At 54.2% G+C, this 56,613-nt stretch carries 58 protein-coding genes (1 of these 58 cut by a window edge); 32 read left to right on the top strand and 26 right to left on the bottom strand.

The features are described from left to right. Positions 1–943 carry the 3' portion of a formimidoylglutamate deiminase gene (locus AC2FIP_RS18370; protein ID WP_496774853.1) on the top strand. The gene continues 422 nt to the left of window position 1, outside the view, so 943 of the gene's 1,365 nt are visible here — the last part of the coding sequence; its start codon lies off the left edge, out of view; it ends in the stop codon at positions 941–943. On the opposite strand, the gene AC2FIP_RS18365 is transcribed toward AC2FIP_RS18370, so the two are convergent. Continuing rightward, on the bottom strand, positions 940–1,494 hold the full coding sequence (locus AC2FIP_RS18365) for a HutD/Ves family protein (RefSeq protein WP_496774854.1): 555 nt from the start codon (positions 1,492–1,494) through the stop codon (positions 940–942). The two genes, AC2FIP_RS18370 and AC2FIP_RS18365, sit on opposite strands and share 4 nt — an antisense overlap. Positions 1,495–1,569: 75 nt before the next feature. On the opposite strand from AC2FIP_RS18365, the gene hutC reads away from it, so the two are divergent. Next, positions 1,570–2,268, top strand: coding sequence for a histidine utilization transcriptional repressor HutC (hutC, locus tag AC2FIP_RS18360; RefSeq protein WP_496774855.1), 699 nt, complete (start codon positions 1,570–1,572; stop codon positions 2,266–2,268). A 46-nt stretch (positions 2,269–2,314) separates the two neighbouring features. Here hutC and AC2FIP_RS18355 read toward each other — a convergent pair whose 3' ends face one another. Then, positions 2,315–3,067 (bottom strand): creatininase family protein, encoded by a 753-nt coding sequence (locus AC2FIP_RS18355; protein WP_496774856.1) that lies wholly within the window; start codon positions 3,065–3,067, stop codon positions 2,315–2,317. 170 nt (positions 3,068–3,237) lie between these two features. On the opposite strand from AC2FIP_RS18355, the gene AC2FIP_RS18350 reads away from it, so the two are divergent. Further along, positions 3,238–3,573 carry a carboxymuconolactone decarboxylase family protein gene (locus AC2FIP_RS18350; RefSeq protein ID WP_496774857.1) on the top strand — a complete coding sequence of 112 codons (336 nt, stop codon included), beginning with the start codon at positions 3,238–3,240 and terminating at the stop codon, positions 3,571–3,573. Positions 3,574–3,648: 75 nt separating this feature from the next. Here AC2FIP_RS18350 and AC2FIP_RS18345 read toward each other — a convergent pair whose 3' ends face one another. Both AC2FIP_RS18345 and AC2FIP_RS18340 read right to left on the bottom strand, forming a co-directional pair. Next, positions 3,649–4,419: an amino acid ABC transporter permease gene (locus AC2FIP_RS18345; protein ID WP_496774858.1), complete on the bottom strand. Its 771-nt coding sequence runs from the start codon at positions 4,417–4,419 to the stop codon at positions 3,649–3,651. A gap of 11 nt (positions 4,420–4,430) precedes the next feature. Further along, complete coding sequence (locus tag AC2FIP_RS18340; protein ID WP_496774859.1) at positions 4,431–5,180, bottom strand: amino acid ABC transporter ATP-binding protein; 750 nt, start codon at positions 5,178–5,180, stop codon at positions 4,431–4,433. 139 nt (positions 5,181–5,319) lie between these two features. Here AC2FIP_RS18340 and AC2FIP_RS18335 point away from each other — a divergent pair, with 139 nt between their 5' ends. After that, entirely contained in the window at positions 5,320–6,108 is a 789-nt protein-coding gene (locus AC2FIP_RS18335; protein ID WP_496774860.1) for a transporter substrate-binding domain-containing protein, read from the top strand. An 80-nt stretch (positions 6,109–6,188) separates the two neighbouring features. Here AC2FIP_RS18335 and AC2FIP_RS18330 read toward each other — a convergent pair whose 3' ends face one another. From AC2FIP_RS18330 to AC2FIP_RS18315, 4 genes are all read right to left on the bottom strand, one after another. Then, positions 6,189–6,410, bottom strand: coding sequence for a hypothetical protein (locus AC2FIP_RS18330; protein ID WP_496774861.1), 222 nt, complete (start codon positions 6,408–6,410; stop codon positions 6,189–6,191). A gap of 136 nt (positions 6,411–6,546) precedes the next feature. Then, positions 6,547–7,284: a hypothetical protein gene (locus AC2FIP_RS18325; RefSeq protein ID WP_496787626.1), complete on the bottom strand. Its 738-nt coding sequence runs from the start codon at positions 7,282–7,284 to the stop codon at positions 6,547–6,549. Positions 7,285–7,374: 90 nt separating this feature from the next. Beyond that, a protein-coding gene (locus AC2FIP_RS18320) for an IS3 family transposase (protein WP_496787625.1) occupies positions 7,375–8,717 on the bottom strand; the annotation gives its coding sequence in 2 pieces (ribosomal slippage) (positions 7,375–8,390 and positions 8,390–8,717; 1,344 coding nt in all). 312 nt (positions 8,718–9,029) lie between these two features. Next, positions 9,030–9,212: a hypothetical protein gene (locus tag AC2FIP_RS18315; RefSeq protein ID WP_496787623.1), complete on the bottom strand. Its 183-nt coding sequence runs from the start codon at positions 9,210–9,212 to the stop codon at positions 9,030–9,032. A gap of 209 nt (positions 9,213–9,421) precedes the next feature. Here AC2FIP_RS18315 and AC2FIP_RS18310 point away from each other — a divergent pair, with 209 nt between their 5' ends. Beyond that, positions 9,422–11,056, top strand: coding sequence for an RcgA family putative transporter (locus tag AC2FIP_RS18310; protein WP_496787622.1), 1,635 nt, complete (start codon positions 9,422–9,424; stop codon positions 11,054–11,056). A 58-nt stretch (positions 11,057–11,114) separates the two neighbouring features. Next, entirely contained in the window at positions 11,115–12,053 is a 939-nt protein-coding gene (locus AC2FIP_RS18305) for an alpha/beta hydrolase (RefSeq protein ID WP_496787620.1), read from the top strand. 76 nt (positions 12,054–12,129) lie between these two features. Here AC2FIP_RS18305 and AC2FIP_RS18300 read toward each other — a convergent pair whose 3' ends face one another. Continuing rightward, positions 12,130–12,609, bottom strand: coding sequence for a hypothetical protein (locus tag AC2FIP_RS18300; RefSeq protein ID WP_496787618.1), 480 nt, complete (start codon positions 12,607–12,609; stop codon positions 12,130–12,132). A 425-nt stretch (positions 12,610–13,034) separates the two neighbouring features. Here AC2FIP_RS18300 and AC2FIP_RS18295 point away from each other — a divergent pair, with 425 nt between their 5' ends. The 10 genes from AC2FIP_RS18295 to AC2FIP_RS18250 all read left to right on the top strand — a co-directional run bounded on the left by AC2FIP_RS18295 (position 13,035) and on the right by AC2FIP_RS18250 (position 20,468). After that, positions 13,035–13,415: a hypothetical protein gene (locus AC2FIP_RS18295; RefSeq protein ID WP_496699159.1), complete on the top strand. Its 381-nt coding sequence runs from the start codon at positions 13,035–13,037 to the stop codon at positions 13,413–13,415. Between the two features lie 192 nt (positions 13,416–13,607). Further along, positions 13,608–14,015, top strand: a complete 408-nt coding sequence (locus AC2FIP_RS18290; RefSeq protein WP_299668529.1) for a thermonuclease family protein — start codon at positions 13,608–13,610, stop codon at positions 14,013–14,015. A gap of 344 nt (positions 14,016–14,359) precedes the next feature. Then, complete coding sequence (locus AC2FIP_RS18285) at positions 14,360–14,779, top strand: TSCPD domain-containing protein (protein WP_496787615.1); 420 nt, start codon at positions 14,360–14,362, stop codon at positions 14,777–14,779. Continuing rightward, positions 14,776–16,212, top strand: a complete 1,437-nt coding sequence (locus AC2FIP_RS18280; RefSeq protein ID WP_496787614.1) for a DUF1173 family protein — start codon at positions 14,776–14,778, stop codon at positions 16,210–16,212. Before AC2FIP_RS18285 ends, AC2FIP_RS18280 begins: the two co-directional genes overlap by 4 nt. Beyond that, positions 16,209–16,856 carry a lytic transglycosylase domain-containing protein gene (locus AC2FIP_RS18275; RefSeq protein ID WP_496787612.1) on the top strand — a complete coding sequence of 216 codons (648 nt, stop codon included), beginning with the start codon at positions 16,209–16,211 and terminating at the stop codon, positions 16,854–16,856. The genes AC2FIP_RS18280 and AC2FIP_RS18275 overlap by 4 nt, the downstream gene beginning before the upstream one ends. A gap of 28 nt (positions 16,857–16,884) precedes the next feature. Next, positions 16,885–17,187 (top strand): TrbC/VirB2 family protein, encoded by a 303-nt coding sequence (locus tag AC2FIP_RS18270; RefSeq protein WP_496739793.1) that lies wholly within the window; start codon positions 16,885–16,887, stop codon positions 17,185–17,187. Continuing rightward, positions 17,187–17,477, top strand: coding sequence for a VirB3 family type IV secretion system protein (locus AC2FIP_RS18265; RefSeq protein ID WP_372579140.1), 291 nt, complete (start codon positions 17,187–17,189; stop codon positions 17,475–17,477). The genes AC2FIP_RS18270 and AC2FIP_RS18265 overlap by 1 nt, the downstream gene beginning before the upstream one ends. A 1-nt stretch (position 17,478) precedes the next feature. Beyond that, on the top strand, positions 17,479–19,920 hold the full coding sequence (locus AC2FIP_RS18260) for a VirB4 family type IV secretion/conjugal transfer ATPase (RefSeq protein ID WP_496787610.1): 2,442 nt from the start codon (positions 17,479–17,481) through the stop codon (positions 19,918–19,920). After that, a complete protein-coding gene (locus tag AC2FIP_RS18255; RefSeq protein WP_496787608.1) occupies positions 19,917–20,096 on the top strand; it encodes a hypothetical protein in 180 nt (59 codons plus the stop codon). The genes AC2FIP_RS18260 and AC2FIP_RS18255 overlap by 4 nt, the downstream gene beginning before the upstream one ends. Positions 20,097–20,120: 24 nt before the next feature. Further along, positions 20,121–20,468 (top strand): hypothetical protein, encoded by a 348-nt coding sequence (locus AC2FIP_RS18250; protein ID WP_496787606.1) that lies wholly within the window; start codon positions 20,121–20,123, stop codon positions 20,466–20,468. On the opposite strand, the gene AC2FIP_RS18245 is transcribed toward AC2FIP_RS18250, so the two are convergent. Further along, the gene (locus AC2FIP_RS18245) at positions 20,465–21,070 is read right to left on the bottom strand and encodes a recombinase family protein (RefSeq protein ID WP_496787603.1); all 606 of its coding nucleotides are present in this window, start codon (positions 21,068–21,070) and stop codon (positions 20,465–20,467) included. The genes AC2FIP_RS18250 and AC2FIP_RS18245 overlap by 4 nt on opposite strands. A 93-nt stretch (positions 21,071–21,163) precedes the next feature. On the opposite strand from AC2FIP_RS18245, the gene AC2FIP_RS18240 reads away from it, so the two are divergent. Further along, positions 21,164–24,052, top strand: coding sequence for a Tn3 family transposase (locus AC2FIP_RS18240; RefSeq protein WP_496787601.1), 2,889 nt, complete (start codon positions 21,164–21,166; stop codon positions 24,050–24,052). A gap of 168 nt (positions 24,053–24,220) precedes the next feature. On the opposite strand, the gene AC2FIP_RS18235 is transcribed toward AC2FIP_RS18240, so the two are convergent. Continuing rightward, positions 24,221–25,210 (bottom strand): aldo/keto reductase, encoded by a 990-nt coding sequence (locus AC2FIP_RS18235; RefSeq protein ID WP_496787598.1) that lies wholly within the window; start codon positions 25,208–25,210, stop codon positions 24,221–24,223. Positions 25,211–25,261: 51 nt separating this feature from the next. Here AC2FIP_RS18235 and AC2FIP_RS18230 point away from each other — a divergent pair, with 51 nt between their 5' ends. Beyond that, the gene (locus AC2FIP_RS18230; protein WP_496787596.1) at positions 25,262–26,116 is read left to right on the top strand and encodes a LysR family transcriptional regulator; all 855 of its coding nucleotides are present in this window, start codon (positions 25,262–25,264) and stop codon (positions 26,114–26,116) included. 202 nt (positions 26,117–26,318) lie between these two features. Here the strand turns inward: AC2FIP_RS18230 and AC2FIP_RS18225 are convergent, their stop codons facing one another. Continuing rightward, the gene (locus AC2FIP_RS18225; protein ID WP_496787594.1) at positions 26,319–27,206 is read right to left on the bottom strand and encodes an NAD(P)-dependent oxidoreductase; all 888 of its coding nucleotides are present in this window, start codon (positions 27,204–27,206) and stop codon (positions 26,319–26,321) included. 211 nt (positions 27,207–27,417) lie between these two features. On the opposite strand from AC2FIP_RS18225, the gene AC2FIP_RS18220 reads away from it, so the two are divergent. Further along, a complete protein-coding gene (locus AC2FIP_RS18220; RefSeq protein WP_496787593.1) occupies positions 27,418–28,191 on the top strand; it encodes a 2-keto-4-pentenoate hydratase in 774 nt (257 codons plus the stop codon). Between the two features lie 44 nt (positions 28,192–28,235). Here the strand turns inward: AC2FIP_RS18220 and AC2FIP_RS18215 are convergent, their stop codons facing one another. The 3 genes from AC2FIP_RS18215 to AC2FIP_RS18205 are packed head-to-tail and all read right to left on the bottom strand — an operon-like array spanning position 28,236 to position 30,466. Beyond that, on the bottom strand, positions 28,236–28,859 hold the full coding sequence (locus AC2FIP_RS18215; RefSeq protein ID WP_496787591.1) for an antibiotic biosynthesis monooxygenase family protein: 624 nt from the start codon (positions 28,857–28,859) through the stop codon (positions 28,236–28,238). A 30-nt stretch (positions 28,860–28,889) separates the two neighbouring features. Next, a complete protein-coding gene (locus tag AC2FIP_RS18210; RefSeq protein ID WP_496787589.1) occupies positions 28,890–29,723 on the bottom strand; it encodes a helix-turn-helix domain-containing protein in 834 nt (277 codons plus the stop codon). A gap of 17 nt (positions 29,724–29,740) precedes the next feature. Continuing rightward, positions 29,741–30,466, bottom strand: coding sequence for a sulfite exporter TauE/SafE family protein (locus AC2FIP_RS18205; RefSeq protein ID WP_496787637.1), 726 nt, complete (start codon positions 30,464–30,466; stop codon positions 29,741–29,743). Positions 30,467–30,573: 107 nt separating this feature from the next. Between AC2FIP_RS18205 and AC2FIP_RS18200 the strand changes: the two genes are divergently transcribed. After that, positions 30,574–31,275, top strand: a complete 702-nt coding sequence (locus AC2FIP_RS18200) for a FadR/GntR family transcriptional regulator (RefSeq protein WP_496787587.1) — start codon at positions 30,574–30,576, stop codon at positions 31,273–31,275. A gap of 87 nt (positions 31,276–31,362) precedes the next feature. Here the strand turns inward: AC2FIP_RS18200 and AC2FIP_RS18195 are convergent, their stop codons facing one another. Both AC2FIP_RS18195 and AC2FIP_RS18190 read right to left on the bottom strand, forming a co-directional pair. Then, positions 31,363–31,527: a hypothetical protein gene (locus tag AC2FIP_RS18195; RefSeq protein WP_496787584.1), complete on the bottom strand. Its 165-nt coding sequence runs from the start codon at positions 31,525–31,527 to the stop codon at positions 31,363–31,365. A 1-nt stretch (position 31,528) separates the two neighbouring features. Next, the gene (locus AC2FIP_RS18190) at positions 31,529–31,981 is read right to left on the bottom strand and encodes a MarR family transcriptional regulator (RefSeq protein WP_496787582.1); all 453 of its coding nucleotides are present in this window, start codon (positions 31,979–31,981) and stop codon (positions 31,529–31,531) included. An 81-nt stretch (positions 31,982–32,062) separates the two neighbouring features. Between AC2FIP_RS18190 and AC2FIP_RS18185 the strand changes: the two genes are divergently transcribed. The 5 genes from AC2FIP_RS18185 to mauJ all read left to right on the top strand — a co-directional run bounded on the left by AC2FIP_RS18185 (position 32,063) and on the right by mauJ (position 38,600). Then, entirely contained in the window at positions 32,063–32,719 is a 657-nt protein-coding gene (locus AC2FIP_RS18185) for a hypothetical protein (RefSeq protein ID WP_496787580.1), read from the top strand. A 726-nt stretch (positions 32,720–33,445) separates the two neighbouring features. After that, positions 33,446–34,327 carry a sterol desaturase family protein gene (locus AC2FIP_RS18180; RefSeq protein WP_496699074.1) on the top strand — a complete coding sequence of 294 codons (882 nt, stop codon included), beginning with the start codon at positions 33,446–33,448 and terminating at the stop codon, positions 34,325–34,327. 59 nt (positions 34,328–34,386) lie between these two features. Continuing rightward, positions 34,387–35,559 (top strand): flavin-containing monooxygenase, encoded by a 1,173-nt coding sequence (locus tag AC2FIP_RS18175; RefSeq protein ID WP_496699072.1) that lies wholly within the window; start codon positions 34,387–34,389, stop codon positions 35,557–35,559. A 170-nt stretch (positions 35,560–35,729) separates the two neighbouring features. Further along, the gene (locus AC2FIP_RS18170; RefSeq protein WP_496787577.1) at positions 35,730–36,749 is read left to right on the top strand and encodes an IS110 family RNA-guided transposase; all 1,020 of its coding nucleotides are present in this window, start codon (positions 35,730–35,732) and stop codon (positions 36,747–36,749) included. 657 nt (positions 36,750–37,406) lie between these two features. After that, complete coding sequence (gene mauJ, locus AC2FIP_RS18165) at positions 37,407–38,600, top strand: methylamine utilization protein MauJ (RefSeq protein WP_496787575.1); 1,194 nt, start codon at positions 37,407–37,409, stop codon at positions 38,598–38,600. A 282-nt stretch (positions 38,601–38,882) separates the two neighbouring features. Here the strand turns inward: mauJ and AC2FIP_RS18160 are convergent, their stop codons facing one another. The 4 genes from AC2FIP_RS18160 to AC2FIP_RS18145 form a co-directional block, all read right to left on the bottom strand. After that, on the bottom strand, positions 38,883–39,128 hold the full coding sequence (locus AC2FIP_RS18160) for a hypothetical protein (protein ID WP_496690100.1): 246 nt from the start codon (positions 39,126–39,128) through the stop codon (positions 38,883–38,885). 14 nt (positions 39,129–39,142) lie between these two features. Further along, on the bottom strand, positions 39,143–39,862 hold the full coding sequence (locus tag AC2FIP_RS18155; protein ID WP_496690099.1) for a hypothetical protein: 720 nt from the start codon (positions 39,860–39,862) through the stop codon (positions 39,143–39,145). 508 nt (positions 39,863–40,370) lie between these two features. Continuing rightward, positions 40,371–40,724, bottom strand: coding sequence for a hypothetical protein (locus AC2FIP_RS18150; protein WP_176865328.1), 354 nt, complete (start codon positions 40,722–40,724; stop codon positions 40,371–40,373). Positions 40,725–40,783: 59 nt separating this feature from the next. Further along, positions 40,784–41,035, bottom strand: coding sequence for a hypothetical protein (locus tag AC2FIP_RS18145; protein WP_496690098.1), 252 nt, complete (start codon positions 41,033–41,035; stop codon positions 40,784–40,786). 345 nt (positions 41,036–41,380) lie between these two features. On the opposite strand from AC2FIP_RS18145, the gene AC2FIP_RS18140 reads away from it, so the two are divergent. Both AC2FIP_RS18140 and AC2FIP_RS18135 read left to right on the top strand, forming a co-directional pair. After that, a complete protein-coding gene (locus tag AC2FIP_RS18140) occupies positions 41,381–41,797 on the top strand; it encodes a hypothetical protein (RefSeq protein WP_496690097.1) in 417 nt (138 codons plus the stop codon). Between the two features lie 172 nt (positions 41,798–41,969). After that, positions 41,970–42,170, top strand: coding sequence for a hypothetical protein (locus AC2FIP_RS18135; protein WP_496690096.1), 201 nt, complete (start codon positions 41,970–41,972; stop codon positions 42,168–42,170). Positions 42,171–42,225: 55 nt separating this feature from the next. Here the strand turns inward: AC2FIP_RS18135 and AC2FIP_RS18130 are convergent, their stop codons facing one another. Continuing rightward, on the bottom strand, positions 42,226–42,957 hold the full coding sequence (locus tag AC2FIP_RS18130; protein WP_496690095.1) for a Crp/Fnr family transcriptional regulator: 732 nt from the start codon (positions 42,955–42,957) through the stop codon (positions 42,226–42,228). Between the two features lie 155 nt (positions 42,958–43,112). Between AC2FIP_RS18130 and AC2FIP_RS18125 the strand changes: the two genes are divergently transcribed. Beyond that, a complete protein-coding gene (locus AC2FIP_RS18125) occupies positions 43,113–43,349 on the top strand; it encodes a hypothetical protein (RefSeq protein WP_496690094.1) in 237 nt (78 codons plus the stop codon). Between the two features lie 577 nt (positions 43,350–43,926). On the opposite strand, the gene AC2FIP_RS18120 is transcribed toward AC2FIP_RS18125, so the two are convergent. Continuing rightward, complete coding sequence (locus tag AC2FIP_RS18120; protein WP_268952749.1) at positions 43,927–44,058, bottom strand: hypothetical protein; 132 nt, start codon at positions 44,056–44,058, stop codon at positions 43,927–43,929. Between the two features lie 98 nt (positions 44,059–44,156). Next, positions 44,157–45,779 (bottom strand): chaperonin GroEL, encoded by a 1,623-nt coding sequence (gene groL, locus AC2FIP_RS18115; RefSeq protein ID WP_496787572.1) that lies wholly within the window; start codon positions 45,777–45,779, stop codon positions 44,157–44,159. Between the two features lie 1,148 nt (positions 45,780–46,927). Here groL and AC2FIP_RS18110 point away from each other — a divergent pair. Beyond that, positions 46,928–48,136: a class I SAM-dependent methyltransferase gene (locus AC2FIP_RS18110; RefSeq protein WP_496749355.1), complete on the top strand. Its 1,209-nt coding sequence runs from the start codon at positions 46,928–46,930 to the stop codon at positions 48,134–48,136. 360 nt (positions 48,137–48,496) lie between these two features. Here AC2FIP_RS18110 and AC2FIP_RS18105 read toward each other — a convergent pair whose 3' ends face one another. After that, entirely contained in the window at positions 48,497–50,209 is a 1,713-nt protein-coding gene (locus AC2FIP_RS18105) for a tetratricopeptide repeat protein (RefSeq protein ID WP_496787570.1), read from the bottom strand. 304 nt (positions 50,210–50,513) lie between these two features. On the opposite strand from AC2FIP_RS18105, the gene AC2FIP_RS18100 reads away from it, so the two are divergent. After that, entirely contained in the window at positions 50,514–52,568 is a 2,055-nt protein-coding gene (locus AC2FIP_RS18100) for an alkyl/aryl-sulfatase (RefSeq protein ID WP_496749357.1), read from the top strand. 334 nt (positions 52,569–52,902) lie between these two features. Here AC2FIP_RS18100 and AC2FIP_RS18095 read toward each other — a convergent pair whose 3' ends face one another. After that, complete coding sequence (locus AC2FIP_RS18095) at positions 52,903–53,748, bottom strand: LysR family transcriptional regulator (protein ID WP_496749358.1); 846 nt, start codon at positions 53,746–53,748, stop codon at positions 52,903–52,905. A gap of 99 nt (positions 53,749–53,847) precedes the next feature. Here AC2FIP_RS18095 and AC2FIP_RS18090 point away from each other — a divergent pair, with 99 nt between their 5' ends. After that, positions 53,848–54,777, top strand: coding sequence for an NAD(P)-dependent oxidoreductase (locus AC2FIP_RS18090; RefSeq protein WP_496787567.1), 930 nt, complete (start codon positions 53,848–53,850; stop codon positions 54,775–54,777). Between the two features lie 368 nt (positions 54,778–55,145). Beyond that, entirely contained in the window at positions 55,146–56,168 is a 1,023-nt protein-coding gene (locus AC2FIP_RS18085; protein WP_496787565.1) for a hypothetical protein, read from the top strand. Positions 56,169–56,613 lie beyond the last annotated feature (445 nt).

Here is a 56,613-nt window from a genome sequence, read left to right as displayed (position 1 = left end):
TGCCGCCGCAAATCATACGGGGATCGGTCTGACCCACCTTCCTGTGCTCTACACCTATGGCGGCACAGGGCAAAAGCCACTCGCCGGTGGCCAGTTACGTTTTGGCAATGACGTTGAAACCTTCAATAGATTGGTGGAATGCGCAAAGACTTCAGCACAGCAGATGGATACAGATACTCGTGTTGGCATCGCACCGCATTCATTGCGAGCGACAACACCCGATGATCTTCAGAGTGTTTTGAGCGCGCACCCTACCGGGCCTGTACACATACATATCGCTGAACAACTGCTGGAAGTTGAAGAGATTTCTGGATGGCTGGGTGCGCGACCTGTTGAGTGGCTTCTGAAAAATATGGATGTCACGGATCGCTGGTGCCTGATCCATGCGACCCATATGACCGAAGAAGAGACTGTCTCGATGGCAAATTCCGGGGCGGTTGCAGGCCTTTGCCCAATTACAGAAGCAAATCTTGGGGATGGGCCGTTCAATGGGCCAACCTACCTGAGTAAAGGCGGCGCATTCGGCCTTGGATCTGATTCCAATGTTCGCATCTCCCTCACTGAAGAGTTGCGACAGTTGGAATACTCCCAGCGCCTACGCGACATGGCACGCAATGTCCTTGTTGACGGAAAGGGGTCCACTGGCGAAACACTTTACCTCGGCGCTGCCGCGGGAGGCGCGCAATCACTGGGCCGTGAGAGCGGTGCAATCAGGGTGGGAGCTGTTGCTGATCTGCTTGCGATTGACCGCTCCAACGCGACTCTGTTCGCGCTACAAGACCATCAATTGTTAGATGGACTATGTTTCGCCGCGGGGGATCACGTGATCAAGGAAGTTTGGTCTGCAGGTCGTCACGTCGTTCGCGACGGTCGGCACATCAGAAGAGAGGAAATATTGCGACTCTATAAGGCGTCTATGGAAGAACTTACGGCAGCGCTTTAGGTAATGTAATCAAGAGTGACCAGAAGTAATTCTGTAGTTGAGTGTGTGCCAGCGATTGACACGTTCTGTTCAAACAAAGTGCAGGACCCATCGGGTAATAATTCACCATTCGCGGTTTCTGCTTCGCCACTTGCGCAGTAGAGGGCAAACTCTCGGTTCGTTGAGGGCACCAGAGATCCGACATCCGCCGCGTCAACTTTCTTGACCGTTGCGCTTACTTTGGTCGGGTCATAGATCAAGTTGAAATCCTGCACGACGCTCGAGACTAGAACAGATTCAATTGGCAGCTCACCAGAGAAACGAACCGGCTGGTAGGGACGCGCCAAAATTGTCCCTTCCTCGTGATGCAAATGAATGCCATCGCCGTGAATTACCGTCAGAATTCTCTCCATGGCTGGGAAGACCGAGAATGGACCATTTGATGAAACTTCTGCGACGCTTAGACGCCAGATAAAGTTGTTTGCGCATCTGCGCACGGCGATTTCGTGAGTTATTCCCCCACCGTTTTTCCATCTTGTAGTAGTGAACTTGGCTGACGGGATTACCTGCATGTACTTGAACCTTGATAATTTGGTTAACTGCGAGCATTATAACGATAAATTTATACATATGGAGGAGAAACCAACTTGAACTCGCGCAAAAAGAGCTATCGAGATATTAAGGCAGAAATACTTGCTCGGATTCGCGACAAATCTTGGAAACCAGGCGCCCTAGTTCCTGGAGAAACTGATCTCGCAGAGCAGTTTGGATGTGCCCGTGCAACGGTCAACAGAGCTATGAGGGAGCTGGCAGAGGAAGGGTATCTGGATCGCAAGCGAAAAGCAGGCACGCGCGTCAATCCAAACCCTGTCCGAAATGCGAAATTCGCCATACCGCTCATTCGGGCTGAAATCGAAGATACCGGTTCAGAATATCGCTACAGCCTTGTTACGCGCGAAATTTTACCCGCACCGGAATGGCAGCGGGCGCGGCTCGGCCTCAAAGAAAAGGATCGCGTTCTTCACTTGCGATGCATGCACTATGCTGGCGGCACGCCATTTCAGTTTGAGGATCGCTGGATCAGCATCAATGCAGTCCCAGAAGTCGAAAACGCCGATTTTCAAGATTCAGGACCTAACGAATGGTTAGTCAAAGAAGTTCCATATACGGATGTCGAAATCCGTTTTTTTGCCAGTTCCGCAGATCAATCTTTGTCAGAGTTTCTCATGGTTAGGGACGGTGAAGCCATATTCGTTGCTGAACGCACGACATGGCTCGATGGGGTTCCGGTGACTTTCGCGCGCATGAGCTTTGGTCGCGGATATTCCATGACGGCGCGCCTTTAGACGCTATTGTTGAGGGAACAAACTATTCCCCATCATAAGCTGCGTCTTATCCCGAACCTTTTGCCAGCAATTGTAAGCTGAATGCGTCAAAATCTTGGGACACTGCAGCGGCAGCCAAATCAAAAAGCCGCTGACCATCTTCCTTGTTTGCCAACGCCGAGTGGGATCCGACCCGACCATCTGGAAACATTTGCCGATGCTCGTCCGGCGGGCCATGTCGATCACCAGCATGGGTGCGGATGAATTCTTTGGATAGCTTTTGTGGTGCCTCTTCTGCACCACTGTGGACAATGCCAGTTCGTGCTTGGCTGACAGCGACTTCTGACGGTGTTGCGTGCATGCCTTCCCATTCACCATAAAGCGATGAGCGCAGTGCATTGACCTCGGGAAACTCCCACCAGCTGCGCAGTTGGAATGACACCTGGTCCAGCTTGGTGATGACGGTTCTAAGCGGCTCAAGGTTGGCTCCATGGCCATTCAGGATATAGATTTTTCGAAACCCGTGGTGTGCAAGGGCGGAAAAGACCTGTTCGCACAGCGCCTCAAAGACGGATCGGTCAACCGAAACCGTGCCGGGAAAACCCATATTGAAAGGGGCAGGGGTGTACGGAATTTCAGGCGCTACGATTGCGCCAGATTTGGTCGCCGCCTGCTGTGCAATTTCCCGGGCGCAAATTGTGTCTGTCCCAATAAGACCTATTGGCCCGTGCTGTTCGGTCGAGCCAACTGGGATCATGATTGAGTCTACATCTTCAAGATAGCGTTCTACTTCCTGCCAAGTCATTGCCTCTAGCTTCATTTCGTCATTCCTCTATTGAGCAGTGCGCGCGATCATTCGCTTTTATTGTCTTGCCAGAAACGGCTGTGCTAATTGCAGGGCCGTACTGAAACTATATGCTTGTGGATAAATATATCAAACATATATAATATAACTCTATACATAAACAACACTCTGCTATGGAGAACCTGATGAGCTGGAAAATCTTCCTGAATGACACGGTAAAACGCCTTGGCGAATTTCAGAAAAACGCACCCGAGACGTTTGCGGGGTTTGACAAGATGGGGTCCCCGGCAAAGAACGATGGGCCGCTGTCCGAAAAAGTCAAAGAGCTGATCGCCTTGGGCATCGCCATTTCAACGCGCTGCGAAAGCTGTATTGGATTTCATACAAGGTCCCTTGTGCGCATGGGCACCACACGTGAAGAGTTCATCGATGCGTTGACAATGATCAGCTATATGGGGGGCGGACCCTCGATTGCATTCAGCGCAAAGGCGCTAGAGGCTTTCGATGAATTCTCTGTTTGAGCTGTGTCACATTTGGCTTCTCGGCGTCCCCGGGGTGGCTCAGGAGTGCGCGACATACGCGCACTCTACTGTTTATTAGGCCGCTTCGTTTGATCCCATCTTACGCTCCAGCCAGCGCACGAAGGCGCTGATGATCAGGACAAGGATAAGATATTCCAGGATCAACAGAGAGTAGATTTCCAGCGGCCGATACTCCGACACCACCAGTTCATTTGCGCGCCGTGTCAGTTCTTGCATGCCAATCACAGAGGCAAAGGCGGACATTTTGACGATATAGATGAACTGGTTCGCAAGAGGTGGCAAAATGCGTCGAATTGCCTGAGGCAGAATAACATAGCGCATGGTCTGAAAGTAATTGAGTCCGACTGTTTGTGCTGCTTCGGATTGACCTTTTGGGATAGATTGGATGCCGGATCGATAGATCTCCGCAGTGAATGCACTATCTGAAATCACCAACGTAATGATCGCACCCCAAAATGGATCAATTGCAACGGTGAACCCTAGAATTGATCCCAGTACAACCGGTAGGCCGTAGAAAACCCAGAAAAGCAAAGGGAGCAAGGGGATCGCGCGGACAAATTCAATATATAGGCGCGAAGGTAAACGCAGGATGCGTTTGTTACTCATACCTGGTAGAGCCACAATCAGACCCAGGATCATCGACAAAACTGCCGCAATGATCGACATCTGAATTGTTGTGCCCATCCCGCTGAACAGGAATTTGACGTTAATCCAGCCAGCCTCGTTGGTTGGATCAATGACGTACCAGCCCCATGTGCCGGGTGCGGAATTGCATCCGGGCAGCACAAATAAGAGGCAGAAGAATGTGAGTAATTTGAGGTTCATGTCTTCGCTCCCTAGTGCTGCAAAATCTGATCCAGAAATTGTCGGCACCGTTCTGATTTTGGCGATGTAAAGAAATCTTGTGGCTTGCCTGTTTCAACAACTTGACCATGATCCATAAAGACCATCCGATCAGCCGCTTTGCGCGCGAACCCCATTTCATGCGTGACGCAGATCATTGTCATGCCATCTTCGGCGAGGCCAACCATAACGTCGAGAACTTCGTTGATCATTTCCGGGTCAAGCGCCGAAGTTGGTTCATCGAACAACATGATCTTTGGTTGCATGCAAAGGGATCTGGCGATCGCGACCCTCTGCTGCTGACCTCCAGAAAGCTGTATCGGGCGTTTGTGAGCCTGCTCTGGAATGCGCACTCGTTCCAGATAGGACATAGCAATCTCTTCAGCTTCTTTTTTAGATTTCTTCAGTGCGATGGTTGGGCCAAGCATCAGATTCTGTAAAATGGTCAGGTGGGGGAAAAGATTGAATTGCTGGAACACCATGCCAATTTCGGAACGAATGCGCTCGATGGAACTCTTATCTTCTTCCAACTTAATTCCGTTCACTTTGATTGTGCCGGTCCCATGGGTCTCAAGGTGGTTTATGCATCGGATCAAAGTTGACTTGCCGGATCCGGACGGTCCGCAGACAACAATTTTCTCACCCTCAGAGACGTTCAATGAAACCTCTTTTAGGACATGGAAGTCGCCATACCACTTATTGAGGTCTTTGACTTCGATTGCATCGACATCACTACTTGCCATGTGCGCCTCCATTAAACTATCTCTATTCATATTTTGTATGCACATTATCTTTACAGGCGCAACATAAAAGGGCAAGGTATATGTTCCACATACATAATCAACGATCAAAAACACTAAGGTTGACAGCAAGGAGGACGACATGAGGAAACTCATTAAGACTGGACTAACCGCAGCACTGGTGGCATTTTTCGGGTCTCCGGTAGTAGCACAGGATTCGGGAAGATCAGCTCTGACCGACATTCTTGAATCGGGTACGCTCATGGTAGGCACGACGGGAGACTGGAACCCGATGTCCGTGAGAAACCCTGCCACCAATACATTTGAAGGCTATGATATCGACGTAATGAAGCAGCTCGCTGCCGATCTCGATGTAGAGCTCGAATTTGTGCCAACAGACTGGAAGACCCTTGTGAATGGAGCGGTGGCCGGCAACTATCATTTGACGGGTTCCGCATCTATTAGCCCCGCGCGCATGAAGGCTGCTGGGTTCTCTGAAAGTTACATCGATGTTGAAATTTTACCCTTCACAACCGCAGACAAGATTGACCGCTTTGACGGTTGGGATTCAATTGATCAACCGGACGTCAAAGTAGCGGCGACACTGGGCACTACGTTTGAACGGCAGGTCAAAGCATGGTTCCCGAATGCAGATATCAAAATCGTAGAAGCACCCGCATTGGGCCACCAAGAAGTGATTTCGGGACGTGCGGATGTTTTTGTAACGTCCAACATTGAAGGCTCAACGCTTGTGACTAAATTCCCGAACGTGCGTCAGATCCAAGTTGAGGAACCTCGCTCAAAAACACCAATTGCGATGATTCTACCGCAAGGAGATCAGGTGTGGATCAACTACGTCAACAACTGGATCAAGCTGAGAAAATCCCAGGGGTTTTTCGACGAAGTCGCTGCTCGGTGGGGTCTGAACTAAACAAATGGGTCAGGCACTTTATATGCCTGACCTCGCCAAATAATAACTAGCTTTGACGTTGTTGTGTCTGACGTCAGCGCTTAGAGGAACCAGCAGCCGCGTTCGCGCAGGGCGTGGGCAGGCTCTTTGTTTCGAAGCGTGGCGAGATTGTCGAGGATGACCACGGTGCCCGGCGCGATCTCAGGGATCAGCACTTGGCGGATGTAGGCGGCGAAGGCAGGACCGTCTATTGCGCCCTTGATGACCCACGGAGCCATCAGTGCATCTTGGGTCAGGCCCGCGATCAGGGTTTGTGTCCCCAAACATCCAAAAGGGGCGCCCCTCGTTCGGGTAACGATCTCTTTTGCGCTCCCACAGGACCGGAGATCCTTTGGCTTCTTTTTTTGGGTTAGGCGGGATTTGGGCAAGCCAAACGCCACCCGACGTCAGGGGGAATGCTCACTGCTCGGTAGTGATTGCTGACACATCCACCAGATACATCTGCCGTGCCCCTTCATGCACGGAGTCAATGCAGACCGTGTTGTTGCCATGGCTCCAGCGCGGGTGAAGGTCGCAGCGGTTGTGCTTACCCAGATCGGGCGGCGTGTAGAACGACCCAAGGTCATGCCGTGCTCCGGTCTTCGTATCGAACAAAAACAGGACGCGCTCGTTCGTGTCGGCATCGGGATAGGTGTCGGACAGGATCCAGCGCCCGCCACTGGAATAGGTCATGTGCCCGTTTTCAGTCAGGATGCCCGGCCCAATGACATCCACCTTGCCTGTCGTGTCATCGTATAGATGATAATGGATTGCCCCGTCATGTGGCCCCCATACGATCACCTCATTGTCCGATTTCCACATCGGGTGTGAGATTTGGTATTCCGACTTTTCATAATCGAACGTCCCTACCGTATTCGGGTCAAAACCGTCGGCGAGTTGCGGCAACGGGTGGTCCGAGCATTCAAGCATGTGCAAATCCGTCCCGTCGCCGTTCACGGTATAGAGGCGGTGCAGGAAGCATGTCTCGTCCTCGACCCGTTCAGTCCAGCGGTGGATAAATAGGAAGCGTGAACCGGATGGGTTGGCCTCAAGATGAGTGATCCAATGGATGGCCTTGTCCATCGACGGTGTCGGCTGATGGGTTTTGAGCTGCGCAAGGCTGAGGATCAGACGGTATTCACCAGACGCGACGTCCATTCGGTAGATGCCATCATGTCCGTCGTCAGGTTTTTTGGAACCACTGGCATCCTAAACTAAGAGAGGGTTTGTCTCATCTTGTTGGTTTGATTATGCGGCTTGCTGGCGGTGATGCAAGCGGCGTGCCTCGAGCGTCTTTCGTTTGATCCTTTCTCGTTGTTGCAGAATGGCTTTGTCGCGTCCGAAGTAGACGTCAGCAGGTGTGACGTTGTTGATGCTCTCGTGATACCGCTGATGGTTATAGTGGTCGACGAAGGCTTCGATCTGGGCTTCAAGATCACCGGGCAGGAAGTAGTTTTCCAACAGGATGCGGTTCTTGAGAGTTTGGTGCCATCGTTCGATCTTGCCTTGGGTTTGCGGATGATACGGCGCTCCCCGAGAGTGCTTCATGCCCTTGTCTTGCAGCCATTCAGCCAAGTCGCCGGAGACATAACTTGAGCCGTTGTCGCTGAGCAGTCTTGGCTTGTGAACGACGTGAACTTGGTCGCAGCCGGACGCCTGCAATGCGAGGTTCAGTGTGTCCGTCACATCTTCAGCCCTCATGTTGGTGCAGAGTTTCCAGGAGACGATGTAACGGCTGTAATCATCGAGGACCGTACTGAGATAGAACCAGCCCCAGCCCAATACCTTGATGTAGGTGAAGTCTGTTTGCCAAAGCTGGTTGATCCCAGTCGTCTTGTCCTTGAACTCATTGGCCGCCTTAATGACGATGAAGGCCGGGCTGGTGATCAAATCATGCGCCTTCAGCACGCGATACACTGTGGATTCCGACACAAAATAGCGTTCTTGGTCTGTAAACGTCACCGCCAGCTCGCGGGGTGACAGCTCCGTTTCCTTCAGCGCGAGATCGACAACCTTGCGCTTCACCTCGGTGGGGACCCGGTTCCAGACATGCTTCGGCCGAGGCGACTGATCCTGAAGACCAGCTTCGCCGCGCTGGAGATATCGGTGACACCAGCGGTAGAATGTGGTGCGGGGGATCCCCAGTTTGGCCAAAGTCCGACGCGCTGACAGATGGCTTTCTTCCACGAGCCGAATGATCTCCAGTTTTTCTGATGCAGCATACCTCATTCGTGGTCGTCCCCATCGCCTGTCATGCTTTTTTTGAGAAGGCGGAGTTCAAGCGTCTGCTCCGCAACCACCTCTTTGAGATCCTTTGCCTGGCGACGCAGTTCCTTGACTTCATCAGTGGTCGCAGCCCGCGCCGTGTCACCAGCAAGCCGCTTCTTCCCAGCGTCCATGAAATCCTTCGACCATTTGTAATAGATGCCCTGAGATATCCCTTCGCGACGGCACAGCTCAGCGATGCTGTCTTCGCCACGCAGCCCATCCAGCACGATCCTGATCTTCTCTTCGGCTGAATAATGCCTGCGCGTGGCGCGCTTGATGTCTTTGACGATCTTCTCGCCAGGGCTCTTCTTAGACTGTCTCATGTCCCACTCCTCAGTGGCTACGATGAGCAACAAACCCTCTCTTAGCAAATCACCCTATTTGGACCCATAGGCGCTGACGTCAGACATTGAAGTGTAGTATCATTCCAAATGGTTGCGGATTGGTTCAAAGGAAACGTTCGTGTAATCAACCATCCCATATCCGCTGACCATCAACGATTTTTGAATGTAGAGTGGCACGTCTGCTTTTGTGAGCGATTCCGGGGTGTAAGCTAAACTATGTTAAATCTCTTTGACCGGTCGCTGCGCACCTAGCGTCAAAATTGAACGCTGGTTAAGCTTCGGAAAGTCTTCTCAAAGGCGAAGACGAGCGGCAGGCGAAAGTTCCACAACTCTTAACCCGCTGTCTGACGCGACACTGACTTGTCCGTTGTTCCATGCATAAACGACCGCCATCGTTTTGCCCGTGTGGGCGTCCTGAACTTCAATGATCGGCTCGCCTTTTTTTGCTCGTTCGTTTTGTTGTTGTGTCGCCATCGTCAATCCTCGGTGTTCGTAGGCCCGATCCTTCAATCCCAGCACAACAAGATTGGTAGGGCTCTTTCTGTTGCATGGTTGTTGCCCTTCATCCCAATGCAAAGAGCGGATTCTGGCTCAACTTTGAGAAGAATATGGCGGCTCGTTGACAATCGCACGAACCGGAACGAAACAGGATGAAACGGAACGAACCATAAGCGTGTAATCAATTGATAAAGCACGGCAAATATTTTGTTCCTCCGCTGAAAGACGGCAGCGACTTCAAGGAACTGTTCAAGTATCTGGTTTCTGTGGGAGCTGGCTTACCCGCTGACCAGACGGGACTTCCTGTGAGCTCATGGACGCCAGAGTTACTTGCAAGCACCATCTCTCAGTTTGACTCCAATAAGTCGAGCATCGAGCTACGGACAGTTCAGCATTGGTTTCAGGATAACGACAGAGGGATTAGCACCGACAACATTCGCTGGCTGGCGCGCGTATTCGGCTGCGGCGATCCTGACGCTATCACCGCGTGGAGGGCGGAACTTAATGCCGCCAACAGGCGATTGGCAACAAAGCGACGAGAGAAGCGCAGCATTCAAACGCGCGATTTGCAGTTTTCTTCTGACACTGCCAAGGAAGGTCACCAAGACGCGATTGAAAACGCAGCGAAACGGGAAACACCGAGAGAGCCGACGAGTATCTCGGGACTAGCGGGACGAACAGAGGCGATGTTCAGCACCCATTCATCATTGGGCTTGCCGGCCGTGGTATTCGCCGCTGCTACAGCGCTGGGGCTTATGTCGTTTTCATTGAACATTCACAGCGTTGAGTTCACACCCCCAACAGGTCCGACAAAGCAAGTTGGTTTTTTGTGGGCCCCGAATTGGACAGTTGTTTTCCTTGTGCTTCTGCCAGCGTATTTCGCAGTTTTGATCAATCTGTTGAGGCTGTGGAAAGCAGAATGGCGAGCTGACTTGGTGACAAGGTTGAGTTCCACATCACTACGAACCAATTGGGCAAGCAGGGTCACAGCGATGTCCTATGTGTATTGGGCGGTGTTTGTTGTGACCATATTGATAGCCTCGGCTTTCAATTGGATGGAAACACACCTGATCCCCTTGCTGACAGGGAACACAGGAAGTTGGCCGGTGGAGTGGGGAAGAATAGCTATATTTCAACCTGATCTGGTTTCCGTACCGAACGCAATAGCGTTTTCCGGACTCGTCTTCTTGCTAAACGCCTTTGGGTCTTACTTGTTCTTCGCAGGCCTGATCATCCTCTATTCGCTCACGGATGATTTCGTCGATTTTGCTGCACACCTTGCCCACGACAAGAGCCAAGAACTCCATCAGAATCTTGCAGAGATTGGCAGCTCGCTAATGGTTGGGATTTTCAGATGTTGTTCATTGGGTCTGATGATCACCATTTTGATGAAGCTTCAGGCGAGCTTCCTGCTTTCGGACAGCAGAGACATCGTCAGTTGGCTAACATCGGACATCCTGGTTCCCTTTGGTAGACGCGATGCCCAATTGAACGGGTATGACCTCCATCAGAATGTACCCGGTTTTTACTATAGCTTTTTCTGTTTGCTCGTAATTTTCGCAGTATTTGTGATTTGCACAGCCAGAATTCGCGTTGCGGTTACCAAGCTCGGCCTGCCGAGCAGCAAGAGCGCGGACCGAGTACCCGTGGTAATGATGAACGGGATCCTGCTCCTATTGACGGCGGCCTATTTGCTCATTGGTGTTTTTCCCGGCTTCACGATCCTCCTAATTGCTGCCCTGACCTTGGCTGCATGTTTCCTTGCACGACCCACCCTGGGTCAGCTTAACGCAATAAAACCGAGAGAATTAGATGCTTAAGACGAATGCCCTGGACAAAGCCCCTATTCATCCAGATGTCGCGGAGGGCCCATCCGATGTGAAAGCCTATTGGACTCACACTGATGATAAGGTGCGACTTAGGGTGGCGCATTGGCCGACAACCAAGCCGTCAAAAGGCACGGTTTTTCTGTTCCAGGGGCGAACGGAAAACATCGAAAAATACGGGCGCACCGCCGAGTATCTGCATGACTTCGGCTATACTGCGTTCGCTGTTGACTGGCGTGGCCAGGGGCTCTCGGACCGGCTCACGGAAGACAGGTTGATGGGCCATGTTGTTCGTTTCTCTGACTACCAAAAAGACGTCTCAGCTACGCTTGAAGCAGCCAAGTCACTCAATCTTCCGCAGCCCTGGTATCTCATTGGGCACTCGCTAGGGGCATGCGTTGGTCTACGCGCCATTGCTGAAGGGTTTCCGGTATCTGCCTGCGCGTTCACCGCTCCCTTGTGGGACATAAATCTCCCACGGCTGCAGCGCCTCGGTGCTTGGCCTTTGTCATGGGCATTTCAAACACTTGGAAAAGGCGACACCTATGCCCCTGGGACGCGTGGAGAGAGTTATGTCCTGACGACTGATTTCAAGGACAACAGGCTGACACATGATCCAGATATGTACGAGTACTACGCGAACATTTCGGAATCTCTGCCTGAACAAGTAATTGGTGGACCGAGTATGGGATGGCTGTTTCAGGCACTCAAGGAAACCAGATCACTGTCAAAAAGGAAGTCCCCTGACACGCCGTGCATAACGTTCTGTGGTGCCGAAGATGAAATCGTTGCCATATCCGCCATACAAGATCGAATGGCGCGTTGGCCAGGCGGGAAACTGGAACTCATTCCTGGTGCCAGGCATGATGTTCTATACGAGACCCCGAAGGTTCGTGAGCACGTTTTGGCTCAGATTTGTGAACTTTTCTCCGCGTCGACAGAGGAAAAGCTGAAGGCGCCCAGCAAATCGATTGGGGATGCTCTGGTCTAGGACCAATCACCCATTCAGAAGTCAATTCTTCCTCGAGTGGAATTGATTGCTCAGCAGGCCCGCCCGAGTGCGCTTGTTAATATGGGACCAGCTCATAGTCATAACGCCCAAAAATGTCGGACCAGTCCACCCCAACGCCCCGAAAGTAGCTCGGGCAGTCTTTGCGGAGAGGTAGCCAATCTGGTCTTTGTCCCGGGGCACGATCCGACCAATAAAAATTGGCGCTTTCGTCATAGGTTCCGACAACCATATCCAGGCGAGTGGAACATGGGCCTTCACGCTCACGGACTTTGTAGCTGTAATGTCGAACATGCCAAACGCGGATGGATCTGATAACGTCAAAGTCCGCTGACGATAGATCAACGCTTGCACGTAAAGGTTCGGGCAGGGCAGGAGAACCAGCCACCAGTTTGGCCAATGGTGTTCCTGTCGTACCAAGTGTTGACCACGACTCTGGCGTGAACGAGGCCTCGACAACAATTGCACTTTCTTCTTCGCCGGGCAGCTCAGGAGTTGTCGTCGCACTGACAGCCTTGATTGCTTCCAGACGTTGCATCGGTGTGAGCTGCGATGAACCGGAGGCAACGCCCATCGGACAATGCCAGAGTTGCAGCGGCGGCTCTACCGGCATGGGTGTTATGCGCCGAATGAATTCCGCCCGTGCCGTATTGCAATCGGGATCACTCGGCCACCCGCCAGCGAGGCACAGAAAAATCGCGCAATCAATGGGGTAGGCGTGTGCTGGGGCGGAGAATCCGAGTGCCAGGGCAGATGTGCATCCAAGTAGCGTCATGCGAAACATTGTATGATCCTTTCAAGCAACAGAGACTGTGTGAATCGTGCAGGCTGATTTCTGCATAAATTGTAGAACACATTATTTTCTGTTTTGCAAATTTCAAATTTTACATTATTGAAAATACCAGATCTAAACTTTCGCAGGTTTCGAAAGGATGTAAGAAGTCGTCCCATAGGGGGACGACCATGCCGCACAGAAAGAACTTCCCATTGATCACACAAGGCGAAGCACGTGACCTTGTTGAATCGGGTAAGGACTATGAATTTCGGTATGACCTAGTCGAGCTGGGGCAAAATGGACGTCCGCAATACATTTGCATCTATCGCTACGATGGGAAGGATAACGTCCTCATCTCTGAGAGGGCGACTTCGCAAGGCGTTGTTCCCCGCAGACTGTCGCTATTTCCGGGTCTGTTCAATTTCCATACCCGTTTCAGACAAGGCACTGACATCACCCTGCACAAAGATCTTACGATCACCACAGATGGTGTACGTGGGCACATCAACCTGGATTTTGATAAAGACCCTGATCAGGACGATTCAGAAGACGACAGCGAAACTAAGTAGTTCGAAGGTAGACTTAGAACAGGCAATGGCTATTAGCCGTCTGCACCAAACCATTTCTCACACAAACTTCGAAAAAGTATCAAAAGCCACCGCTCAGCCGGCTTGGTATGGGGTAGGGCCTAAACCCAGTTATGTTTACTGCGCCGTCGCCCCAAGTCTTGGCTGTCTTCTGGAAGAGGGAGGGCACGGCGGATGAAAAAGCTCCTTCTTTCCTGCACGGTCTTGGCCGGGCTTCTGATCACAAACCATCACCTCGGCCAGACAACCAAGATCCTGAGCGCCTTCGAGGTTGCCACTGTTGATGGCGATACCATCGACCATGGCGACGATCGCTATCGCCTCGTCGGCTTCGACACGCCTGAAACCTACCGGCCGCAATGTGCTGCTGAAAAGGCTCTTGGATTGAAGGCGAAAGCCCGGCTGACAGAGCTCATCGAAACCTCCGGCCAAATCAAGCTGGTCATTGAATCGGATTTGGACGTGCATGATCGTTTTCTGGCGGTCGGACGTGTGGCTGGACAGAACGTCGGGACCATCCTGATTTCTGAAGGTCTTGCGCGACCCTATGACGGTGGCAAGCGCCAGTCCTGGTGCAGCTGATCGGAGACTAGAATGCAGCAAGAGGAAGGAAACTAATCGAGCAAAGAACGGTCCTGCCGGTTGTTGGCGCAATCGACAGGACCCGAAACGCCCCAAGCCCGGGGCATTCCTCAACATCAAGAGAGAACCGTAAGCGATGAAGAATACAGCAACCCTCGATGCTGCTCCTAAAAAGGACAGCAAACGCGCCGGAGTCAATGGTCCTGACTCCGGAACGCAACAGTGACTTCTGAACGGTCTTCAGGGGTCCGGTAGGTGCGCACTCTGCACGCCAGAGCCACGCCTCATAAGACTTATTATGTAAACTTTGCTGACCTATTAGTGAGAGACGGAAAGGTAATCAAATGGCCTTCCACAACACCAAGAACAAGACTGGCCGCAAAGCCCTTCCTCATCGTCGTCTGGCAGAGACACGCAGGGTCGAGACACCGCAAGGCCACACCGCCTTTGTGACAGTTGGCTATGACCCGGCAGAGCCGATCAAGCCCCGCGAAGTGTTCTATAGCGGTGGGTTCCGGTCTGGCAATGATCTCGAATATCACCTGCATGACCTCTGCATCCTGATTTCCCTGCTGCTGCAGCATGGCGTGGCGGTGTCTTACCTGTCGCGTTCCATCGCAACAAAGCAATCCGCTCTGGGTGATGAAGTATATGCCAGCCTCGCGGGCTGGCTGGTGGCGGCTGTCAGCATCCCTCCGGCTTGGGCCGATGAGTACCTGAACGCGACCGGCAACAATCCGAGTTCTCAGGAGGCATCGCAATGACCCTGTTCCTGAATGGCAAAGCACTGGTGGTCGATAGCGAAGCGGGACAACACGTCCTGACAGCCTCACACAAAGCCGGCACGCGTGTTAAGTGCGGGTGTCGGATGCCTGCCCCGGAAATGTACATCGCGGCAACGGCGGGGAAGTTCATCGTCAAGCGGATGCCCGGAACCGGCCCTGATCATGCTATCGGCTGTCCGTCCTTCCTGCCACCCGAAGAATTGTCAGGATTGGCGCAAGTCCGGGCGTCGGCCATTAACGAAGATCCCGCCGACGGCACAACCACGCTCAAACTGGGCTTCCCACTGCGAAAGAACAGCAGGTCCCGGAACGCACCGGAAGCAACCGGTCAGAAGCCAACCGAGGCGAAGGCCGCGCCGCGTAAGCTGACGATTACCAGCGTTCTGCACTTCCTCTGGCATGAGGCCGATCTGGGCAAGTGGTATCCTCGGATGAAAGGAAAACGATATTGGGGCGTGATCCACTCCGCCCTGCGCCGGGCCGCTGCGGGAAAGATCGCCAAAGGACAAGACCTGTCCCGCATTCTCTACATCCCGGAATACTTCAAAGTGGACGATAAGGCAGAGATAGCAGCCAGACGGAACCGGATCTTTGCCAATCTGCGGCCAGCCAAGCACGGTGCCACCCCATTCGGCCTGATCATCGCCGAGTACAAGGCCACGGAAGCCACGGCGCATGGTGCGCGGTTCATTTTCAAACATGCCCCCGATTGCGCGTTCTTTGCTGATGAGGATCTGGCGCAGAAATTCGAGAAAGTGTTTGGGGATCAGTTGCGCCTGATTGAAGCCATGGGATCTGGCCATGCCATTGTGATCGCCAGCTTCTCCATCGCAAAGGCGGGTTATCCGGTCCTCCATGAACTTGGCCTGATGCTGGTAACGGATAACTGGATACCGTTTGAGGGCCTGCGTGATCGGGAAGTACTGAAGGCGCTGACCGAACAGAGCCGCGCGTTTCAAAAGCAACTGCGGTTCAACTTGCCCCTGGACGCGCCGATCGCATCGGCTGTGCTGTTGGATACGACAGATCCGACTGCCGTCTTTGTTGCAGACAACCCCGACGATGCCGAGGCGCTGGCACTTCTCACCAAAGCCTCTGAAGAAGGCCGGTATGCGAGCTGGTGCTGGTTTGACGATGGGCCGATGCGCCCGTTCCCGCATCGTGGCGCATCCCCCTCCAGCCATCACTCACGACCACCGGAGGGGGGCGCGGGCGAAACTGTAGGCAGCGCAGACGGTCAAAACGTGGCCAAAAGAGATCCCGAGGGCGCCTATGGAGTCCCTCCCCGCCGACAGGACGATGTCGCGACGGAGAGGGAAGCTAATCAAACTACATTTGGGATGGGGTTCGACCAGCAAGCTCCCCCTACTTCAACCTCCGCAATGTCACAAAAGAACAGTCGGCCCACATGAAAAACGTGTTCAAACCGTTGCTGATTAGCCTCCCTTTAATCGCCGCACTCGCTTCATCTGCCCAGGCGCAGAATGACGAGGCCGCAATTTGTGCGGGCCGTGAAGGCCCGCTGTTGAGTGGAGGGCGCTTGCTGTGTGTGACCGCCCCCGCCCGCACCTGCCTGGAACCGGCATTCCGGGCAGGTGCAATGGTATGCCTCAGATATGAGGACGGAGGCAATCCGGAACAGGTTGTCTCGAAGAACGCAAGCCCGCGCAACAAGGGCGAATGGGCCGATGAAGCGGAGCGCGCCGCCAAACGCCACGGTGTTCCGGTGCCACTGTTTCTTGCGCTGGTCCATCAGGAAAGCCGCTGGAATGCGAACGCGGTCAGCCCCAAAGGCGCACTGGGATTGGCGCAGCTGATGCCACCCACCGCCGCGGCTCTTGGTGTCGATCCGCATGATCCGGTGCAAAACCTCGATGGCGGCGCTCGGTATCTCAAGGCGATGTTCCTGAAGTTCGGCACATGGCGACTGGCGCTGGCCGCATACAACGCCGGGCCCAAGGCCGTCGAACGCTATGACGGCGTCCCGCCCTACTCGGAAACAACCCACTACGTCGCAACCGTTCTCGAAGGGGCCGGGTTCCCGCCCGACGCCTGAACACCCCCGTCCAAGGAGACTATCTTACATGAAACGCAACCCTCAAAATGTCGCTCCGCTGACGCTGCTGGCCCTTGTGGCGTTCAGTAGCCCGGTCATGGCGCAATCGCTGTTTGATGCGCCGGTGTCCATCCTGACCCAGATCCGGACCTTTGTGACCGGTGCCAACGGTATTCTGCTCGGTGGTGCAGCTATTGCGCTCGCTGGTATCTCGGCGGCCAGCCCGCGCGTGCCGGTCACATGGGGCCATTTCTTTGTGATCCTCGTGGTGCTAGGCATCTTCTACGGTGCGTTTGGCATTGCCGAAGCCATTCAGGGTTTTGCGACCTGATGAGCGACGACAACCGGATATTCCAGGCGATCACCCGGCCCTCTGAACGGGCCGGGATGCCAATGACGTTTCACATCGTGGCGATCAGCATCCCTTTGATGACGTTCATCATGACCCAGGGCTTTTTGGGCTTCTGGGGGTTGCTCGCCATCGCCCCGTCTTATGCCGCCGCCCGCTGGATCGTGAGTGTCGATCCGTATCTGCCGGATCACGTCGCCACGATGGCGGACTGCAAACTCTTCACCAAAAACAAGCCCTTCTGGGGCGGCAATTCCTACGCCGGAGACTGACATGAACATGCACCCGGAGATTCAAAAGGCCATGCCGTCCGCGCGCCGCGCCGCGTGCGAGGTACCGGCCACCACGCATATCCCTTTCGTGCGCTTCCTGCAGGACGGGACGTTCACAACCCGCAACGGGGATCTGGTAGCGGTGTTGGAACTCAACGGGTTCATCCACGAAACCGCTGATCGGGTGGCGATCAGGGCCGCCAATGATACATTGGCCCGGCTGGCCTCCAGCTTTGAAGACAATCGCACGGCCTTCTACAGCCATATTATCCGCACTAAAATGAAGCTGTCCGACACGCTGCCCTCCGTAAACGGCCCCGGCTTTTCCGAAGACCTGGACCGCCACTATCGCGCTCAGCTGGACCACGACGAAACCTATCAGCTGCGCCACTTCCTGACGATCGTGCGCCGCCCTTACACCAGCGGCAAGCGGCTGCTGGATGCCGGGCTGCGGTCTCTACGATCAGCAACAACCGACCCGGCAACAAGTGCTGCCCGCGAAAAGAACCGCAAAGCGCTGCATGGTGCCGCAGAACAGGCGATGCGCGATCTGTCGGTGTTTGGCGCGCGTAGGCTCACCGGAACAGAGGCGGATCGCAGCCGCACACTGTCATTTCTCTCGATGCTGCAAAGCGGGATTTGGCAAAAGGCCCCGTCCGTCTGGACCCATCTGGCCGATGCCGTGCCCAACGGGCGTATCACCTTCCGTAAAAACCATGTCGAAAGCCTGTCGCCAGGCGGGGACAAGGATCGGTTCGCCGCTGTCTTTGCGGTCAATGCTTATCCCGAGCGGTCGAAATACTACATGTTCGATGAGCTTCTGGGGGAGCGCTGCGAGTTCATTGCGACCCAATGCTATGCGCCGATGGACCGCGTGTCAGGTGGTGGCAAGATCCGTGACGCCAAACGCGGCATGGAAGATGCAGGCGATGAGGCGGAGTCGCTGCAGAAGGATTTGGCCGAGGCCCGCGACGCGGTTGCCTCCCGTGCCATGTCTATTGGGCGGCATCACTTCACGGTTTCTGTTCTGGGTGACACACGCGAGGAGTTGGAAGACTCGGCCACCCGCATGAATTCCTGTCTGACTGGCGCGGATCTGCGGACCCGGCGCGAAGACATCGGGTTGGAGGCGGCCTGGTGGGCGCAGCTGCCCGGCAACTTCGCCTATCAGGCGCGAGCCAAAAAGCGCTTTGTGTCTGACAAGAACTTTGCCGATTTCGCCAACCTGCATTCCTGGCCGACGGGATCGCGGAAAAGACTGCGCTGGGGTGGGCCTGTGGCGGCGTTCCGGACGCTGGGCGGTACGCCCTATTGGTTCTCATTCCACCGCGAGGGGTCTGACAAATCTAAGGGACCAGGAACCACGGCCATCTTTGGAGCGACCGGGGAAGGCAAGACCCTGCTGGCCAATTTTCTGATGTCCAGCTGCTACCGCCTGCCCGAACACCCGCACCTTATTGCCTTTGACAAAGACCGGGGATCGGAAACCTTCATTAGAGCCATTGGCGGCACTTACCTTCAGCTGAAATCCGGCATGAACCTCGGCTTTAACCCCTTTGCGGTGGCCACCGATGAGGTCGGGATTGAATGGCTCGAGGGCTTAATTCAACGCCTGACGGGTGCGGACAAACTCACGCCGGAACAGGAACGTCGGATCGCAACAGGTCTGCGCCGCCTTGCATCTGGTGATCCGGCACTGCGCACATTCTCGGATTTTGCCGATACGCTGCGGTCTGTCGATGATGCGGACGCGCCGGTGCAGCTGCTCGATGCGCTGAGCAAATGGTATGGGACCGGCAGTCGCGCCTGGCTGTTTGATAATGCAGAGGACAGTTTCAGCCTCGATCAGGCCGTGACCGCCTTTGACATGACGGCGCTGCTCAAGGCTTCTGATACCCGCCTGCCCCTGCTGGATTACCTGTTTTACCGGATCGAGCGCAAACTGGCCGAAGGCAAGCCGCTGATCATCATGGTGGATGAAGCCTGGGCCTTGTTTGACGATCCGCGATTTGGGCCGCGCATTCAGGATTGGATCAAAACCATCCGAAAGCTGGATGGCATTCTGGTGTTTATGACGCAGGAAACATCGGATGCGGCCAAATCCTCAATCTCGGACACGCTGATCCAGTCGACAGAAAACCGCATCTTCTTTGCCAACCCCAAAGCGGATCGCGCAACCTATGTGGATGCGTTCCGGCTTACGGAGGCTGAGTTCAGCGCGATTTCATCCATGCCACCCAAATCCCGTCTGGTGCTGATAAATGACGGAGACGGGTCAGCCGTTGTTTCAACGCGGCTTGAGCTTCCCGAAAAGTTTTATCGGGTCTTGTCCGCCACAGGCGACAGCGTTGCCGAGATGGACCAGCTGCGCGCCGAGCATGGCGAGGATGGCTGGCTCGACACCTTTATGACCCCCAAAGCCCCACAGGAGACCCTTCAATGATCCGCACCATTGTTTTCCTTGCTCTTGGCCCGCCCCTGCTCGGGGCCTGCACCATCGCCGGTGATGTTGTCGATCCGCCTCGTGAGCTGAAGGCCAATTGCAACATCGCAGATGCAGAGCCCGTCCCGCAGACCGGCCTTGCCACCACTCTGCCGCTTAGCATCGGCAAATTCTGACCCCTCCCCTGAAAGGACAAGACAATGAAGACCGTTCTCAAAAGCACCGCCGCGGTTGTTGCACTTGCGCTGGCCGGATTTGTCGGGACGGCTGGCACAGTCAGCGCTCAAGGTGTCCCAACCTACAGTGTCACAGAACACGCGGAGCTGATCGCGCTGCTGAATTCCAGCGGCGAAATGGTCGGGTTGAACACGCAGATACTCGACAATGCCCTGCTGCAGCTGCAGGAGCTTCAGGAACAGTTGCGCCAGGCGCGAGCGACGCACAATGCCATCACGGGCGCCCGCGACACGATCGGCAACCTGTTCAATGGCGATATCACCCCGCGCAAGCTGGGGTCGTTTGCGGTACGGGGCGAAATGACACTCTAAGCGTTTTCGCGATTCCGTTTGACGATGCTGAGCACGGTATTCTTACTGATGCCGAGGTCGCGTGCGATCCAACGATAGCTGCGACCTTCCTCAACGGCAGCAAGAACGTCGGGTGCCAGTTTGTCTGATTTTGGACGCTGCCCTGGCTGACGCCCTAATTTCTTGCCACGCGCTCTGGCGGCAGCCAGGCCAGATTTCACACGTTCGCTGATAAGGTCTCGCTCAAACTGCGCGATCCCAGCCAGCATTGTTGCCATCATGCGCCCGTGTGGCGTGTCCAATTCAAAGGTCATGCCGGACATTGCGACGACCGAGACTTTCCAACCCGAAAGCCTATTGAGGGTATCGAGCAAATCTTGAGTGGAGCGCCCCCAACGGGAAAGCTCGGTGACCAACACCGCGTCGATTTTGCGGGCTTGGGCCAGTTCCAAGACTTTTGATCGCTCTGCGCGGTTCGACTTGGTGCCTGATGCAGTTTCCTTGAAAATGCTAATAACTTCATAACCGCCACGCTCCGCAAATTCAGCCAGCTCACGCAGCTGGCGTTCGCAGGACTGATCGGAAGTCGAAACCCGCGCATAGATCGCCGCTTTCTGTCCCATTTGAACCCCTTCAGATTTTCGCCTTGCAAGCCATTGATTTTGCTGGCGTGACTTTCGTCATAAACAGACACTTGTTCAATAGGTACATATTTCATGCCCCGTCGCAACATTCTGACTGAACGACAACGCGCTGCGTTATTTGATCTGCCTTTCGATGAACCCTCCCTTCTGCGGCATTACACTTTGTCCGACGAAGACTTGGAACACGTCAATCAGCGGCGGCGCCCGGAGAACAGACTGGGTTTTGCGCTTCAGCTTTGCGCGCTGAGATATCCAGGCCGAGCGCTGACACCGGGCGAATTGATCCCACATGATGTGCTTGCCTTCATAGGAGCTCAGTTGGGACTCACCGGCGAAGCGTTGCTTTCATATGCTGCACGGCGGCAAACCCGACAGGAACACATGGAGGCACTGCGCGGCTTGTATGGCTATCGAGCGTTTTCAGGTCGCGGCGCGCGTGATCTTAAGGCCTGGCTTGATAAGGAGGCAGAAGCTTCAATATCCAATGAGGACCTCGCACGCCGATTTGTCGAGGAATGCCGCAGGACACAAACGATCCTGCCAGCGATCACGACAGTCGAGCGGTTATGCGCAGATGCGTTGGTAGCTGCTGAACGGAGAATCGAGACCCGGATTGCCAATCGATTGTCGGAACAGTTGCGCGAACAACTTGATGTTCTCCTGTCTGAGCATATCGACGAGCGGCTCACGCGGTTTGTGTGGCTGCGCCAATTCGAAGTTGGTAACAATTCGGCAGGTGCAAATCGGCTGCTGGATCGGCTGGAATTTCTGAAGGGCATCAATCTACCGCCGAATTTGGTTGAAGGCGTGCCGGAACACCGTGTCATGAGACTCCGGCGGCAGGGCGAAAGATACTTCGCAGATGGCCTTCGGGACCTGCCTGATGATCGTCGTCTGGCCATCCTCGCTGTCTGTGCGCTAGAATGGCGAGCCGCAATTTCAGACGCGATAGTCGAGACCCATGATCGGGTCGTCGGGAAGACCTGGCGCGATGGGCAGCGGTTTTGCGCGGCGCGGATTGAGAATGCCAAATCGGCAGTTCAACAGACTGTTCGGTCCTTTCGGGATTTGGGTGCCGCTTTGCTTGAGGCCAGAGAGGATGGGGCCTCTTTGGAGAAAGCGGTCGAAAGCAGCCTAGGTTGGGATCGTCTGCCTGATTTGGTGGCTATCGCAGCACGATTGTCCGATACTTTGTCTTCGGACCCGATTGGGCATGTTGTTCAGGGTCACAATCGTTTCCGGCGCTACATCCCAAGAATGCTCCGTCTTTTGAAGGTGGAAGGAGCCAATGTCGCCTTACCTCTTATAGAGGCTACGGCTTTGATCGAGAGCGGTGCGAAGCATGATCAACCGAGGGATTTCCTACGCCGGACATCCAAGTGGCATCGCCATCTGGATTGTCAGGAACCAGGAGACAAGCGCCTTTGGGAAGTGGCCGCGTGTTTTCATCTGCGGGATGCTTTTCGATCAGGCGATGTTTGGCTGAGGCAATCTCGGCGCTATGGTGATCTGAAACAGGTGTTGGTCCCGGCAACGGTGGCAGCGGAAAACGCCCGTTTAGCGGTGCCGCTTGATCCCGAAACATGGCTGGCAGATAGGCATGCTCAAATGGAAATTGGGCTACAGCAGTTATCGAAGGTTGCAAAAAACGGCGCGATTCCAGGCGGTGCCATCAAAGATGGCGTTCTCAGCCTAAGCCGCTTACCGACGAAAGCACCTTCTGACGCAGCCGCTCTCTTGTTCGATCTTTACAAGCGTGTACCAGACACGCGGATCACCGACATCATGCTGGAAGTGGACGAAGCGACCGGATTCACCGATGCTTTCACCCATCTGCGGACTGGCGCACCGCCGAAAGATCGCATCGGCTTGATGAATGTCCTGCTGGCCGAAGGTTTGAATCTCGGCCTGAGCAAGATGGCAGAGGCCAGCAATTCCCACGGATTCTGGGAGCTGATGCGGATTTCCCGCTGGCACATTGAAAGCGAGGCATATGGCCGAGCGCTCGCCAGCGTTGTTGACGCCCAAGGCAATCTTCCGATGGCCCGTTTCTGGGGTATGGGTTTGACGGCATCGAGCGATGGGCAGTTTTTTCCAACCACCCGTCAGGGCGAAGCGATGAATTTGATCAATGCAAAATATGGAAACGAACCGGGCTTGAAAGCCTATACCCATGTTTCCGATCAGTTTGCGCCCTTTGCATCGCAAACCATTCCCGCCACCGTCAGCGAGGCACCTTACATATTGGATGGATTGCTGAACAGCGACGTGGGTAAGCGGATCAAGGAACAATATGCCGATACAGGCGGGTTCACCGATCACGTCTTTGCCGTTACCTCGATCCTCGGGCATCGGTTCATCCCGCGCATTCGGGATTTGCCGTCAAAACGGTTCTACGTCTTTGAACCCGGCGCAACGCCAGCAAATCTGAAGGAAATGGTTGGTGGGAGAATCCGAGAGGGGTTGATAGCGTCAAACTGGCCTGACATTTTGCGCATCGCCGCGACCATGACAGCGGGCACCATCGCGCCAAGTCAAATTCTCCGAAAGCTGGCCTCCTATCCACGTCAGAATGATCTGGCCGCCGCCTTGCGCGAGGTCGGCCGGGTCGAGCGCACCCTGTTCATGATGGACTGGGTGCTGAACACTGACATGCAGCGTCGGGTGCAAATCGGCCTCAACAAAGGCGAGGCCCATCACGCATTGAAAAACGCCTTACGGATCGGGCGACAGGGTGAAATCAGAGATCGAACCGCAGAAGGCCAACATTACCGCATGGCCGCGCTCAACCTACTGGCGGCAATTGTCATTTATTGGAACACCGCCCGCCTTGGAGAAGCGGTTGCTGAGCGGCAGGATGCTGGACTGCCTGTTCCGCCGGAACTTCTGGCACACACTTCTCCACTTGGCTGGGCGCACATCCTGCTCACAGGTGAATACAAGTGGCCGAAAAAGCGCTGACAGACCCTGAACTGCGGACATTGGCTGCGCCTTGTTCAAACTGGAAAGAAGCGGGACAAACCGCCAATTCGCTGCGACTGCGCCAAGGTCCGCTTGGCAAAAATGAGCGACGATTTTGTGAATCGCCCTCTTCGGAGCCTAATTTTTCAAGATAGTTGGTAAAAAATTCTAGCGGGCTCGGTCTATCGCATCCGCAGGGCTGCGTTCGATCACAGTTTCGATTTCGCTCATGACAGATACAGGCAGAGGCCCAAAGGACAACGCCTCGGCAATACCTTCGAGTTGTTCCACTGTTCGTATGCCAGGAATAGGTATATTCGACTGCCCCCTTGCCCAAAGCCAACCGATTGCGCCTTGAACCAGACTGCGTCCGCCTGTCTCCAGCAAGTCTCGTATGGCATCCAGCCTCTGCAGGTACTCGGGATTTGCGGAGGCATTTTTGAAATAGTCTGTTCGGGGATTTGACGTTGAACGTATGTCGGTGTCGGGCATAGTTGTTTCGGAATTATACCTTCCAGACAAAAGACCCATTGCAAGCGGCGACCTGATCAATGCGCTAAGATGATGTTCATCGACTACGCTTTGCATCTTTGGTGCATCGAGCAGAACATTCATGGCGTGTTCGACGGCTGCAAATCCTGATCGCGCCGCCACGCATGAGAGATTCGCGGAAAAATCAGTACTCCAACCGTAGGCACGCACCTTGCCCGCAACCCGCGCCCGCTCCACCTCGTCGAAAATCGCTTCTGCCTTTGCAACCGAAAGGCTGTTGAGGTGCAATAGAAGCAAATCAATCCGGTCTCTTCCGAGCCGTGAAAGCGACGCGTCAATCGCAGGACTCACCTTGCCTGGGTCTTCTTCGTTCTCCAATAGCTGTTTACTTTCCTCGTTAATGGCGACACCGATCTTGGTTGCAATCAGCGCATCCGAACGACCTTTGAGAGCGCGAGCTAGCAGCCGTTCCGCATGTCCTGCGCCATAGGCAGGAGCGGTATCGAATAGCGTGATACCAGATGCCAACGCCGCATGGATGGTCCGGACAGATTCCGCATCGTCAGAGTTTGCGTAGCCCACTGTCTCACCTCCTGCAAACATCGGACCACCGATTGGCCAGCACCCCATGCCGATGGGGCAAATGTCCTGGTTTAGAAAGCGCATCTCATACCTCCAGATATCGTTTGCTGCACCAGAACACGCCCGCGCCTTCACATGAATGGAACATTCTGTAAAAATCATTTCATGAATGAAACGATGTTAGATTGGGACGACCTACGGCTGTTTCTCGCCGTTGCCCGGCTTGGCGGTCTCTCTGCAGCGGCGACCGCAACGGGAAAAAGTGCGCCAACCCTCGGCAGGCGAATGTTGGCGTTGGAAAGGCGGCTGGGCCAAGAGTTGTTTGAACGAACTGCTCGTGGCTATGCGCTCACTCCCGACGGAGAGGAACTGCTGGCCAGCGTCGCCGGGTTGGAAAACCGTATCCTGCCCTTGGTGAACGACAAGAACGAAAGGGCGGGACCGTTGGTAAAGGTTTCTGCGGGGAGCTGGGTGACGCATGTGCTTTGCGAAAGGGTTTCCTACATAGCAGGCCGGGAGCCTGTGAGACTTCGGTTCATTGCGGACGATGCGACGTTGGAAATCGGACATCGTGAAGCAGTTATCGGAATTCGCAATCACCGCCCTGTCGACACGCGGCTTGCTGGTCGCAGCATCGGTGAGGTTCGTTTCGCAGTCTATGCTCTAAACAAAAGCGTCACAGGCTGGGCACGTGTTCGTGGAACCACCCCCTCGGCTCAATGGGTTCAAACCAAGCCGCGAACGAAAGAGGACGTTGAGATTACTCAGCCGCGCAACGCGCTTGACTTGGCCCTCGCCGGTTCATGCCGCGCTGTTCTCCCCACCTTCATCGGTGCAAAGTTTCCGCAGCTTGCGAGGATATCATCACCAATTACCGAATTAACGCACGATCAATGGCTCGTAACACATCACGAGGACAGATTTCTTCCTGAGGTGCGCAGCGTGATCAATAGGACGCTCAAAGTTTTGCAAGAAAACTGCAAAAACTAGAAAGGCCGCGACGCGATAGCGGCCGTTCGACCCATGTGCAGCATTTGGAATTTTGGGCTCTCAACTGCCGATCGCCGCGCGTTGCATGAACGGCTAGTCTGGAATGAGCCGACCTTCGCTGCGTCATTTTCGAGCTCACACGTCGCGGACAAACTTGCCGTTCGACCAATGGCCGCTATCGGGTAGTTCTCGGTGGCGAAACTCATGGTTTTCTGTTGGACACCGCTTCGAGTCTGGCAAGCAGGGCGCTAGTGTCCCATCGTCCCCCACCCAGATTTTGAATGTCAGCATAGAACTGATCGATCAGGGCAGTGATTGGCAAGCCCACACCAAGCCGTTTTCCCTCTGCGAGGCAGTTTGCGAGGTCTTTACGCATCCAGTCCACAGCAAAACCATGCTCGTATTCGGAACGCGCCATGGTTTCGTATCGGTTCTCCATCTGCCACGATCCAGCTGCGCCTTCGGAAATGAGGTTGATAGCTGCATCTATGTTGAGACCCGCCGCCTTTGCAAAGTGCATGGCTTCCGAAAGCGACTGGACGAGGCCGGCGATGCATATCTGGTTCATCAGCTTGGTCAGCTGTCCAGCACCAGCTTCGCCCATTAGACCGACTTTCTTCGCGAAGCAGTTGATGAGCGGTGCGGCTCTGTCGAAGTATTTCTGATCGCCGCCAACCATCACCGTCAACACCCCATTCTGCGCGCCTGCCTCTCCGCCAGAGACGGGTGCGTCAAGAAATCCAAATCCACGTTCGACTGCAATTCCGTTGAGTTCACGGGCGACATCAGCCGATGCCGACGTGTGATCGACAAAGACAGTGTCGCTTTCCATCGTTGAGAATGCACCCTCATCTCCAATCGTGATGGCACGCAGATGATCGTCATTGCCTACGCAGCAGAAAACGAACTCCGCGTTCTCTGCGGCTTCTGCAGGAGACCAGGCGACGGCACCTCCATACTCCCCGCACCACCGTTCGGCTGTGTCGGAAGTTCGATTGTAGACCGTCACCTCGTGCTGACGTTTGGTTTTCAGGAACCCGGCCATCGGATAGCCCATCACGCCCAGGCCCAGGAATGCTACTTTTGCCATGTTTTCTCATCCATAATTTGCTGTTGGGTCAGATGATGCCAGACCGTTTGCAGGCAGTATGGAATGAAAGTGATGGGACAACACGACCTCATGCGGGAGGTCACTTTCATTCCATACAAGAAACGGCAGATCACACAGTCTACGAGGCGACAGAGAAATTTAGATGTCCGCCTGTCGCTTTGCCGGGTGCGGAGAACCAAACGAGTAGTAGATGAAAAATATGGCCCATATTGCAGAGCGATTCCGGACGGCTGAGAACGAAATATCAGGGATCGTGCCAATCGCAGAAGAGATCAATCGGTCTCTGGAGACCGCCTACAGGGTTCAGGAGGTAAACGTCGCTTTCTGGCGCAAGGGCGGACGCGAACAGGTCGGTTGGAAGATCGGGCTGACCTCAGAAGCGGCCCGCAAACAGATGAAAGCTACAGAGCCGATGCTTGGCGCGCTATTTGCTGATATGCAGATCAAGGCTGGGTGCGCAATACACACCGACCAGCTCATTGCCCCGAAGATCGAGCCCGAAATTGCCGTGATCATGAGGCATGACGTTGCCATAGCTGATCCTTCCTGGCCTGTTCTCCTAAACGCGATCGACTTCGCAATCCCGGCCCTTGAGATTGTCGATTGCCGGTCGCGGGACTGGCAGATCACAGGAATCGACGCGATCGCTGACAATGCCCTTGCAGCCGGATTTGTGCTTGGCGAGAGACGATGGACGATAGATCACGATCATCTCGCGGAGATCGAGGTGGCGGTGTCAGTCAATGGAGCAAGTGCAGGTGCTGGGATAGGAACAAACTGTATGGGGCATCCAATTGCTGCGCTACAGTGGCTCGCGCGCGAGCTGCATGGCAGAGGACATCATCTTTCGAAAGGGGATCTGGTCCTCACGGGATCGCTCTGCCCGATGATCAAGATATCATCCGGTGATACTGTCTCAGCCAAGTTTGGCCAAAACGATGCGTTGACCGTTCAGGTTCGGTAAGTCTCACAACCAGCACCTACTTCTTCGGCAATCGTGAATACACGTCATGACGTTCGATCCGCTTTCGCATCGGGAAAGTACTGCGGCGCTTCGGCGCGTTCGAACATGCTATAGTCTCTGGAAACAAGAGCCAGCATCGCACTTGTTGCTTGGGGCTTCGTCATCGCTTCTGCAATGATTTCTTCGCCGTGATCGCGGGAAGCGGCATCCGTCACGCAGAGAAAGTTTCCATCGACACTCACGCTATGGAAGCTCTCTCCTCCAAGGTCCAAGGGATCGCCATTGGACGCGACGATCGTGAGAAAACGGACTGGAACAGCTTCAACGTCGGCATAGGCTCCGTCGGTGGTCCACGCCTCAGGCGCGGCATCATGATGCATCATTTTCAGTATGTGCGAGATGCGCAGACGGTAGTCTTTAAAATGCTTGTTGCGACCGGCGGCTTGCGAGCGGTGGTGGTCGGGGTCACTCCGCCATTTGGCGAGTGATGCTTCATCCCGCCAATGAGAATGTGAAAGGATCACTTTTGGACGCGAGATTGACTTGAAGCGTTCGATGAAAAGAAGTCCCGCATGTTGCGCGAGAAGAGGACGCAGGGTTTCAGCGTGCTTGAAGTAATGGTTTTCATGGCCCGACCGGGGCTCCATTTCGAACAATAATGCGTGCATCTTTCGACCTCGGTGTTGTGGACGTATCTTCTAAAAAGTATCGTGTTTCGAAGGCGTTATCTGGAACGAATGTGACGGTTCCGACCGCCACGCCTGACGAAATGCACCGGGGGTCGCTCCGTAGAGCTTCAGAAAGGTGCGTCCCATGTGGCTCTGATCGGCAAAGCCAGCATCGTAGGCCGCTTCGGCCGGTGGCATCCCCCGGCGCAAGGCATCTCGAGCACGGCAGGTTTTTGAAGCGATGCGGTAGGAGTGAGGCGTCATCCCGACATGCCTGTGGAACAAACGGATGAACCCTTCGCGACTCATCCTGGCCGCGGCCGCGACATCAGATACAGGTTGACCATCCTCTCGGACAGAGAGGATCAAATCGGACGCTACAGACTTTCCATGCGCGATCGGGATAAGTTCAATGCGTTGACGCTCAATGCGGTTGAAGACGACATCAACAGCGTTTTCAAGCCGCATCTCCGGTTGAATCGAGGCATCACCGACGATGATGTGACGGAGATCGACCGGCAAGTCGTCAAGGTGGTCAAAGAACACGTCGAAACTGCGCGTCGCGATCTCGGAATGCCCAATCGCCTGATGGGGAACCCCAGGCGGTATGATGACAAACTGACCTGCGCTGAGCCTCACTGTCTCTGACCCAACAGAAAGCCAGCGGAAGCCTTGTTGCACGATTGTCAGCTGGGCTTCTTGATGGAAATGCGTCGCCAAGGCTGGCCCGCCGGAACGACCACGCCAATCGCACACTTCCAGACCAGGCATGTCGCGCAGCGGACGGTATGTCAGCGCACTATCGCTCGCGACACCTTGCTGCAAGACGCCGTAGGCATGTTTGATTTGTGATCCTTTTTCCATTCGCGACTCCTGTCCGTTCAGGCCAAAAAGAAGACGGCGGTCGTTGCTAGGCCTATTGCAATGATCCCTGCCCGGAGCAGCTCTGTTCGTCTGGTTTGGCGCACAAGGCGAGCCGTGACATAAGCTCCACAGATGTTCGCGGCAGCCATTGGGATGGCCGCGTCCCAAGCGATAAGGTCAGCGCTCGTGAAGGTGATGGCCGACAGAACTCCCAGAACTGACGACAAGAGATTTTTCAGCCCGTTCATGCCGTGCAGGTTGCGGTAACCCTGGAGCGACAGCGTGGCTAAAACGATGATGCCTAAGCCGCCATTGAAGTAGCCGCCGTAGATCATAACCAGCAGCAAAATCGTCCCTGCAAGGACTGGTGAGCGCAGATCGAAGTGTTGCACCTCCGATAGCTTCAAAAGTCGTGGGGAGAAAGCAAACAACAATGTCGCCGTTAGTAGCAACCACGGCACAAGACCAAGAAAAGCGTCTGGCGAGGTGATGGTCAGCAGTAGGGCCCCCGCAACACCCCCGATTGCAGTCAGTGCGATGATCGCGCCGAGATGCAGGGTACCTTCCGTTCGAATGTCGCTGCGATAGGCCCAGACGCTTGCACAGTATCCAGGTACTGCCATCGTCGTCGCAGTCGCATTGGCGACAACGGGCGGCACGCCGAGCCAGATCAGCGTCGGAAGTGTCACAAAGGTTCCACCGCCTGCAATGGCGTTTAGAGACCCGCACAGGAATCCGGCGATAAGAATGATGGTTGTTTCGAACAGCTTTTTTTACTCCCACCAGTTTAGTTGGACCATGTGCGTGTGCTATATTGGTCTACAAATTGGTCTATTCTCAGGACAATGATATGAAAGTTGCAAACGCCCTCGCAGAACTTCGGAAGCTGCTGAACAGTGCCGATATCACGATCGGGACGAAGCTCCCACCCGAGCGAGACTTGGCACAACGCCTATCATGCAGTCGCGAAACCCTGCGGCAGGCACTCGCTATTCTGGAAGAGGAGAACGAAATTTGGCGCCATGTCGGCCAAGGGACGTTTCGAGGGTCAAGACCTGTAACCGCACCCCTCCGCGAGAACATGATCGTTCACGCAACGTCCGTGGAAGAATTTGTTACCGCGAGGTATTTGATCGAGCCCGTGGTCGCTGCGGAAGCCGCCCGACGCGCGTCGCCTTCAGATGTTAAGAGGCTAAATGTTTGCGTCGCGGCTGGCCGAGCGGGTCGAGATCGCTTCGAATGCCAGCAAACGGATGATGTTTTCCATCGCACCATTGCTGAGGTGGCAAAAAACCCGATACTCCTTTCTGTCCTGACGTTTTTGTCAGAGGCGAGACGACGCTCTGCTTGGCAGACCCGATGGGATCGAACCTATCGGCATCTTGGCATCGAAAAGTTTACCCGGCTGCACAGTGACCAACACCAAAGCATCGTAGATGCCATCGAAAGTCTTGACCCGCTCTCTGCCGAAATTGCCATGCGGGGGCATCTCGATACGATCATTCTAGCGTTACAGTCACCACCAGGCGCGTCGAGGTTTTCCGAGCGCTGACAGAGAAGCCGACATTCTCTGCGGTCTGACGAATGTGGTGGTTGGGCTCTTTCGTTGAATCCGCCGCACTATGCGCGAACGGCGGCTTTATCGAAAAACGCTTAGAGTGTCATTTCGCCCCGTCCCGCAATGGACCCCCAGAAGCTCCACCGCAAAGGTATTCCAGGACCACAGGGCGATGACACCCCAGACGAGTAGCGCGAAAAAGGCGATCCCGAAGGTCTTCCCGTGCCGTTTCGATTGCTGTGCCATGTCAGATTCCTTTCTCCATCATGGTTTCGATCGTTTCATTGAAGCGGGCCAACAGGTGAACAGAAGCAGTAACGTCATACGTGGCCAGGGCCTCAGCCAACTCAGCCATCGGTGCTTCTTCCCGGGTTTGAATCTTTGCAAAGAGCTTTTTGCCCCCGGGTGTGGGAAGGTAGAATCCCGACCGCTTGTGATCCGGATTACCTTGCGCTTGGATAAGACGCTTCGCCAGCAAGGCGTTCATGTTCTTTTGGACATGTTGACGCGAAACACCTTTAGCCTTGGCGATTTCAGGAACCGTTTGCGGTGCCTTGATAACCAGCGCCTGAAGGATCGCCCGCATCGACGGGTTGATTTCCAGATCACTGTGCAGGATTTCGGCGACTGATTTGAGCCGGTTGAACCCGGTCCGGATTTCACTGATCAGCGCGATAAGCTCTTCTTGTCTTTCCGTCATACAGGGCTCCGAGTCTCCAATTGACAACTTGGGTGTCATTATTAAATATGACAACCTGGATGTCAAATAGTGGAGGTGATAGTGTTCACCCAAACCCATCTTCTGGTCGCGGCTGCTGTCTTCGCCAGGCCAGGGAACCGTACAGTCGTGCTGGCAGGCCTGATTGGCGCGCTAGTGCCGGATACTGACGTGTGGGCGATGTTTGTCATCGAGCGGTTGCGGGGGGCCAGCGGATGCGAAGTGTTCCACTATCGTTACTGGGAACAGCCATGGACGACGCTTCAAATTCTGCTGAACTCGATCCCTGCATATCTCACTCTCATCACCCTGAGCGTCGTCGGTCTGCTCGTACCTGCTTTGTGGCCACGTAAAGTGGTTTTGATCGTAATGATATTCGCCAGCTCCGCGCTTTTGCATGTCGGGGCTGACTTCCTGCTGCACCATGAAGATGCGCGCGCGCAATGGATGCCGTTTACAAATTGGATCTTCCGCTCGCCGGTGTCCTATTGGGATCCACGCCACTACGGCCAGTATTTCCTGATCTTCGAGATCGGTTTGGGTCTAGCCCTCGCCATGCTGATCGGTCTGCGGTCCCGGTCGAAGCAGGTATGGGTGGCGGTTACAATTCTGTCGCTTGGATATCTGGGTTCGATTGCCGCTGTTTTGATGTCTGGTGCGGATCACCTTCGAGGCCCCGGGTCTTGCGAAGTTCTTGAGAGCGATGCCGTCGCAAAGTGAGCGATCTCAACAAGCAAGTCAAAGGTCGCTCCATGGAGGGATGACTATACCTGAAAACCAGTTCATGCGGGTGTTCGACGAAGCGTGGAGTTTATGGGGCGCTTTGGACCATCCTGATTAGAAGCGCGGGGCACACAACACGCCCCGCACCAGTCTCTAACGACTGCCCGCTTTTCCGGGCATGTTCATCCGTTTGGCCGCACGCGGTGGTGTCTTCACACGCAGATCGCGCTGCGGCTTGGCTTTGGCCTTCACTAACTTAGCGGATATCGGTGTGTCCTCCACAGCAGGAAGGGTCCGCCCGAAGGTGGATTTTGGTGGTTTGAAGGGCATGATGCACCTCATGACAAAAGGAAGCTGAAGTCGCGCAGATGCTCGACTGCGAACGCCCAAGATGGGCTAGCGCCGTATGTCCATTGTCAGAGTCCTCCGCAGGAGCGTTTCAATGCGCATTCTGCCAATCAAGGTCAGCGCGCGGCGGGATCAGAAAGTATGCTGGTCCATTGTTAGAATCTCCCTTGCGAATGTTGGGAGCGTCTCAGACCAGGGAGCATCTGTCAAACCTGCTCAATGAACTGCAGCAGTTGTTGGTAGGCAGTTGGGTGCTGGATAGAGCTGCCCTCAGATGATTTCACGTAAAAAACTGCTATTTTTTACAAAGGAACACTCGTCACTGAGAAATGATGGCAGACCCGCCGCGACCGACAACCCGGAAAGACACGCTCCATGTCCGACACCATCCTCGCAGCTGAGCCGACCATCCGCCTTGTTGCCTTTCTGGGCATTCTGGCGGTCATGGCGCTATGGGAAGTTGCAGCACCCCGGCGGCGACGGGAAATACCACGCGTTGTGCGATGGACAAATAACCTTGCGCTCGTCGTGCTCGACACCGCGATCCTGCGGCTGACTTTTCCGATCCTCGCAGTTAGTCTTGCGGTGATGGCCGAGGAGCGCGGATGGGGATTCTTCAACAACACAGATGTACCGGTTTGGGTTGCCATCGCGGTCTCAATGCTGCTTCTCGATCTTGCGATCTATCTTCAGCACGTGATGTTCCACGCAGTGCCGGGGCTTTGGCGGCTGCACCGGATGCATCACGCCGATCTTGATTTCGACGCGACCACAGGCTTGCGGTTCCACCCGGTAGAAATCCTCATCTCGATGGGGATCAAGCTCGCGGTCGTTGCAGCCTTGGGTCCCCCCGCTGTCGCCGTGCTCTTGTTCGAGGTCATCCTGAACGCGACCGCGCTTTTCAATCACGCCAACATTGATCTTCCGCGCCCGCTAGACCGTATCCTAAGATGGATCATCGTCACCCCGGACATGCACCGAGTGCACCATTCCATTGATCCACGCGAAACCAACTCGAACTTCGGCTTTAATCTACCCTGGTGGGATCGGCTCCTGGGGACATACGTCGCGCAGCCTGCGAAAGGACACAAGGGTATGGTGGTCGGCATTAAGCAGTTTCGCACGCGCCGCGACCTCTGGCTCGACCGGATGTTGGTCCAGCCTCTGCGCGGCCCGGCAAGTGGAGGTGCGCTCGACGCCCGCAGCCATCGGAAGCGATCTTCATCCATCTCATCCAAGCCGGGCGACGACAAATAGATCCAAAGCCGTGAACCAATGATCTTTTGCGGCCCTTAGGGTCTCATGCGGAGTTCAATTTGTTATGGCCACTCGAACCAAATAGTATTGACCCAGAAATCGAGAGGGAAGCGATGGCAAGCAAGGCAATTGTTGTCGGGTCAGGGCCCGCTGGGCTCGCATGCGCAGCTATGTTTCGAAAGCGATCCATCGATGCAACCATTTTGGAGCGCGAAACTCAGCTGGCGTCATCATGGCGGCATCACTACGATCGCCTCCATCTGCACACCGACAAGTCGCATTCCAATTTGCCCGGATACCACATGCCACGTGGATTTCCGAGATACCCGTCACGTGATCAAGTTGTTGAATATCTCGAAGCTTATGCGGAACATCACGGTCTGGATCCTGAATATGGTGCCGAGGTATCTGTTATCAGGCGTGCCGAGAAATGGGAGGTTCAATCTGATCGAGGCACATATTCAGCCGACATCGTCATCTTGGCGACCGGCATTGCATCATATCCCAACCGTCCCTCATGGCCAGGCCAAGAAAACTACATCGGAAAAATTCTGCACTCTTCCGAATACACAAACCCCAATCGCTTCGATGGATTGCGTGTGCTTGTCGTTGGATTGGGCAACTCAGGTGGGGAAATCGCTCTTGATCTAGCAGAGAAGAATATAAAGGTCGCGCTATCCGTTCGAAGCCCCGTCAACATCATTCCAAAAGAGGTCATGGGAATTCCAATTCTCACGCTTTCGATCTTGGAAACAAAACTGCCGATCTGGCTTGCCGATATGGTCAATCGCACTGTTCAACGGATTTTTTTTGGCAACTTGAACGCCCTTGGACTTAAAGCATCGTCAATCGGACTTCTCGAACAGATCAGAACCGATGGTAAGGTTCCTCTAATTGATATTGGCACGGTGGATATGATCAAAGCCGGGGTCATAGAGGTACGAGGTAACATTCAATCTTTCGAAGATCAGACAGTTGTATTCGAGGATGGTTCTCACGATAAATTTGATGCGGTGATACTCGCAACAGGATTTCGATCCGACCTTCGAAATCTTCTTCCGGATTGCAGCGATCTTCTTACGCAGGATGGTGCACCCAAGCTTAGTGGTGCCAATAGCGGGCGAGACGGGATATACTTTTGCAGTTATCGAGCATCACCGACCGGCCAACTCCGTGAAATTGGAATAGAGGCCAACGCGATAGCCGATAGTGCTCTCCGATTTGCACGATGAGGGCCACTCTGGGCTCTCTGCTGCCATCGGAGCAAGTGCAGCATCTGACAATAACCTCACGAACACAGGCGGGGACGGCCCTGAGCGGATGAGGTGGGTGGCTCCTGCTCCACCGGCATCGAATGTGCCAAAGTGCAGTTGTCATCGACTGCTAGGAAAGGAGCCACCCAATGACAGTAAAGACCGTCGGCCTGGATCTGGCCAAGGACGTTTTTCAAGTTCACGGCATTTCGGAGAACGGCCGAGTGATTTTCAACAAAGCCATCAAGCGCGCGAAGCTGCTGTTGTTCTTCGAGACGCTGCCACCTTGCACGGTCGGCATGGAAGCGTGCGGATCGTCGCATCATTGGGGCCGTCAGCTGCGCAAGCTCGGCCATGATGTGAAGCTCATGCCTGCCGGATATGTCAAACCCTATGTGAAGCGTGGAAAGAACGATGCTGTCGACGCAGAAGCGATCTGCGAGGCGGTCCGGCGCCCGACCATGCGCTTCGTAGACATCAAGACTGAAGAGCAGCAGGCCATTTTGTCCATTCACAGAACGCGTGACCTGGCCGTCCGGCAGCGCACGCAGATGGCCAACATGATCCGCAGCCTGTTGCGCGAGTTTGGGCACATCTTGCCCATCGGGATCGAAGCGGTGACGGCTTTTGCAAAGCGTCACCTTGATGGCGACCATCCAGAAATGCCGGAGATCGCCAACGGCATGCTCGGTATCCAGTGCTATCAGTTCCTCGGCCTGAACGAACGCATCGATGGCTATTCTAAGATGATCCAGCAACATGCCCTTCTGAATGCAGATGCGCGTAGATTGATGCGTATGCCTGGTATCGGCCCGATTACGGCCTCTGCGATTGTCGCAACGATTGGTGATGCAAAACAGTTCCGGACCGGACGCGATCTGGCGGCCTGGCTCGGACTGACACCGCTCAACAAATCCAGCGGCGGGAAAGAACGATTGGGCAAGATCACGAAACAGGGTGATCGTTACATTCGCAAACTTCTAGTGGTGGGCATGACATCGCGCGCGGTCATGGCGAAACGTTCGCCTGAAAAAGTGGATCTGTGGACGGCGAAGATCATTGCAAACAAGCCATTCCGACTGGCGACAACCGCTATGGCGAACAAGGCGGCTCGGGCCATCTGGGCGATGCTCACGAAGAAACAGGAGTACCGGCAGCCTGCGTTCTAGCCTCGCTGACTGCCTATAAGATGCAAGACGTTGAAGTGATGATGCGGAATTAAGTCAACCAAGAGCAAGGACACTCCGGGAACGGCAGCGGCCCTCCTCCGAGGCCGATAAGCCGATTGGAACCTCGCTCGCGGAATTCATCAAGGCCAGTGGAGGCAATGCCAAAACATAAACAGGCCGGACAGACGACAGTACTGACAAAATGACCGCAGAAATCGCAAAAAATCTCTTGCAATGCAGGAGCCACCCACAGATGCCGTTCATTGGGTCAGGCCACGCCGCAATGCAGCTTCACCGAACCAGACTTTCGCTGCGGGAGCAAAATCTGGCAACAGCCGAACTCACAGTCAGCGGACCAAAGCGACAAGTCGCTGCATCTACGCCAATGGCCGCTTTGGAAGAGTTGATGATGGATGAGCGCTAGTCTAAGCGATAATTATGTATGCAAAGAACCTATCGCATTTTCTTCATTACGAGCTTTCAGAACCTCGATCTTACGATGAAACACTAAAACGATTTGAAAGCCTACGCGGACATGGGCTGCTTCCATGCGGGCGAGACAAAGCAGCGCAACGTCTCACTAACACTGAGATCGCGCGCGCTATATTGGGCTATGTGCCCACGCAAAGTGGGTGGGCTGGGCATGTCGCACTTATAATGGCCGACCTTCGACCTGTCGGTGGTTTCTCAGCATCGTTTAGAGAGGCAGCTTCTCTTGGCGAGGCAATGGCTATTCTGCTTGGCGAAGATCACGCTTGCCATGCGCTAGTGTCGCTCACGCTTTCGATAGCCAGAATACCTGGAAATGATGAGTACCAAGCAAAGCTGCTTTTCGAGGATAGCGGCCAACGGAAGACTTCTTCCTACGTTTCGAAACACGCTCTGACTTTATCAGTAGCAGGAGCGGAAATGGAATTTGATCATGATCGACCTTTGTCGACCAACTCCCTTCAACTCGTCCTCGACCGAGAGTTCTTTCGTAAGCTAAAGCGTGACATTGACCTTTCACGGCATTTGAAACTGCCATTGAAGACAGATTGGCGCGAATATGAAACCGAGGAGGAACGCAACGCACTCCACGAGCGCCTTGGTGCGCGCAGAGGGTCAAGGTTTATCAACCTTGGTGTGGATACGACCGTCACCTGGCCAAAGGAGCCGACGCGAGTCGAGTTTGGCGCCCATCATTTCGTGCTTTTCCCAAAAACGAAGGAGAGTTCGCATTCGATCAGCATTGACCTGCAGGGCGAGCGTATCAACGCAGAAGACGCCAGAACACTTCTCAACCGTTTTTTGAGTGTTCTTTCTTGGTGTGACGATCGTCACGCTATCCTGCGGCATGGGTGGTCAGGTAACCCTGCACCGGTACCCGTGCCAAGGCGTGACATAGCATCCTCCACAATGATCGATTGGATGTTCTATCGCACAATGCCGGTAGATGACGCGTTGCTAAATTGCCTTTCCTACTACCGGGAGGGATTGAATGCTGCAGAGGCTGAAATCGCATCACAGGAAGTGCTGAGTTTCTTCAAAGTCTTTGAAATGAGGCGCGATGCTCGGAAGGCAAAGACTTGGATCAAGCGCGTCTTCGCCGATGCTTGTGCCGATGTCCATGAGCGCACTCTGGAACAGTTTCATTCCGATAGAAAAGAACTCGAGATCGAGGATTATTGTTACAATTGCCGTGTTGCAGCCGGCCACGCCTCAAAGAAATTTAAGTCCGATGCAGATAAGTCCTCGGAATCGCGCAGGTTATCTGTTGCTGCTGAAATCATGCGGGCTTTGGCACGGCACTATATACGAACGAAATATCATTTCTCGGAAACGTATTTCAGCGATGAGCAAGGTCGATAGCTGCTATCCGTGCAAGTTGCAGTATCGGTGACTCTGGGCTCTTTCCAGACATCAGATGCACCGTAGTATCTGGCTCGGGGAAAGCTATCCGCACCTACAAGGGCGGCCCAAAGCTGCCATTCATCGGGTCAGGCCACGCCGCAACGCAGCTTCATCAAACCGGCCATTCGCTGCGCGGGCGAGATCCGTGCGTTGTGATAGGTAAGCACCGCGGACGAAGGGGGCTTTCGCATTATCTCGGACAACGACGCCAGGCAGCCCTGAAAACAATCAAGGGATCTATCACGACCGGCCGCCAGAGCGGCGGCGACCTTGACCGACGCCTTCCGGCACAGCCGCGCGCCAAGCTGAGGTGCCCTTGCAGCGGGAACAGATGCGCTCGCCAAAACCTTCGCTCCAGAAAGAGGATTTGCAGCGCAAGCAGAACCGTTCCTTGGGCGCATCTGCAAGCGCACGCTTTGGCGGTTCCGAGACGATGAATTCCTTCTTCTTTTGCATCAGTTCCTCGCGTATCGTTGATTCAGGCATTCGCTTCTTCAACCTCATTCGGGCATAGGCGAAGTGGACTGTTGGCATGGCATCCCTTCATTTTCGGCGTTCTGAATTTCAGAGCTGTCCTGCGAAAAAACTTGCGGGGTATCGTCTTTGGAACTTTGGTCAACGAGATCGATATTCTCCCGTGTTGTCCGCGATCCCGAGTAAAGATGGCGCAATTGGGCCTCGGATACCCCGTCGGCCTGCATCACAAGCTGCACCATTGGGTCTGCCAGCATTTCTTCCAGAAAAACATCAGACAGCTCTCTTCCTGAAAGCTTGTCCTTCGCGCGGGCATTGTCGAGATCAATCAATGAAACGGTTAGGCTCCGGGTTAATCCCGGATGGGAAAAGCGTGGATGCAGGTGGACAACAACCGAAGCCTTCCAAGCTTCCGGGTTTTGGTGATCCGGAGGCGAGGCGAGTTCGGTCTCGATTTCATACTCGCCGGCGGGGAGCGTTTCTGCGAAACCGGGCACTGTGAATGGCCCGTCGAAAACTGCGATGGTCTTGCTGAATTGGTCATCCATTGCGGTGGTCCTTTCGATTAAGGGCCAGGTAGGGCTCGTCAGCCCGCTCCGGCGCGACTCTCGGGATTTTTCGAGATTGGCTGAACCGGCCTTTGCCGCCCTGATTGTCGGTTTCCTTATTCGACGGTTCAGCAGGACGGCAGACCTAATAGCCAGGTCATTGAAAGACTTGATCCCAATCGATTTCGGATTTTCCACTGAGACCTCGGTGCGTCGGTCAGACCCGAAAATTCGCACGTAGCCTATCAGTATATGGGGTTTGAAGTGCCGATTTACTACGGCGCGTTGCCAAGCAAATCAGCACACGAGGCTCGGTATCGGACCAAGGAGCGCTATTTGAGAAGTTACAACAACTTCAAATTTAGGCAGGCTTCGCTATCCCCGTTAGTTTTGGCAAGTTTTCCTTGCATAATCGAATTCTCGCGACATCCGGCGCGTTTGTTTCCCCAATAAGAGCGCTGTAGTTCATGCCTATTTTCATTTCGGACCTGACGGGCCCGGTTGGTTTGGCTGAGCCGGTGTGATCGCTTGTTGCGCTGCGATAGATTGTACCTGAGGGAAATTTCAGACTGCTTGCATCGGTATCCCGCTTTCTAACATCAAGGGTCGAACAGGTTCCATGGTCACTTTCCAGTTGCAATCTAAGCATCCCACTGACCGTAGCAAACCAGTGTAAATTGATGAGGGCGGCATTAACGCAATCATACTAAGATGCATCAAGGTTCAGTCCTTCAATGCACGCTTTGGCGAGATCGCGGTTCGGGGAATCGGAACCAGGCATGGTCGCCCAACCCGCATCCATCACGGCGTCGCGTCGCTTGTACGACGTGGCAGCCTGGATCGTCGCGAGCTTTGCTAAACGCTGATTATCCGTGCGGGACATGTCGTGGCAAATTGGCACGAGCGCCGCGATCACCTGGTCCCGTGCCATTTCGCTTGCCAACTTGTTCGCGCTTCCGCCGGTCATCCAGCCTCCCCAAGAGAATCCAACGACGCCGACAAACACCGCGCCGAGCAGTGCGCCATACATACCGGGTTTCAGCCATTCAGGATTGGTCATATCAAGTCCTCCAGCGGAGAAAGCGCCGCTTCGCTATGTTGAATTGTTTCACAACGGGCCTAGTCGCAGGCAATGGCGTGCTCCAGATCCTTTTGTGTTGTCATGTGCATCGTTGTTTGACCGACATGACTCCCTCGACCCCTGACCATTAAGTAGGTCGCAGTGCGTCGGTAAGCCTCAAAGCTGAGGCCCTGCAGCAACTCCTCCTCGAAGAGAATTTCATACGCGCCAGCCGGAAACACGATGTCGCTGTTTCCCAACCTGAAGGCATTGGTGAACGTCACCTTTGACCTGATCGAACGCGTGAGCATCCCATACCTCCGTTGAATTGATCGCTGGATTTCCGGTACCGACCATGGTCGGCCGCAACAGTCCAGATGCCCCGTCAAGTCACAGCACTTAGGGCTATATTATTCCCAACCCATGGGCTTTATGCTGATCGAAGTTAGCACCCATCAGGTTCTTTACTGTCAGGATGTGAGCAACAGCCTCACCCCCAACAACCGGGGCTTGAAGGTGGCGCATTCAGGTAGATGCAAGTCTGTGCGCCTTGCAGCAATCAAGCAATATTGAATGCGGTATCCAACGCGTTGGTCGGTATCTTTGTCCCAACGATTTTTGTCGAGCGCCGCTCCCCTAGTCCGAAAGGAAAAATCATGTCTGTATCAGATGTTCTTCGCCCGGATGGCTCCGACTACGACCCTTTCCTGCTTGCAGAAGTGGGTGAAGACAAAACCGGTGCAACAGTCACGGTTTTGTCAGCCCTTGCGCGTCTCGGGCTCGAGCCTTGGACCGAGGCTCGTGAGCTTGCACTTCTGGGCCGCGATGCAGCGCATGCCCGGCTGAAAGCACATCTTTCAACAGTCAGGGATGTACCCACGCTTGATCATGCGAGCGGCAGTGTGGCGACAAAGTTGGTGGCCTTGTTACCTAAGCGCGTGTCGCATCGCGTTTCGAAATTGCCTGAGACAATAAAATATACCGGCCCCCGGATCCCGATCTATTGGATGCTAATTTCACTCATGGGCGCTCTGATACTTGCGCGGATCTTTTATCTGGCTCAAGCGGGCTAACCTGCGTCAGTACGAAGGCGCTCCGAAACCCGTTAGGTAACATGTGTCCGCTGTGTATTTGGTTGGCATTTTTTTTGAGTATCTGAGGGGCGCGGGGAACATGGAGTTCCCCAAAAGAGCTGTATGAGTCTCGTGCTTCTTGTTCTCGGACCGTCCAGGAAAGGACATTCCAATGAATGATGAAGACCAGAGTCAGGAAAACCACACCGTCAAACACATGGCCTCCGTCAAGGCCGCCTGGGACCAAGCGCCTGAAGGCCCCAAAAAGGCGACGGCATTGAAACACTATCAGGCCGCTGAAAGCGCCCATGAAGCCGAAAATGACGAAGAGGCTCACAAGAAACTCAAGGAAGCCAGTCGGGCGCTGATGTAACGTCACCCGTTGGAGATGTAAGCAGGATCGTCCAAAACCAGATTGTGGGACCCAATCAGGCCAGAAGTGGCCGCTTCTGATCCAGATACGCTGGATCGAAATCCGCCAGTTTAACCAGACCCTCATAGTTATTGAACGTCACAAACCCATCCCGAAATGTAACCAACTCGTCCTCCCTGAGTTTGCGCAGGACGCGGTTGACGTGAATGGCGCTCAATCCCAGTGCATCGGCAAGATGGTACTGTGTGAGCGGGCAGGCATAGCCTTTCTTGCTGCCCATCCCTACAAGCGACAGCCTGACTCCTAGTTCCAGTAGGAAATGTGCCATGCGCGCATCCGCATCACGCCGTCCAAGCCCGACAAGATGTTCGACAACCATCGCTTCGTCGCGTGACACGGCCCATAAAATTGCAGTGGCCAGCCGAGGTGTCTCTGCGAAGGTTTGCAAAAGATCACTCACCAGAACCTCGGCGGCTTCGATATCAACAATCGGCTCAATGCCATGGTCTGACGTGTGCAACAAAACGCTGCGCAGCCCAAGGAAATCCCCTGGAATCTGGAAATCGACGATTTGGCGTGATCCGTCAGGCTGAATCTTATATGAAACAACCCAGCCAGCGGCGAGGATATAGGCAGCCTGTTCCGATTGTCCCTGATGAACAAGATCTCGGCCAGCCTCAAAGGTTCTCCTCCGCTGGTGCAATTGTTCCAAAACGGCCAGTTCCGCCTCTGCCAAGGCAACAAATGCCGAGAGTTTCTGTGTTAGCGGGCTGGTGTTGGTGTTCATCGTTGGATTTCCCCGAGCCTGCAAAGACTCTACGAAGAATTTGGTATTGAGGCTACTTTCGATCAGTCCAAAATACCAAAACTCATGTGACAATAGAAAAACCATCACCACCTCGCCTGGTCACGAATCCAATGACTTTAAAAGGAATGACCCCAATGTCAGACCACCAAGATCCCGCAGGCATGGCTGCACTCTCGATCTGCGAGGCTCTTCTACTTGCCTTGAACGATCTCAATCTTCTTCAGGAACGTGAGATCGTCGGGGTTTTGCGCGATGCTGCCGTGACCCACGAGTGTGCCAATGGTTCGGAATTAGAGCTAGAAACCCATTCGGCAGTCGCCAAATTGATCAACGAGATTATTATCAGCGGTAACTTTTCGCGCCGATCTTAGATCACGCGGCCGGGTACTTGGACGTCCTGTTGTTCGTGTTTCTACCGACGATGCTCCTCGCTGCAATTGCCGGCATGTGGTTCTTTCACATGCAACACCAGTTCGAAAAAACCAGTTGGCAGCGGGAGCATGATTGGAACGTTCAGAATGCGGCGCTTGAAGGTAGTTCAAACTAAGCACTGCCCGGAATGCTGAGCTAGATCACCGGGAAAGTCTGAGTTCACCATGATCATAATCTGGCCAGCCGTATCCCGTTCTATCGTCTTCTCGAGGTCCTTCGAGGTCATGACGTCCTTGCCAACACCCGGCGCAACACTCTCCGCGATAGCTTGCGCTTCACAAGCCTCGCGCTCTGGGAGGAATCCTAACGCATCGTTATAGTGAGTTATGAATCAATCCGGGTATAGATCAGAAACTTCAGAAACCAAATTGCGAAGCATGCCAAAGCGGCGCTCCAATGGCCTTCGGACACCATGGGCCGGAGTTGCGGCTATTGCCCATGTCTCCATCCCTTCCTGACGACGGGAATCCTGCACGCACCGCCTTGGTTGCAATCTTCGTCTTGCGACAATGGAAATTACTTTTTCTTGCTCCCTATCTTGACCGGCTTCTGACCCTTTGAGAAATCGGCCGTCGCCACGATTTTTTCCTTTGCTTTCTTTGGTTTTTTAACTTCGCGGTTGCCGCGCCTCTTGTCACCTTTTGACATCTGAGTTCCTTTCAGGTTGGATTCTCTCAATACGTTTGCATGTCACAGACCAACCGACTGCATTGTGGTGGTCCCGTAGTTGGGTCAAAAGACCTGCGTCACGCCCTCAAGGATCCCAAATCTGATGCAGTTCCAGACCTGTAGGGTTTTTGTGCGACCATCGCCTCGGTTGTGATCAGAAGGCTTGCAATCGACGCCGCATCTTCCAGAGCAACCCGGACAACTTTGGTGGGGTCAATGATCCCCGCTTTCAACATGTCGACATAAGTTTCCGTTTGAGCGTCGAACCCGAAGGATGGGTTTTCGCTTTCGATGATCTTTGCCGCGACGACCGATCCGTCCACGCCGGCATTTTCGACAATCTGGCGCAGCGGTGCCTGGATTGATCGCCGGACGATCCTGATGCCGGCATCCTGGTCGGAGTTGGCACCTTTAAGGGTCGCAAGCGCTTTGTCTGAATGGAGCAGCGCAACACCACCGCCTGGAACAACACCTTCCTGAACCGCTGCGCGAGTGGCGTTCAACGCGTCGTCAACCCGGTCTTTGCGTTCCGTTACCTCAATCTCCGTGGCCCCTCCGACCCGGATGATGGCGACCCCGCCTGCCAGTTTAGCAAGACGATTCTGCAGCTTTTCCCGTTCGTAGTCGGACGTCGTATCTTCGATTTGGGAGCGAATCCGGGCGACCCGTGAAGAGATTGCTGATTTGTCGCCCGCGCCATCAATGACGGTCGTATCGTCCTTGGAGATGACGACTTTTTTTGCGGCACCGAGCATGCCCAGCGTGACGGTTTCAAGCTTGGTCCCCAAATCGGTCGAGATCACTTGGCCACCCGTCAGGATCGCGAGATCCTCCAGCATCTCCCTGCGGCTATCCCCAAACCCAGGCGCCTTCACGGCGGCTACTTTCAATCCGCCTCGAAGCTTGTTGACCACAAGCATGGCCAGCGCATCGCCCTCCACGTCCTCGGCAAGAACCAGAAGCTGCTTTTCGGCTTCCATGACTGCTTCGAGCAACGGCACCATGTCGGCAAGAGACGACAACTTGCTCTCGTGGAACAGGATAACGCAGTCTTCCAGCTCTACGCACATCTTGACCACATTTGTTATGAAATATGGGCTAAGGTAACCGCGATCGAAATTCATACCTTCGACCACTTCGGTTTCGGTCTCCAATCCCTTGCTCTCTTCAACCGTAATTACGCCTTCAATGCCGACCGCAGCCATCGCATGGGCGATCTGACGGCCAATCGCTACATCTCCGTTGGCGGAAATAGCCCCTACCTTCGCAATTTCAGCACTGTCGCCAACCGGTCGGGACAGGTCCTTGATCTTTGCGACGACGACCCGGACGGCTTGTTCAATACCTCGCTTCAGATCCATCGGATTCATGCCAGCGGAAACGGCCTTCATCCCTTCCTTGACGATTGCCTGAGCCAGAACGGTAGCAGTGGTTGTGCCATCGCCAGCCTCTTCGTTGGTGCGGGACGCGACTTCCTTCACCATCTGGGCTCCCATGTTTTCAAAGTGATCCGGAAGCTCGAATTCTTTGGCAACAGTAACGCCATCCTTGGTGATACGCGGGGCACCGTGGGATCTGTCCAAAATGACGTTACGACCTTTGGGACCAAGAGTTATCCTGACGGTGTTCGCCAGCATGTTGATCCCTGTTAGGATTCGGTTGCGCGCATCAGCACTGAATTTGACGTCTTTGGCGGACATGTCGGGAACTCCCTGAGACAAGGATTGGATGATGGTCTGCAGCGTCGAAAAAGACCGACTGGTCCATGGTCTTTTCGTCTTCGTCGAAAAGGCGACGTCGAGTGAATGGCCTCGAAGCACTCCTTTTTAAGGTTTGCCGAGCAGAACAGCACTGGACGGAGGCGTGCTGATCGAGTGAGTTTCATTCGGGCGGGAGCGGTGGCGATTTCTTTTTCGGGTCCACTTCAAAGGTCGGGAGCCAAACCACTACCGCGCGGTGTCACAAACATCGAACCGTGTTTTTGGTGACTATGATCGCGTTAATCAAGTCAGCAACGGCCTGATGGCATTTTGTTTCCAATCCTATTGTTGGAGCGTTTTCGTGAGCCGTCGCCGCGGCGCGTAATACCCTCGCGACATGGCGTTCCGGAAGCAATTTTTTGATTATTCAAGGAGAGCGACGGTGCCTCGCTGGTCGAGAGTGCCGCCATTCCTGCAAACTCTGTTGGGTCAGACATCATGGGCGGTTCCTGTTGCGTGAATTCATCAGAATCAGAATTGGGCCCGATGAATTCAAACATCGTTGCAGATTTTTCTGCATGTTGGACTGATTGAAAGCAGCTTCAAGGCGAATTTTCTTATGAAATTTTCGTCGCACTTAGAGTACTCAATAAAAACAAGCGAAAACAGGCCTCTCATTCGAAAACTATCTGCAATCGTCGCTCTTTCGGGTGCTGAACGGTTGTTTGCAAACTTTTAAAACGGCCAGAGTTAGCGACATGCTGGACACATTTGTCCAGCGATCACAGCAAACAACCGAAAGCCCGAAGTTGTAGCGCTAGAGAACTGCTTCATTCAGATCATATGGACGACTTCGATGCCATCCGGCTTAGCGGGTGCGGATGCGAAGGATCCGAACACACACATGCGCGGAACACACAGATATGTTTAGTCCATGCGGCAGGAATTCAGCGCAGGGCGCTTTTTCGATTATGCTCGCGCGGCGATCATCGGCGAGTATTTGGGAACATACCTAATCAATGTGGCATGATCTACGCGCATGACCGACTGCTCTGCGGGCTAAGCGGACATAATATGCTCCTTCAACTTGTGCCATCGCCATGGAGTGTAGTCTAATCTTGGGAGCATTGGAGGATGTCACATTGTGGGTGTCGTTGCTTGACCGCCTTTTGACCAAGATCATCCAGGAAGGTGAGCTTGCGGTGACTTGGCCGGATGGGCGTTGTAGCACCTATGGCCGCGGAAAAGGACCCAGTTCAGCCATAACCCTCCACGACAAAGCGCTTCCGCGCAAATTGGTAATGAACGGCGATCTCGCCTTGGGCGAAGCCTATATGGATGAGACTCTAACAATTTCGCAAAACGATTTACGCGGCTTTGTTTCGCTAATTGTGCGCAATGCAAACAACTATGGTGGTGGGCGTTACGGCACGTCGGTTACAGGGCTGCGCAAGTCACTTAGACGTATCGCACAGTATAATCCCGTTCATATCGCGCGCAGAAATGTCGAACATCATTATGACCTTTCCGCTGATCTCTATGAACTTTTTCTCGACCAGGACCTTCAATATACCTGCGCCTTTTTCTCAGACCCGGGGCAAAGCATCGAAGAGGCCCAGGTAGCAAAGAAGGTGCACATAGCCAAGAAGCTCTTAATCGAACCAGGAATGACAGTGATGGATATCGGCTGTGGTTGGGGCGGCATGTCAATTACCTTGGCGCGAGACTATGGAGCGAAGGTGGTTGGTGTGACCTTGTCCAAAGTGCAGTTGGAATATGCAAAAAGAAGAGCCGAAGCGGCAGGTGTCGGGAATATGGTCGAATTCCGCCTGATCGACTATCGGGACGTCAACGAAGAATTTGATCGTATCGTTGTGGTCGGAATGATGGAGCACGTTGGTCGGCCCCAATATCCAACTTTCTTTCGCAAGCTGCGTGAGAATCTGAAACCGGATGGCGTCGCATTGGTGCATACAATCGGTCGATCCACCCCACCCGGTCGAACGTCACCATGGATTCACAAATACATTTTTCCCGGCGGATATGCACCATCAATGTCCGAAGCCATGAAGGAGATTGAAAAGCAGGACTTGGTGACCACAGATGTTGAAGTCTGGCGCGGCCACTACGCGCGAACGCTTCAATGTTGGCAGGAAAAGTTCGAGGCCAATCTGGAATCGATCCGCGACCTCTACGATGATCGGTTTCTGCGAATGTGGCGATACTATCTGATCGTATCCGAGATGGCCTTTTCGGAACAGGGCTTGGTTGTATTTCAGTTTCAGTTAAGCCGAGGTCAGATGGTTGTACCTGTAACCAGGGATTATCTGAGCAAAACGTCTAATCACTCGGCTTGAGGGTCGTGGGAGTCAGCGGTTCTAAGATACGGCGGAGGAGCCTGTGCGGGCATCGAGAACAATAGAACTTAAAGTGAAAACATCGAGAAAAAAGGGTTCCGTTTTGGGCTATAGAGCGGTCATCGACAGGCTGTACAATTTCACTTTTTCAGACAAACCCTGACTGTCGCGCTGCGGCCCATTCCGAACCTTCACTCACTTTCTGCTATGCTGCGGTGCGGCCCGTCATAGCTGCCGTTGGTGCGGCGCGCAGCATTTCAGTTATCAGGACGACTGTACAGCGGGACAAAGTTACCTTTCGCCGTGTTCGAACCAACGGCAGCGACATTCAGAATTCCGGACTTTGAAAATTTCGCTCAATCAAATGTCTTCAGTTTCCAGGCCTGCTTTGCGAAGACTATTCATCAGATTCCTCTGAAACGATTCATCCAATTGCCAGATTGACAAAATTTCGGGCGCCTCTGACGCAAAATCTGGCTGCAGTGACTGCAATTCGTTCAGTGATGCTTGGGCCGCTTGTTGATGCCCCAACTCACCGTTCAAGGCCGCGCTCCACAGGTGAGTCCAGAAGAAGTTCGGCATGTCGATTTGATCTAGAAGCGTCAGGGCCTGTTGGTGGTTTCCCTGATCGAACTCATAAAAAACACTCGGAAAACGATACCAGTGCGGATGTACCGGGTTCAGGGCGATGGCTCGTTCCACGAAGGTCAGCCCTTCGTCCCATTCGCCACTGAAGGCCAATCTCATTCCGTAATGTGCCAATACTGCGCTATCATTTGGGCTCAAGCCAATCGCGACCTGGCCAGCTTGGCGAAACCCTTGAATGTCGCCAAGAACAAAGCGCATGTTGGCCAGCATCAAATGCCCTGCAGCCAAATTTGGATCAATCTCCACAGCCCGATGCGCCGCCTCATCTGCGGCGGTAAGAAGCTCCTGGCGGTCTCCCCCAAGACCAAATCGGATCTGCTGTAGATAAAGGTTGGACAAAACCGCCCATGCTTCGGCGTAATCGGAGTTTTCTTCAAGCGCCCTCAGAATGCAGGCCTTGATCGCGTGATGCCGGTCAAGATCAATTGTCACCTGATAGCTGTAATAGCTCAGCACACAGTCGTAGGCATCGCGGTTGCTAGGTGGAGTTCGGGCAGCCGTCTTCATCGCATCTTGTGTTAGTACACCGTACTTACCTGCGAGCTTTCCGATCACATCCTGTATGACCATATCTTGCGCGGCATAGATGTCGCTGGGTGAGCTCCCCACTTCGTATTCGTGAACCCAGACGTATCGCTGACTCTTGAGGTCTATGAGACGGGCAGACAGCAGTATCGTGTTGCCCTTGTCCATGACGCTGCCTTCCAGCGCGAAATCCGCGTCGAACTCCGTACGCAAAGCTTGTGAATCTGTTCCGCCTTGTAAAAATCGCTGGACGCTGCCCAAAGGGAGAACCCAAATATCGCGGAACCGGACCAACTCGCTGGTCAGTTGCTGTGTAATGCCGTCGGCAAAATAACTCGGCCCTTCACCCAGAGTGTTAAATGGCAGCACTACGACCACAGGACCCTGCGGCAACGATTGAACCGAGAGCTGAGGCGTTCTTGTGGATGATCCCAAAAAAGAAACCCAGATCGAGGCGCAAAATACCAAAGCCCCTAAAACAGCCAATCCGACGCTGAGAACGCGTCGGGAACTGAGGCCATAATCAAGAGGAGTCGCAGGCGGTTCTGGTGCTGGTTCTGCTGAGGGCGCAACGCTCTCAAACCGCGGTGCATAGCCCCCCTTGGGAATGGTCAATCGAACAGGATCTGATCGGCCAGGTCCAGCATAATAGCCGTCAATATCTTGACGCAGGCGCCGCGCTTCAAGCCGAACAATCGGATCAACCTGCTGATCGAAGGTTTCATCCCGTCCGAAAACGGACATGGCGATGGACACACCTTTAATTTGACCCGCGCGTCCGGCCAGATACTCATCCACGATATAAGAAAGAAAAGCGCGGCGTTGGGGGGTGGCGGTGAAATCGTGATGCGTCAAAAGGCGATGCAACTGCGCCCGAATTTCATTTTCCGACAAGTCCACCCTAAGAATCCCAGTCTGTAAAAAGTCTCCACAAATCAAAGACTCAGATCACTACGGCCACCTTGATATATGGGAATGAGCACAAGTTGCAACATGTTCGCACTTCCTTAATCCAATTCTCAGGTTAGCAGGAACGTGCAGTTTGCCGCGCAGGCAGGTGCCGGAGAGTCAAGGAAACGGTTTTTGTGTTGAAAATAACTGCCGTCCCATGCGAACGACCAGATCTTTCCTCGTGATGTGGTTTTGTCGCTGTTTCCTTGCCGCTTTCGCTATTTGAATTCACCTCGACAGGAACCGTATGAACATGGCACGCCGACATACACTTTTTCTTTCCACCGCACTTTCGATTTTGACTGCTGGCGCTGGGGTCGCACAGGAGCATTTTGATCCAAAAGGCAAGATGCCATCGAAATTTACAGTCGAATATCAGGAACAGATGCGCGACTCTCTTCCGTTCGAAGACCAGCGCGATTTTGAAGAAAGCCGCAAAGGTCTGATCGCAGTTCCCGATTATCGCCAAATCAAAACCGAAGACGGCACCGTTGCATGGGATATCGGCAGCTATGACTTCCTGTTGGAAGACGGGCAGGACTTCGACTCGATCCACCCATCGCTGCAACGTCAGGCGATCCTGAACATGAACTATGGTCTTTACGAGATTCTGGAAGGCAAGATCTATCAGGTGCGTGGCTTTGATCTGTCGAATATTTCATTCATCCGGGGGGATACCGGCTGGATCATCTTTGATCCGCTGGCATCTAAGGAAACAGCAGCTGCTGCGTTAAAATTGCTGAATGACACTGTTGGGGAACTGCCAGTCAAGGCGGTTGTCTATTCACATTCACATGCCGACCACTATGGCGGTGTACGTGGTGTCATCACCGACGAAGACGTGGCCAATGGCGTCGAAGTCATCGCACCCGAAGGCTTCATGGAACATGCGGTTTCCGAAAATGTCTATGCCGGTAATGTGATGAACCGTCGCCTGTTCTTCCAATACGGCGTTCTGCTGCCGCGCGATCCGCATGGCCATGTGGATCAGTCGATCGGAAAAAATATCTCTGCTGGAACAACCGGCCTGATCGAGCCGACCCGCTATGTATCGGATGACTACGAAGAGATCACCATCGACGGCGTGCGCATGATCTTCCAAAACACACCCGGCACCGAAGCTCCGGCAGAGATGAACACCTATTTCCCCGATCTCAAGGCATTTTGGGCTGCGGAGAATATCACCGGTACGATCCATAACATCTATACCCTGCGTGGCGCACTTGTGCGCGATGCACTCAGCTGGTCCAAGCATATCAACGACGCGCTGTATGAATTTGGACAAGATGCCGATTTGATGTTCGCTTCACATTCCTGGCCCCGCTTCGGCAATGACCGCATTCAAGAGGTCATGCGTGCACAGCGCGACACCTATGCCAACCTCAACAACGGCGTGTTGAACCTGGCCAACAAGGGTGTAACCATCAATGAAGTCCACAACGTCTACGAGGTGCCGGAAAGTCTTCAGCAGCAATGGGCCGCGCGCAGCTATCATGGCTCGGTTGAGCATAACAGCCGCGCTGTCATCAACCGCTACCTTGGGTACTGGGATGCAAATCCGACAACTCTGACACCCTTGTCGCCAAAGGACAGTGCACCGTTGTTTGTTGAAATGATGGGCGGCGCTGCGCCGATCCTGACCAAAGGGCAGGAATTGTACGACGCCGGTCAGTACCTGCACGCAACCGAGATTCTGAATAAGCTGGTCTATGCAGAACCTGAAAACCAGCAAGCCAAGGATCTATTGGCCGATGCGTTCGAACAGATCGGGTATCAGAAAGAAAGCCCTTCGGTCCGCAACTCGTTCCTTGGGGCCGCTTATGAACTGCGCAATGGTATTCCACAAGGTGCAACCATCGAAACCACAGGCCCTGACACGATCCGGGCAATGGAGACGTCAATGTGGCTTGATTTCATAGCCATTCGCGTCAACAGCGAAAAGGCGGCGGATATGGAGTTCACGATCAACCTGTCGATCCCGGATCGGGATGCGAACATCGTGGTTGAGATGAGTAACGCTACACTGACCCATATCGTTGATCGAACAGCACCCGATGCAGACCTGTCGATTAGTTTGAGCCGGGCGGATTTAGAGAAAGTCATGACCGGCGAGAGCAGGCTTGTCGATATGCTGGCGGACGGTACTGCCCAATCCGAAGGCAACAGGGATGTTGTGTCGCAACTGGCTTCGACTCTGGACCAGTTTGATCTTGGGTTCGAATTGATGCCCGGAACCGGAGCCGAGGATTTGACACCGCCAACCAATGATTTCGCCCAGCCACCACTGGCGAACTCAAACGGAGGTTAAGTTCTACATCAATTGCAACTGATAAGACCCAGGTCGGCAACGGATCGTGGCAGCAAGAGTCGAGCTGGCAAAAATCCAAAACCGGCTTGGGTCATATTTCCTCAGAGATGTCAGCATCGGCGTGAGATGCAGCCATTTGTCCTTGGTGCGGCATCAGTAGTTTATGGGCTCGTTGCCGACCTTCGAGGCAGCGCAGCATCGGCCCAACGTGAGCCGTCGAGCCCGTTCAAGGCAGCCCACAACTGCCGTTCGTCGGATCGTCAAGCGTCGCAGCGCAGCTTAGGGTCATGGCGACGTCACCGTCAGGGCCAGCACTGATTGTTAGAATGGCAAGTCAAAAAGCGCTTATCACCAGTTCCTTGATTTGAAGGGCTGCGCTGGACAGACCCATATCGCGTTCTACAATTTGAATGCAAGTCCTTGGCAAGTTAGGGAGCCGGTAACTCTTGGAAAGCGGGCGCAGCTCAACAGGAATGGTCCCCAATGCCATGACGGTAATAGCGGTTTCCGCGGCGGCGGCGCTCTGAATAACCTGCCCGCTGGGGCTGACCAAAGCTTCACGGAACGCTATGCCTTGCTCAGCAAGACATTTCTTGGCCGCGGCGCGGAACGCACAGCCCTCAGGAAAGAAGGCAATAGGCCAGGGCGTTCCCTCTCCATGTCGGAAGCCGGGGGCGGCTACCCATTTCAACTCAGGTTCGGCCAGCACATGCGCCCCGGGTTTGGTCTCTGGTAGTGTCACCACTGCCAGATCCAGATTGCGGGCTTCAACCTGCTGGCACAGGTTTCGACTGAGCCCAGTAACAATGCTCAACTCGATGCCGGGATAAATTTGCTGTACGCGCTTCAGAAGATTGGCCAACATCGGTAAAACATAGTCCTCGGCAATCCCCAGTCGCACATTGCCTGACACCTGCCCTTTGCGAGCCCGGTTCAGGAAGTTGTCGTGCTCGTCTACCACTCGCTGGGCATGGGGCAACAACTCGGTGCCGCCGGGGGTGAGGACAACACTGTGATAGCCGCGTTCAAACAATGTAACGCCCAACAGCCCTTCGAGCTGACGAATGCGTTGCGACATGGTCGCCTGCGAGTATCCCAAGCGACTGGCCGCGTTGGAAAAGCTGCGTTCAGTGGCAACTGAGAGAAAAGACCGCAGAAGTTTCGTATCGATGTCATACATGAAGTATTGGATATTCCAATATCATTGATTGGTCAAAGTTGTTTTACTGATGATACATCACACCCGTAGAAAGCTACCGGCATAAGGAAGGATTCTATCATGAAAGTCGGCTTCATCGGTCTTGGAACCATGGGCGGTAACGCTGCCAAGAACATCATCCGCGCGGGTTTTGAAACCTATGTTTTTGATCTGCGTCGTGAGGCGGCCGAGCATCACATCGCCATGGGTGCAACTTGGGCCGATAGCCCGAAAGCTATGATCGATCAGGTTGACTGCGTCGTTTCAATGGTCTTTGGCCCTCCGCATTGCGAGGCGGTTCTGAAAGGCGAGAACGGCCTGATCCACGGGGACTGCGCCGGCAAGATCTGGATCGATCTGACCACCTCGTCGCCCGGTTTCATGCGCGAATTGACTAAGGATTTCGTCGCCAAGGGTGGCAAGCCCGTGGATGCGCCGGTGACCGGTTCTGTGGACGCAGCCATTCGTGGTGACATGCCCATGTTCGTCGGCGGCGAAGACGCTCATGTCGAAGAGGCCCGCCCGGTGATTGAAGCTATGGGCGAAGTCCGAAAGGTCGGTCAATATGGCAACGGTTACGTCGCCAAGTTGGTCAACAACCAGCTTTGGAAGATCCATGCCACTGCCATTGGTGAAGCCATGGTGACCGCCAAGCTGGCCGGGATCGACCCCGATGTCTGGTGGGACGTGATGAAAGGCGGCGCGGCCGACAGCTTTGTCATGCAGCACGATGTGCCGTCGATCTTTGCAGGCCATTATGATCCGTCCTTCCCGTTGAAACTCTGCTTGAAGGATCTGGCGCTGATCAAGGAACTGATGGACGCCACCGGCACTCGCTCCGAGCTGACCGATGCCTGCCACGACCGGTTCAAGGAAGCGGGTGAACGCTATGGCGTGGATGCTGGCGAGATGACCGTCTGCAAGCTAATCGAGGAAGACGCTGGCGTCACGCTGCAGATCGAAGGCGATTGGGTCGCTCCGTGGGAAGTGCCCCACGACGCCGTGGCCTAGAAAGAAACGCGAAGCCACGTCAACGACATGGCTACCCCAATCCACTAGCAAAACCGGGCACGGGGATCACTTTAATTTCATCGGATGATAAGCGATTGTAGGTCAGCAAGGCGTTGATGATGTGAAGACCCGGCCCATAAGAGACATTCGTCGGAGTGAGTGATGCCGCATTGCAGCTTCCCCAAAGCCGACGTTGGTCGTCCTTGCGGCAATCGGTCTGCTCCATCGACGTTAGACCTTAATCCTCTCCGGGCTGTAGACTATAGAAAACAGAGAGCGATTGCTTACTAGCGCCACATTAATTCATTAAAGGAGAGGTCGCGCATGAGACGACAATCTCTGGCCAGTTTCTATTCTGTGGCCATACGATGATCCTCTACAAGACAATCGCCTTGCAGTATGGGCGCTATCTCGAAACCGGCCAGCCCAGTGATGAAAACGATCTCGTAGCTCGCATGGGTCCAACAAAGGAAACCCGCGCGCAACGGCAGGGTATCCTCCAGGATCTCGCCGCGGCCCGGATTTACCTGCTCGACCATCGCGCCGCGAATTACCTCGATAGTCTGCGAATGGACGTCCAAGGTATGCCATGGGAGGATCTGCCGGAAGCCCACATCCAAGGTTATGTCCGCGAAGTTGATTTCCCGCAGGACTTGGTTTGGGTCGAATATGACAGCCGAAAACTCTGGGAGGACCGTATTGCGCGAGGCCTGACAACCATGAGCGAGAAGGAGCTCAGCAACAGGCATCAACAAGGGTTCTTATTTGACAATCGGTCTGCGGACACGATGACCGTACGGCTACTCTCTGCCATGACTGATCGCATTTTCTTGGACTCGCCCCTCACTCTGGTTCTGAACAAATCGCAAGGTGGCCGCCCCGAATTCGACAGCGCGAACTGGCAACTGCAAAACAATGTCATAATGTCACGTGCGCAACTCGGTTCTGGCGACCAGCAGCACGAACTGAAGGACCACGTAGAAACGCACAAAGGTCATCTAACCTACGAGATGGTGATTGGTTTCATGCTTTTTGCGGCTCTGGCTGCGCGTGAGGACGATCTAATATCGCGGGAAGCTCCAAGTCTCTCGACCGGGCAGGCGAAGGCGGCACGAAAATTCGGCAAAACCTGGATGACCGAGACGCTCCGGTCGCACGTCACGATTCAGATCGGGCCTGCTGGCGAACGGCACCTGACTGAGCGCGAGGCACGGCGACAGTTCGAACAGGCGCAAGCTTCTGCGCGCGCGACGCCGGTGGAACACTGGGTCGCCGAGCACGAAAGGCGCTATTCAAATGGGAAAGTGGTGAGGGTCCGCGGGCATAAAAGGGGCCAACCTGCGGATCGGGAATTACCAGTGCGGGTGTTGGGGCCGCGAATAGAGAGCTGAACCGCCCCGCGGCTCTGCTCGAAGCGGTCAAAATCTGAGGTGCCAAGTCGCGCTGCCTTCATGGGCGGTTCGGTAACGACGTTTAACCCTCGCCTCAGCTTCATCTGAGAATTCCCAAAAAAAAGAAGTGCTCAAGATAAAGATATCTGACTTGGTCAACTTGCCGTTCCTGGGTAGCCATTTTGACCTGCCAGGCGGTCGCGGTTGTGTTCCAGTATGCAAGCCCGAACTCTCGAGCCACCATGTTTAAGTATTGGCAGAGTTGTGATCGATTGGCCTGCGTATGGCGCTTGGCAAAGGTTTTCAATTTCGGTTTCTGCAGTTGATGTAAATTTGTCATCTTCTGGTGGGACCAAGCCAGTTGCCTACCGCAATTCATTCTGTCCTAGCGGCGCGTGGATTGGCTAATGTAAGGATCGCTTCATTGCTTTGCGCGACGAGGATA

This window comes from Ruegeria sp. CDSB114, from assembly GCF_059611025.1.
Note: the sequence above shows the minus strand (reverse complement) of the source record. Positions and strands in the feature narration are given on the sequence as shown.

Bases quoted from the DNA above. Each gene is read 5' to 3' on its own strand.
- AC2FIP_RS18365 (WP_496774854.1), bottom strand. From the start codon at position 1,494: ATGCAGGTAATCCCGTCAGCCAAGTTCACTACTACAAGATGGAAAAAC.
- AC2FIP_RS18355 (WP_496774856.1), bottom strand. From the start codon at position 3,067: ATGAAGCTAGAGGCAATGACTTGGCAGGAAGTAGAACGCTATCTTGAA.
- AC2FIP_RS18350 (WP_496774857.1), top strand. From the start codon at position 3,238: ATGAGCTGGAAAATCTTCCTGAATGACACGGTAAAACGCCTTGGCGAA.
- AC2FIP_RS18345 (WP_496774858.1), bottom strand. From the start codon at position 4,419: ATGAACCTCAAATTACTCACATTCTTCTGCCTCTTATTTGTGCTGCCC.
- AC2FIP_RS18340 (WP_496774859.1), bottom strand. From the start codon at position 5,180: ATGGCAAGTAGTGATGTCGATGCAATCGAAGTCAAAGACCTCAATAAG.
- AC2FIP_RS18335 (WP_496774860.1), top strand. From the start codon at position 5,320: ATGAGGAAACTCATTAAGACTGGACTAACCGCAGCACTGGTGGCATTT.
- AC2FIP_RS18325 (WP_496787626.1), bottom strand. From the start codon at position 7,284: ATGGACGTCGCGTCTGGTGAATACCGTCTGATCCTCAGCCTTGCGCAG.
- AC2FIP_RS18315 (WP_496787623.1), bottom strand. From the start codon at position 9,212: ATGGCGACACAACAACAAAACGAACGAGCAAAAAAAGGCGAGCCGATC.
- AC2FIP_RS18300 (WP_496787618.1), bottom strand. From the start codon at position 12,609: ATGCAACGTCTGGAAGCAATCAAGGCTGTCAGTGCGACGACAACTCCT.
- AC2FIP_RS18295 (WP_496699159.1), top strand. From the start codon at position 13,035: ATGCCGCACAGAAAGAACTTCCCATTGATCACACAAGGCGAAGCACGT.
- AC2FIP_RS18290 (WP_299668529.1), top strand. From the start codon at position 13,608: ATGAAAAAGCTCCTTCTTTCCTGCACGGTCTTGGCCGGGCTTCTGATC.
- AC2FIP_RS18285 (WP_496787615.1), top strand. From the start codon at position 14,360: ATGGCCTTCCACAACACCAAGAACAAGACTGGCCGCAAAGCCCTTCCT.
- AC2FIP_RS18280 (WP_496787614.1), top strand. From the start codon at position 14,776: ATGACCCTGTTCCTGAATGGCAAAGCACTGGTGGTCGATAGCGAAGCG.
- AC2FIP_RS18275 (WP_496787612.1), top strand. From the start codon at position 16,209: ATGAAAAACGTGTTCAAACCGTTGCTGATTAGCCTCCCTTTAATCGCC.
- AC2FIP_RS18270 (WP_496739793.1), top strand. From the start codon at position 16,885: ATGAAACGCAACCCTCAAAATGTCGCTCCGCTGACGCTGCTGGCCCTT.
- AC2FIP_RS18265 (WP_372579140.1), top strand. From the start codon at position 17,187: ATGAGCGACGACAACCGGATATTCCAGGCGATCACCCGGCCCTCTGAA.
- AC2FIP_RS18260 (WP_496787610.1), top strand. From the start codon at position 17,479: ATGAACATGCACCCGGAGATTCAAAAGGCCATGCCGTCCGCGCGCCGC.
- AC2FIP_RS18255 (WP_496787608.1), top strand. From the start codon at position 19,917: ATGATCCGCACCATTGTTTTCCTTGCTCTTGGCCCGCCCCTGCTCGGG.
- AC2FIP_RS18250 (WP_496787606.1), top strand. From the start codon at position 20,121: ATGAAGACCGTTCTCAAAAGCACCGCCGCGGTTGTTGCACTTGCGCTG.
- AC2FIP_RS18245 (WP_496787603.1), bottom strand. From the start codon at position 21,070: ATGGGACAGAAAGCGGCGATCTATGCGCGGGTTTCGACTTCCGATCAG.
- AC2FIP_RS18240 (WP_496787601.1), top strand. From the start codon at position 21,164: ATGCCCCGTCGCAACATTCTGACTGAACGACAACGCGCTGCGTTATTT.
- AC2FIP_RS18235 (WP_496787598.1), bottom strand. From the start codon at position 25,210: ATGCGCTTTCTAAACCAGGACATTTGCCCCATCGGCATGGGGTGCTGG.
- AC2FIP_RS18230 (WP_496787596.1), top strand. From the start codon at position 25,262: ATGAATGGAACATTCTGTAAAAATCATTTCATGAATGAAACGATGTTA.
- AC2FIP_RS18225 (WP_496787594.1), bottom strand. From the start codon at position 27,206: ATGGCAAAAGTAGCATTCCTGGGCCTGGGCGTGATGGGCTATCCGATG.
- AC2FIP_RS18220 (WP_496787593.1), top strand. From the start codon at position 27,418: ATGAAAAATATGGCCCATATTGCAGAGCGATTCCGGACGGCTGAGAAC.
- AC2FIP_RS18215 (WP_496787591.1), bottom strand. From the start codon at position 28,859: ATGCACGCATTATTGTTCGAAATGGAGCCCCGGTCGGGCCATGAAAAC.
- AC2FIP_RS18210 (WP_496787589.1), bottom strand. From the start codon at position 29,723: ATGGAAAAAGGATCACAAATCAAACATGCCTACGGCGTCTTGCAGCAA.
- AC2FIP_RS18200 (WP_496787587.1), top strand. From the start codon at position 30,574: ATGAAAGTTGCAAACGCCCTCGCAGAACTTCGGAAGCTGCTGAACAGT.
- AC2FIP_RS18195 (WP_496787584.1), bottom strand. From the start codon at position 31,527: ATGGCACAGCAATCGAAACGGCACGGGAAGACCTTCGGGATCGCCTTT.
- AC2FIP_RS18190 (WP_496787582.1), bottom strand. From the start codon at position 31,981: ATGACGGAAAGACAAGAAGAGCTTATCGCGCTGATCAGTGAAATCCGG.
- AC2FIP_RS18180 (WP_496699074.1), top strand. From the start codon at position 33,446: ATGTCCGACACCATCCTCGCAGCTGAGCCGACCATCCGCCTTGTTGCC.
- AC2FIP_RS18170 (WP_496787577.1), top strand. From the start codon at position 35,730: ATGACAGTAAAGACCGTCGGCCTGGATCTGGCCAAGGACGTTTTTCAA.
- mauJ (WP_496787575.1), top strand. From the start codon at position 37,407: ATGGCCGACCTTCGACCTGTCGGTGGTTTCTCAGCATCGTTTAGAGAG.
- AC2FIP_RS18160 (WP_496690100.1), bottom strand. From the start codon at position 39,128: ATGCCTGAATCAACGATACGCGAGGAACTGATGCAAAAGAAGAAGGAA.
- AC2FIP_RS18150 (WP_176865328.1), bottom strand. From the start codon at position 40,724: ATGACCAATCCTGAATGGCTGAAACCCGGTATGTATGGCGCACTGCTC.
- AC2FIP_RS18145 (WP_496690098.1), bottom strand. From the start codon at position 41,035: ATGCTCACGCGTTCGATCAGGTCAAAGGTGACGTTCACCAATGCCTTC.
- AC2FIP_RS18140 (WP_496690097.1), top strand. From the start codon at position 41,381: ATGTCTGTATCAGATGTTCTTCGCCCGGATGGCTCCGACTACGACCCT.
- AC2FIP_RS18135 (WP_496690096.1), top strand. From the start codon at position 41,970: ATGAATGATGAAGACCAGAGTCAGGAAAACCACACCGTCAAACACATG.
- AC2FIP_RS18130 (WP_496690095.1), bottom strand. From the start codon at position 42,957: ATGAACACCAACACCAGCCCGCTAACACAGAAACTCTCGGCATTTGTT.
- AC2FIP_RS18125 (WP_496690094.1), top strand. From the start codon at position 43,113: ATGTCAGACCACCAAGATCCCGCAGGCATGGCTGCACTCTCGATCTGC.
- AC2FIP_RS18120 (WP_268952749.1), bottom strand. From the start codon at position 44,058: ATGTCAAAAGGTGACAAGAGGCGCGGCAACCGCGAAGTTAAAAAACCA.
- groL (WP_496787572.1), bottom strand. From the start codon at position 45,779: ATGTCCGCCAAAGACGTCAAATTCAGTGCTGATGCGCGCAACCGAATC.
- AC2FIP_RS18100 (WP_496749357.1), top strand. From the start codon at position 50,514: ATGGCACGCCGACATACACTTTTTCTTTCCACCGCACTTTCGATTTTG.
- AC2FIP_RS18095 (WP_496749358.1), bottom strand. From the start codon at position 53,748: ATGTATGACATCGATACGAAACTTCTGCGGTCTTTTCTCTCAGTTGCC.
- AC2FIP_RS18090 (WP_496787567.1), top strand. From the start codon at position 53,848: ATGAAAGTCGGCTTCATCGGTCTTGGAACCATGGGCGGTAACGCTGCC.
- AC2FIP_RS18085 (WP_496787565.1), top strand. From the start codon at position 55,146: ATGATCCTCTACAAGACAATCGCCTTGCAGTATGGGCGCTATCTCGAA.